The sequence below is a fragment of the Flagellimonas sp. 389 genome (genome assembly GCF_018449435.1).
In the GTDB taxonomy this organism is placed as follows: domain Bacteria; phylum Bacteroidota; class Bacteroidia; order Flavobacteriales; family Flavobacteriaceae; genus Flagellimonas.
Genome location: NZ_JAHCMU010000015.1, coordinates 57,672 through 115,342, shown reverse-complemented (window position 1 = coordinate 115,342; position 57,671 = coordinate 57,672). Strand labels below are relative to the sequence as shown.

Annotated in this window: 46 protein-coding genes (2 of these 46 cut by a window edge); 8 read left to right on the top strand and 38 right to left on the bottom strand. The window is 37.1% G+C overall.

The genetic code is table 11. The features are described 5' to 3' along the window. Both KIM67_RS13855 and KIM67_RS13850 read right to left on the bottom strand, forming a co-directional pair. Nucleotides 1-892 carry the 5' portion of a M14 family metallopeptidase gene (locus KIM67_RS13855; RefSeq protein WP_213832154.1) on the bottom strand. It extends 155 nt beyond the left edge of the window, so 892 of the gene's 1,047 nt are visible here — the first part of the coding sequence; the start codon lies at nt 890-892; its stop codon lies off the left edge, out of view. A 129-nt stretch (nt 893-1,021) separates the two neighbouring features. Next, nucleotides 1,022-1,915 carry a PD40 domain-containing protein gene (locus KIM67_RS13850; RefSeq protein ID WP_213832153.1) on the bottom strand — a complete coding sequence of 298 codons (894 nt, stop codon included), beginning with the start codon at nt 1,913-1,915 and terminating at the stop codon, nt 1,022-1,024. Between the two features lie 284 nt (nt 1,916-2,199). Between KIM67_RS13850 and KIM67_RS13845 the strand changes: the two genes are divergently transcribed. The 5 genes from KIM67_RS13845 to KIM67_RS13825 all read left to right on the top strand — a co-directional run bounded on the left by KIM67_RS13845 (nt 2,200) and on the right by KIM67_RS13825 (nt 8,210). Next, a complete protein-coding gene (locus tag KIM67_RS13845; RefSeq protein WP_213832152.1) occupies nt 2,200-2,718 on the top strand; it encodes a sigma-70 family RNA polymerase sigma factor in 519 nt (172 codons plus the stop codon). Between the two features lie 70 nt (nt 2,719-2,788). After that, nucleotides 2,789-3,745 carry a FecR family protein gene (locus KIM67_RS13840; protein WP_213832151.1) on the top strand — a complete coding sequence of 319 codons (957 nt, stop codon included), beginning with the start codon at nt 2,789-2,791 and terminating at the stop codon, nt 3,743-3,745. Between the two features lie 151 nt (nt 3,746-3,896). Continuing rightward, nucleotides 3,897-6,533 carry a TonB-dependent receptor gene (locus KIM67_RS13835; protein ID WP_213832150.1) on the top strand — a complete coding sequence of 879 codons (2,637 nt, stop codon included), beginning with the start codon at nt 3,897-3,899 and terminating at the stop codon, nt 6,531-6,533. A 4-nt stretch (nt 6,534-6,537) separates the two neighbouring features. Then, a complete protein-coding gene (locus KIM67_RS13830) occupies nt 6,538-7,341 on the top strand; it encodes a DUF4249 family protein (protein WP_213832149.1) in 804 nt (267 codons plus the stop codon). An 11-nt stretch (nt 7,342-7,352) separates the two neighbouring features. Further along, nucleotides 7,353-8,210, top strand: coding sequence for a hypothetical protein (locus KIM67_RS13825; protein ID WP_213832148.1), 858 nt, complete (start codon nt 7,353-7,355; stop codon nt 8,208-8,210). 354 nt (nt 8,211-8,564) lie between these two features. Here KIM67_RS13825 and KIM67_RS13820 read toward each other — a convergent pair whose 3' ends face one another. The 3 genes from KIM67_RS13820 to nadA form a co-directional block, all read right to left on the bottom strand. Further along, on the bottom strand, nt 8,565-10,820 hold the full coding sequence (locus tag KIM67_RS13820) for a tetratricopeptide repeat protein (RefSeq protein WP_213832147.1): 2,256 nt from the start codon (nt 10,818-10,820) through the stop codon (nt 8,565-8,567). A gap of 108 nt (nt 10,821-10,928) precedes the next feature. Then, nucleotides 10,929-12,482, bottom strand: a complete 1,554-nt coding sequence (nadB, locus tag KIM67_RS13815) for an L-aspartate oxidase (RefSeq protein ID WP_213832146.1) — start codon at nt 12,480-12,482, stop codon at nt 10,929-10,931. A gap of 6 nt (nt 12,483-12,488) precedes the next feature. Beyond that, entirely contained in the window at nt 12,489-13,415 is a 927-nt protein-coding gene (gene nadA, locus KIM67_RS13810; protein WP_213832145.1) for a quinolinate synthase NadA, read from the bottom strand. Between the two features lie 123 nt (nt 13,416-13,538). On the opposite strand from nadA, the gene KIM67_RS13805 reads away from it, so the two are divergent. Then, the gene (locus KIM67_RS13805; RefSeq protein ID WP_213832144.1) at nt 13,539-13,988 is read left to right on the top strand and encodes an Rrf2 family transcriptional regulator; all 450 of its coding nucleotides are present in this window, start codon (nt 13,539-13,541) and stop codon (nt 13,986-13,988) included. A 7-nt stretch (nt 13,989-13,995) separates the two neighbouring features. On the opposite strand, the gene KIM67_RS13800 is transcribed toward KIM67_RS13805, so the two are convergent. The 15 genes from KIM67_RS13800 to ppdK form a co-directional block, all read right to left on the bottom strand. Next, nucleotides 13,996-15,789, bottom strand: coding sequence for a hypothetical protein (locus KIM67_RS13800; RefSeq protein ID WP_213832143.1), 1,794 nt, complete (start codon nt 15,787-15,789; stop codon nt 13,996-13,998). Nucleotides 15,790-16,008: 219 nt separating this feature from the next. Further along, a complete protein-coding gene (gene nrdD, locus KIM67_RS13795; protein ID WP_213832142.1) occupies nt 16,009-17,790 on the bottom strand; it encodes an anaerobic ribonucleoside-triphosphate reductase in 1,782 nt (593 codons plus the stop codon). Nucleotides 17,791-17,795: 5 nt separating this feature from the next. Beyond that, a complete protein-coding gene (nrdG, locus tag KIM67_RS13790; protein ID WP_213832141.1) occupies nt 17,796-18,245 on the bottom strand; it encodes an anaerobic ribonucleoside-triphosphate reductase activating protein in 450 nt (149 codons plus the stop codon). A 180-nt stretch (nt 18,246-18,425) separates the two neighbouring features. Next, a complete protein-coding gene (locus KIM67_RS13785; RefSeq protein ID WP_213832140.1) occupies nt 18,426-19,136 on the bottom strand; it encodes a LytTR family DNA-binding domain-containing protein in 711 nt (236 codons plus the stop codon). Beyond that, nucleotides 19,111-19,989, bottom strand: a complete 879-nt coding sequence (locus KIM67_RS13780) for a sensor histidine kinase (protein WP_213832139.1) — start codon at nt 19,987-19,989, stop codon at nt 19,111-19,113. Before KIM67_RS13780 ends, KIM67_RS13785 begins: the two co-directional genes overlap by 26 nt. Before the next feature lie 207 nt (nt 19,990-20,196). Then, nucleotides 20,197-21,357, bottom strand: coding sequence for an amidohydrolase family protein (locus KIM67_RS13775; protein ID WP_250149266.1), 1,161 nt, complete (start codon nt 21,355-21,357; stop codon nt 20,197-20,199). A gap of 352 nt (nt 21,358-21,709) precedes the next feature. After that, the gene (locus tag KIM67_RS13770; protein ID WP_213832137.1) at nt 21,710-21,853 is read right to left on the bottom strand and encodes a hypothetical protein; all 144 of its coding nucleotides are present in this window, start codon (nt 21,851-21,853) and stop codon (nt 21,710-21,712) included. A gap of 9 nt (nt 21,854-21,862) precedes the next feature. Beyond that, entirely contained in the window at nt 21,863-23,314 is a 1,452-nt protein-coding gene (locus KIM67_RS13765; protein ID WP_213832136.1) for a hypothetical protein, read from the bottom strand. A gap of 150 nt (nt 23,315-23,464) precedes the next feature. Beyond that, on the bottom strand, nt 23,465-24,376 hold the full coding sequence (locus tag KIM67_RS13760) for a helix-turn-helix domain-containing protein (protein WP_213832135.1): 912 nt from the start codon (nt 24,374-24,376) through the stop codon (nt 23,465-23,467). A gap of 175 nt (nt 24,377-24,551) precedes the next feature. After that, nucleotides 24,552-25,643: a type 1 glutamine amidotransferase domain-containing protein gene (locus KIM67_RS13755; RefSeq protein ID WP_213832134.1), complete on the bottom strand. Its 1,092-nt coding sequence runs from the start codon at nt 25,641-25,643 to the stop codon at nt 24,552-24,554. Between the two features lie 154 nt (nt 25,644-25,797). Next, complete coding sequence (locus KIM67_RS13750) at nt 25,798-26,943, bottom strand: OmpA family protein (protein WP_213832133.1); 1,146 nt, start codon at nt 26,941-26,943, stop codon at nt 25,798-25,800. 299 nt (nt 26,944-27,242) lie between these two features. Then, nucleotides 27,243-32,972, bottom strand: coding sequence for a T9SS type A sorting domain-containing protein (locus KIM67_RS13745; RefSeq protein WP_213832132.1), 5,730 nt, complete (start codon nt 32,970-32,972; stop codon nt 27,243-27,245). 202 nt (nt 32,973-33,174) lie between these two features. Next, nucleotides 33,175-34,242: an alpha/beta fold hydrolase gene (locus tag KIM67_RS13740; RefSeq protein ID WP_213832131.1), complete on the bottom strand. Its 1,068-nt coding sequence runs from the start codon at nt 34,240-34,242 to the stop codon at nt 33,175-33,177. Beyond that, nucleotides 34,223-34,876: a hypothetical protein gene (locus KIM67_RS13735; RefSeq protein ID WP_213832130.1), complete on the bottom strand. Its 654-nt coding sequence runs from the start codon at nt 34,874-34,876 to the stop codon at nt 34,223-34,225. Before KIM67_RS13735 ends, KIM67_RS13740 begins: the two co-directional genes overlap by 20 nt. 227 nt (nt 34,877-35,103) lie before the next feature. Beyond that, nucleotides 35,104-37,836, bottom strand: a complete 2,733-nt coding sequence (gene ppdK, locus KIM67_RS13730) for a pyruvate, phosphate dikinase (protein ID WP_213832129.1) — start codon at nt 37,834-37,836, stop codon at nt 35,104-35,106. Between the two features lie 430 nt (nt 37,837-38,266). Here ppdK and KIM67_RS13725 point away from each other — a divergent pair, with 430 nt between their 5' ends. After that, on the top strand, nt 38,267-39,517 hold the full coding sequence (locus KIM67_RS13725) for a mechanosensitive ion channel family protein (protein WP_213832128.1): 1,251 nt from the start codon (nt 38,267-38,269) through the stop codon (nt 39,515-39,517). 59 nt (nt 39,518-39,576) lie between these two features. Here the strand turns inward: KIM67_RS13725 and KIM67_RS13720 are convergent, their stop codons facing one another. From KIM67_RS13720 to KIM67_RS13660, 13 genes are all read right to left on the bottom strand, one after another. Beyond that, entirely contained in the window at nt 39,577-40,683 is a 1,107-nt protein-coding gene (locus KIM67_RS13720) for an MBL fold metallo-hydrolase (protein WP_213832127.1), read from the bottom strand. Nucleotides 40,684-40,729: 46 nt separating this feature from the next. Beyond that, nucleotides 40,730-41,929 (bottom strand): sorbosone dehydrogenase family protein, encoded by a 1,200-nt coding sequence (locus KIM67_RS13715; RefSeq protein ID WP_213832126.1) that lies wholly within the window; start codon nt 41,927-41,929, stop codon nt 40,730-40,732. A 150-nt stretch (nt 41,930-42,079) separates the two neighbouring features. Beyond that, a complete protein-coding gene (locus KIM67_RS13710; protein ID WP_213832125.1) occupies nt 42,080-43,051 on the bottom strand; it encodes a DUF4249 family protein in 972 nt (323 codons plus the stop codon). Further along, on the bottom strand, nt 43,041-43,286 hold the full coding sequence (locus KIM67_RS13705) for a DUF4249 family protein (protein WP_213832124.1): 246 nt from the start codon (nt 43,284-43,286) through the stop codon (nt 43,041-43,043). Before KIM67_RS13705 ends, KIM67_RS13710 begins: the two co-directional genes overlap by 11 nt. 128 nt (nt 43,287-43,414) lie before the next feature. Continuing rightward, nucleotides 43,415-44,557, bottom strand: coding sequence for a DUF4249 domain-containing protein (locus KIM67_RS13700; RefSeq protein WP_213832123.1), 1,143 nt, complete (start codon nt 44,555-44,557; stop codon nt 43,415-43,417). 67 nt (nt 44,558-44,624) lie between these two features. Beyond that, the gene (locus KIM67_RS13695) at nt 44,625-46,412 is read right to left on the bottom strand and encodes a hypothetical protein (RefSeq protein WP_213832122.1); all 1,788 of its coding nucleotides are present in this window, start codon (nt 46,410-46,412) and stop codon (nt 44,625-44,627) included. Next, the gene (locus KIM67_RS13690; RefSeq protein ID WP_213832121.1) at nt 46,400-47,575 is read right to left on the bottom strand and encodes a DUF4249 domain-containing protein; all 1,176 of its coding nucleotides are present in this window, start codon (nt 47,573-47,575) and stop codon (nt 46,400-46,402) included. Before KIM67_RS13690 ends, KIM67_RS13695 begins: the two co-directional genes overlap by 13 nt. Nucleotides 47,576-47,580: 5 nt before the next feature. Then, nucleotides 47,581-50,355, bottom strand: coding sequence for a TonB-dependent receptor domain-containing protein (locus tag KIM67_RS13685; protein ID WP_213832120.1), 2,775 nt, complete (start codon nt 50,353-50,355; stop codon nt 47,581-47,583). An 11-nt stretch (nt 50,356-50,366) separates the two neighbouring features. After that, on the bottom strand, nt 50,367-51,107 hold the full coding sequence (locus KIM67_RS13680) for a hypothetical protein (protein ID WP_213832119.1): 741 nt from the start codon (nt 51,105-51,107) through the stop codon (nt 50,367-50,369). Between the two features lie 258 nt (nt 51,108-51,365). Beyond that, nucleotides 51,366-51,923, bottom strand: coding sequence for a DUF4251 domain-containing protein (locus tag KIM67_RS13675; protein ID WP_213832118.1), 558 nt, complete (start codon nt 51,921-51,923; stop codon nt 51,366-51,368). 70 nt (nt 51,924-51,993) lie between these two features. After that, entirely contained in the window at nt 51,994-52,452 is a 459-nt protein-coding gene (locus KIM67_RS13670; protein WP_213832117.1) for a cold-shock protein, read from the bottom strand. Nucleotides 52,453-52,662: 210 nt separating this feature from the next. Continuing rightward, the gene (locus KIM67_RS13665) at nt 52,663-53,580 is read right to left on the bottom strand and encodes an EamA family transporter (RefSeq protein WP_213832116.1); all 918 of its coding nucleotides are present in this window, start codon (nt 53,578-53,580) and stop codon (nt 52,663-52,665) included. A 106-nt stretch (nt 53,581-53,686) separates the two neighbouring features. Then, nucleotides 53,687-54,016, bottom strand: coding sequence for a hypothetical protein (locus KIM67_RS13660; protein WP_213832115.1), 330 nt, complete (start codon nt 54,014-54,016; stop codon nt 53,687-53,689). Between the two features lie 319 nt (nt 54,017-54,335). On the opposite strand from KIM67_RS13660, the gene KIM67_RS13655 reads away from it, so the two are divergent. Continuing rightward, the gene (locus KIM67_RS13655) at nt 54,336-54,848 is read left to right on the top strand and encodes a YceI family protein (RefSeq protein WP_213832114.1); all 513 of its coding nucleotides are present in this window, start codon (nt 54,336-54,338) and stop codon (nt 54,846-54,848) included. 11 nt (nt 54,849-54,859) lie between these two features. Here the strand turns inward: KIM67_RS13655 and KIM67_RS13650 are convergent, their stop codons facing one another. The 5 genes in view from KIM67_RS13650 to KIM67_RS13630 are tightly spaced (at most 18 nt apart) and all read right to left on the bottom strand, a layout consistent with a single transcriptional unit that may run on beyond the window. Next, nucleotides 54,860-55,285, bottom strand: a complete 426-nt coding sequence (locus tag KIM67_RS13650) for a hypothetical protein (RefSeq protein WP_213832113.1) — start codon at nt 55,283-55,285, stop codon at nt 54,860-54,862. Further along, entirely contained in the window at nt 55,282-55,536 is a 255-nt protein-coding gene (locus tag KIM67_RS13645) for an acyl carrier protein (protein ID WP_213832112.1), read from the bottom strand. The genes KIM67_RS13650 and KIM67_RS13645 overlap by 4 nt, the downstream gene beginning before the upstream one ends. An 18-nt stretch (nt 55,537-55,554) precedes the next feature. Continuing rightward, the gene (locus tag KIM67_RS13640) at nt 55,555-56,829 is read right to left on the bottom strand and encodes a beta-ketoacyl synthase (RefSeq protein WP_213832111.1); all 1,275 of its coding nucleotides are present in this window, start codon (nt 56,827-56,829) and stop codon (nt 55,555-55,557) included. Next, entirely contained in the window at nt 56,819-57,277 is a 459-nt protein-coding gene (locus tag KIM67_RS13635) for a 3-hydroxyacyl-ACP dehydratase FabZ family protein (protein ID WP_213832110.1), read from the bottom strand. Before KIM67_RS13635 ends, KIM67_RS13640 begins: the two co-directional genes overlap by 11 nt. 3 nt (nt 57,278-57,280) lie before the next feature. Next, nucleotides 57,281-57,671 carry the 3' portion of an SDR family oxidoreductase gene (locus KIM67_RS13630; protein ID WP_213832109.1) on the bottom strand. Its footprint extends 392 nt past the window's final position, so 391 of the gene's 783 nt are visible here — the last part of the coding sequence; its start codon lies beyond the right edge, outside the window; its stop codon occupies nt 57,281-57,283.

The following is a 57,671-nucleotide window of genomic DNA, read 5'->3' as shown; positions in this document are numbered from 1 at the left end:
TTTTGACTGTATCACCAGCATTATAATTGCTATAAAAAATACCTTGTACACTGGACCTAATGTAGGTTTGGTTATTACGGTAGATAATATTCGGATGAGCCCCAGTGCCTTTAACATACATATCCATCGTAGAAAGCATATTGTAGAGTCCTTTTTTGATCAAGCTTACATTCTCTTCTTGTACATTGCCCAATTTGCCACATTCAATACTTAAAGCCGTTTTTCCATCTTGAACGGCTTGTTTGAAGGTATACTTTGCAGGCTCGGTATCTGATAATCTATAGGGATAGGAAACTACATATTCAAATCCACTATTTTCAGAAAGTTTCTTGGCCAATGCCGTTTGTTCTGGTTTTCTTTCATTGTTGTAGTAACATACGAACGGTATCAGGTCTTCGCAGGCATCACCGCCATGGACATCAAGAAAAACATCACTTACAGAAATAACATTAGTAGTAATAAAGTGTGCAATTTGCTCCGTAATGCTACCATCGGCATTTCCAGGAAAGGCATTGTTTAAATTCTTTTTATCCTGAGGATTGATGAAAGGGGTTCGGGCAAAAAATGATGCCACATTTGCGATAGGAATAACAATTAAGGTTCCTTTTAGTTGTTTCAAATCAATTTCTTCCATTAATTTCTGTGTAGCCATTATTGGAGGATATTCATAACCATGGACCCCAGCAACGATAGTGAATACTGGACCTTCAGTTTTACCTTTAATTATAGAAATCGGTAAAAACCCTTCGTTCCCTGCTTTATCCTTAAAATCGATTCGCATATGTTCTTTGGATGATCGGGTTTCACCATAAAAACTCTTTTGAAAGCTATTTTGTGCAGCTAACGTGGTTACCGTAAAAAAAAGAAATAAGGATAAAAAGGTTTTTGACATCTCGATTACAGCTTTTTTTAATGTTTATATAGCTGCGGTTAAATATAAGGAATATAGCTGCCTATCTTTTATCCTTTAAAGATACTTTTACTAAAAATTTTATACTAAAGATTCTAACGTAGCCCGTTCTTATTCTTCACCCCGAAAGCTCTCAATAATTTTAGCATCTACCCAATAAATATCTTTATTACTGGTATAGAAAAAATACTTTCCATCTTTACTTACAAACGGGCAAAGCTCATGGTTTTTTGTATTTATACGTTTACCCATATTAATGGATTCAGACCAAGTTCCATCCATATTCTTAAAGCTGATATACAGATCTCCTTGACCTAGTCCATCTTTTCTTGTTGCACAAAAAATGATATAGGATTCGTTAGGATCAATGAAGACATCAGCTTCATAGGCCGAAGTATTGATTGCATCACTTAGGCGACTGGCCTTTTGGAATTTTCCATTAATCGTTTTTGAAGAATAGATATCAAAGCTAGACCCATTTTTATTTGACGAAAAGTACATTGTGCCATTGTTGGTAAATGAAATATAGTACTCATCTTGTTTTGAGTTGATGTTGGACCCTGAGTTAATGGGCTCAGACCATCTATCCCCTACCCTTTCGGCATACCAAATATCGTAGTCATCCTTTTTATCTGTTCCATTCAATGCTCTTTGGGATATAAAGTACAGCCTGTTTTCATCTGGGGAAAGAAAAGGATCGTTATAACCATATTTTTCATGGGATAAGATTGTCCTAGGTTCACTCCAACGTTCTCCTTTTAGTTTGGAATATCGAATCTCTTCTTTTCCATTAACATTTACACCATAAAAGAATTCGGTCGCATCTTTATTAAAAACGGACCCAAACTCGTATTCGCCCTTTTTGGAAATAAAATCCGGTGCAAAAACTTCTGGTGTTATTGATGGTGGTTTTTGTTTGAGATATTTGAGCTTTTCGTCAGCCGCTGTTTGTCCATATAAATTTAAAAAGATGAACGGACTTAATAGTATTATGAGTAGTCGCATATTTTTATATTTTACCAATGTTCCTTTTCGTGTTTTCAAGTATAGGAAAATTAACTTGAAGTAAAAATAACCGTATTACAATCGCAAAAATTGTATGAGATTAACATGCTGAATATTTGCTCAATTATTTGTAAAAGGAAATTTTCATATAAAATACTATGCCTGTCTATTTTAAATTCATTGATTCATAGGTCTTTAAACTATAAACTATTGCCTAATCAAGGTATTCTCAAAATCCTTCGCATTTTATTCTGTAGTTTAGCACTCTACCGTTACTGAATTTTTTGAGTAAAAAAATCACATCGAATGCTATCAAAGAAGCAAAATTCTCCAATTTGTTTGATAGACATTATACCCGGTTGTACAATTATGCCTTTAAAGTTTTAAAAGAAACGGATCTTTCTGAAGAGTTGGTTCAGGAAACATTTATCAAGCTTTGGGAAAACTTTGAAAATATTAAGGAATCTGATCGTTCCATAGCGTCATTTTTGATAGCGACACTTAAAAATAAGATTATCGATGATTATCGAAAAAAACAGGCTAGAACAAAACATACAAATCTATATACGCTTCATACAACTATTGAAACGCAGATTGACAAAGAATGGGAGTTGGCAGAACGAATCGAGACTATTTATACCACGCTTGAAAAAAAGACAACGGAAATTTTTAAATTATCAAGAGATACAGGTTTGACCTACAAAGAAATTTCCGAGCAAAAAGGTATTTCTGTAAAAACCGTAGAGCTCCATATTTCAAAGGCTTTAACTGCATTTAAAAAAGGCCTAAAAGATTTTTTTTAAGAAAAAAACACTTTTTAGATAGGGAAGCATTGCTCGATATACGTCTTATAGATAGCTAAAGACTTTTGGTATGGAGCATTCAAAAATCACAGAAACCGAACTTTGGGAGTATGTCTCAAAGAAAGCAGATGATACAACCATTCGAAAAGTAGAGGAATGGATGGACTCTACAGGTTTTGATGAAGCATTGTTCACCAAAATAACTAGTATTTATGAGCTCACTTCAGCACAAGACCCTTCTGTCGAAAAAGCTAAAAAACGTTTCTTTAAAACCGTAGAACCAAAAACAGTAATCTGGAAAGACATGCTGAAGTATGCGGCCATTTTGGTTTTCATACTTGGTGGCACATACCTCTACAATAGGATATCCTCAACTAAAAATCAAATCATAATACAGACAACCTTTGGTGAACAAAAGAGCATTACATTGGGGGATGGCTCAAAGGTTTGGTTAAATGCGGCTAGTAGCTTATCCTACAGTACAGAAAGTCCTAGAACTTTATTTCTAGAAGGAGAAGCATTCTTTGAAGTTGCAAAAGATAGCTTGCGCCCATTTACCGTGACCACACCAGATGATATCACGGTCAAAGCTTTGGGTACTAGTTTTAATGTTAAGTCCTACCTAGAAAGCCCAATTACAGCAACAAAATTACTTACGGGCAAGGTTGAAGTTAGCTCTAAGTCACAATTTATAGAAAGCGTGATTTTGTTTCCGAACGAAAAAGTAAGTTTTAATAAGAACACCAAAAAATTACTGAAATCCAAAATGGATGCGGATGCCTCCAATATTGCCTGGAAAGAGGGGAAAATACAATTCGAAAATACCAGCTTCCAAGAAATAGCAATCGATTTAAAAGCGCATTTTGGAAAACAAATTCGCTTTAAAAATGGGGCTATTGCGAACACCAGATTTACAGGTTCCTTTGACATTACAACACCTATAATCGAAATATTTGAAATCCTTAAAATTTCAAAAGAGTTTACCTATGAACTAAATACAAAAACAAATGAGTGGATGATTAAATAAAAAGTGGGAAAACTGGCATTTTCCCACTATAACTGCTAATAAATTCTAATCGCAAAATCAGTATAAATCAACAATATCCAAATTTATGGAAATAAACCTTTTTGGGGTCATACCACGACCAAAAAATAGTTGTGGTAAAACCATTTTTTTAATGAAATTATCTTCTTTTTTTTATTTGATCTTTTCTTTTCAGCTAGCAGCGTTCAACGGCTTCTCTCAAAAAACCGTTACCCTAGCCGAAGAAAACAATTCATTAAAGTCCATTATAGCGCAAATTGAAGAACAGACATCTTACAATTTCATTCTTAATAATGATGCCATAAATGTGGATGAAAACTTTAGTATCAATGTTATTGAAAAGGATATTGCTGAAACTGTAGCCCTGCTTTTTAAGGATTCCAAGATTGCTTACAAAATCAAAAAAAACTATATCGTTCTTTCTAGAGCAAAAAAGAAAAGTGACGATTTCACCGTTAGTGGGATTGTCTCAGATTCAAATACGGGCGAAACACTGTTGGGTGCCAGTATCATTATTAAGAACAGTAACAAAGGGGCAATTACAAATGAATATGGCTTTTATTCCATCACCCTGCCCAAGGGTAACTATCTTTTCGAAGTTTCACACTTGGGCTATACCACCAAAGATATTACCGTTCAATTAGAACGGAATATGAGCATAAAAATAGCATTGAAACCCGTTTCAAGCGAATTGGATGAAGTCGTCGTCAGGGCGAGTCAGAACATAAAGAGCCAGGTAAACCCAATTCTTGGAGGAACTTCTAGTCTTAACACTTCAGAAATAAAAAAACTACCTTCTTTACTTGGCGAACCTGACATTACTAGATCGATTTTGACTCAACCTGGAATTAGTAGTATTGGCGAAGGAACAAGTGGCTTTAATACACGGGGTGGAAATGTAGATCAAAATCTAATTCTGCTCGACGAAGCTCCTCTGTACAATTCTTCACACTTGTTTGGCCTGTTCTCCATATTTAATGCGGATGCCGTTAAAGTAGTTAACCTGTATAAAGGTGGAATTCCAGCACATTTTGGTGGTAGGGCATCATCCGTATTGGAGATTAGACAAAAAAATGGAAACTCCAAACGGATAAAAGGAGAAGGTGGATTGGGATTGATATTCTCTAAATTTACAATAGAAGGCCCTATAAAAAAAGATAAAATAAGTTTCTTGGCCTCTGGTAGAAGGTCTTATTTTGATATGTTTTTTCCGTTGTTCGGAGATATCAATTTTAAGAAATTTCATTTTTACGATTTAAATACAAAATTAACATGGGACATTAACGAAAATAATAAGCTATATGCTTCTGGTTTTTTTGGTGCCGATGTTATACAATTTAGAGAAGATGATGATGAAGATGACCCTAGCATTACCGCAGATCTTGGTTGGACGAACACTACGGCTACCTTACGATGGAACCATATCTTTTCCAGTAAGTTATTCGCAAATTTTACGGGTATTTATAGCAAATACGATTTTGCTTTAGGAATCGAAGAAAATCTTGATGAGGAAAATAACGAAGGTACTCTTGATAGATCGATTGAAAACTGGATTTTTAAGCCCGATTTTACCTACTATCCAAACCCAACCACAAAGATGAGATTTGGGCTTTCCGGCAACCTGTACCAATTTATTCCCAAGTTCAGCGGTGAGTTAGTAAGTCAGGGGCTTGACAAAGAAAAGGCATTAGAATTAGCAGCGTATTACAGTATAGAAAAGCAATGGGATAAGTTCTCCATACATACAGGTTTACGGTATTCCTGGTTCGGGAATTTTGGAGAGGAGAACATTGCTATCTATAACCCTGATTTTCCTCAAACACCAAGTACCATTATTGGGTTTGAAAATTACAAGAATAATGAAGTATCGAAAAGCTATCATGGTTTGGAACCCCGCCTATCCGTAAAATATAACCTTAATGACCGCAAAGCTTTTAAAGCAGGATATAACAGAATGTTTCAATACATTCATTTAATTTCCAATCAAACTGTGGTATTGCCCAACGATTTATGGAAACCCTCAGGTGTGTACATTCCACCTGTAGAGGTCAATCAATTCTCGGTAGGATACGCTTTTGACACGAAGAACAATGACTATAATTTTTCCGTAGAAGGATATTACAAAACCTTTGATGACATCGTAGAATATATTAATGGGTCACGATCAGGTGTATTAGGAGCATTAGGGGCCATTGATAATATAGAAACCGAATTGGTACCCGCAAAAGGTTTTTCTTATGGACTGGAGCTGGCAGCCCATAAAAATAGGGGGAGGTTAACTGGAAATGCCAACTACACGTATTCTGTATCAAAGCGGAAAACGAAAAGCAACTTCGCTGCAGAGCAGATTAATAACGGCGCATATTTTCCCTCAAATTTTGACAGACCCCATATATTCAATGTTACGGCGAATTATAAATTGTCTAAAAAGTGGGAGGTTGGAACTTTTTTCACTTATCAAACAGGAAGGCCCATCACCCAGCCAAACGGAAGGCTGCGTTTTAATGGAGATTCTTTTCTTACCTATTCCGATAGAAATGCATTTCGAATTCCGAACACACATAGGGCCGATATTTCATTTACTTACACACCGACCGGTAACCCTAAAACCAATTGGAAAAGTAGTTGGAGTTTTGGTCTATACAATGTCTACGGTAATAAAAACGCATTTTCAGTTAATTCCATCTTTAATGACAACGTACTACGAACAGCGCAACTTTCTTTGATTGGTGCCCCAATACCCTTTATCTCTTACAATTTTAAATTCTAGACCAATGAAAAAAACGTATAACTATATAGCACTTATTTTTCTGAGCATATTGACAAGTTGCCTTGATGATATTGAACCAGAATTTGAATTTGAAGAACAGGTGTTTATTTCAGGCCTAATGACCAACGAAGAAGACTTTGTATCTGTTCAAATTCAAAAAACAGTTCCTGTAAACGATACTACTTTTAATGCTGTAAACGATGCGCAAGTTTCTTTGTTTACTAGGGATGCATCCAATACAGTATCTCTAGTTTCAGATTCGTTTAATGTCGCCAACGGAGCTTATACCACCTCAGAAATGATTACGCCAACAATTGGAAACGCCTATTGGATAGAAGTGATGTTACAAGATCAAACCATACTCAAATCCGAAGAAGAAGTTTTAAGACAGCCAATACCTATTTTAGATATGGTAAAAAACGATAATAAGGTGCGAATTACCTTCACTGGACCAATTGACGAACAAAATTTCTATTTGATCCGTGTTGAAGTGCTTAAAGATGGTGAATTGATTTCCGACAACATAGACGTGTTCAATGATAGAATCATGAATGAAAATCCAGAAAAATTCCTCGATATCGGAAATATAAAAAATGACGAAACGGTACGGGTAAGTATCAATAATATTAACTTTTCTACATTTCAGTTTTATCTGAATGTATTTGGGGGCGAAAATGACCTTGATTTTGCGTCTTTGTTTTTACCCATAAACATTGTTGGAAATGTTACCAACATAACGACCAATGAATTGGCACTAGGCAATTTTGGAGTAGCAGGAATGAGTACAATGACAATGGACTTTGAGTAAAAACCATAATAATGAAAGCCTTTGTAAGACATTTTAGTTTTTTAGTTGTCCTATTCGTTTTACATACGGGATACGGTCAGGAAAAGCTTATAAAGTTGACTGGGAATGTGCAAAGTTTAGGCAATGATGTGTCAAATGTGTTGGTTATCAATTTAAGCACAAAAAGGTCCACAATTACAGATGCTATGGGCCGGTTTACTATTGAGGCCAAATATATGGATTCACTTAGATTTTCTGCTGTTCAATACATTCCCAAAAAAATTATAGTAACTGATACTATGTTGAACGGAAATGTGATTCTCGTCAGTCTAAAAGATAACATTATCGATTTGGAAGAAGTTATCGTTAGCCCATATAATCTAACCGGAGAAATTGACCTTGATATTAAAAGGCTTGGGCTTAAACCTCTCGTTTCATCAACATCATTGGGCCTACCCAATGCAGACGTAGAAGTCATGACCCAGAGCGAGCGATTACTCTTAGAGGCAGATAGAGGTAAATATGCCAGATTTATGAATGCAGAAGAGAAAAGTAAAGGAATGCCCGTTTTTCTAGGGTACCTCACAATAGGTGTTATCATAAACACCCATAAAATAATTAATCGAGCTTCAGGTAGAACTAAATTATTTGAAGAAATGGTTGCTCTAGATGAAAATATGGCAATGGAGAAGAAAATTATTGCTATGTTTTCAAAGACAACTATGTGCGAATCTTTCGGAATCCCTCAAAATACTATTGACAACTTTTTAAGTTTCTGTTTAGCGCAACCAGATTTTCACAAATTGAAAGAGGTTGAAAACACAATTCAAGTTTGGGAATACCTAAAGGCAAAAAGCCATGAATTCAAAAAAATAGATATATTGGATTAACTAACTTGACTGAGTGTTTCCATGAGACCCAAGTAAAAGTGACTAATTGATAGAAGCCTCTTTCTATCCAATATCTTGTTAATAAGCGATCAAAATCTCATTTCTGTTCATTATAGTAAAGTGAGCATTGAATAAAAAGCAAAACCTTTATTGGGTACTATTGATTATCCATATTAAAATATCCGCCTTTATTTTCCTTTCTATCCAGTGATTGACCATGATTTAGTGCGCAAAAATTGATCGTGGCTTGCAATTCTTATAGAGTTGTGTTCACCTTTACCCCATTACTATATATCATCTCCAAATGTTTTTGCAGCTTGTAACAATCTTTGGTTACTACATACAGGTTTTGACCTATAACGCTCCAGCTTGTTCCGCCATGTTTTGGTATTGAGGTCTATTGGGATATAGCCTTATAATTTTGTCTGTCAGCTTCACAGCCTTCTGCTTTTGTCCTTGTACTATATAATGATATGCCAAAGCATATAACAGTTCTTCATGCTCTGGTTCCAGTTCCAATCCCCCAACAAGGATTTTTTCGGCTTCTTTATTCCTTCCCTTCTTTTGGTACAAGAGCCCCAGATTGTAAATGACCCTGATATTTTGGGGCATCAACTTGTGCGCTTGTTCCATTTGTAAAATTGCTTCGTCTGTCCTTTTCAGTTCTGCTAGAAGCAGTGCCAAGGAATAATAGGTAAACCCAAATTCCGGTTCTTGTTTTATTACTTCCCTAAAAGTTTTTTCTGCATTGCCGGTTTCTCCTAAATGGTAGTATAGATTGGCCAGGTTGCTACGTATGGTATTATTATTACCATCTATGCTCAATGCTTTTAAATAAGCTTCTCTGGCTCTGTCCAAGTCTCCTTTCTTTTGATAGAAGGCTGCTTTCCTTGCCTGTCCCCCAGGAAAATCAGCATTGATTTTTAAATATCCAAAAAACTCCTCTTTGACTTTTTGGTAGACTTTCTTATAATCCGCAGGAATCTGATTCTCGGGAACCGTACCAAGTGCATAAAATGCCTTTATCCTAACCGCTCTTTTAGAATCTTTTAATCTTGGCAATATATAGTCCATAAACTCTAAGGAGTTTATCTCGCTCAAAACATCTACCGTTGCTCCCCTGACCAGAGGAGATTCATCATTTAAAAGTGCAATAAAAGCATTGATGCCATTTTGTATAGTGTAATTTGACAAGGCCTTTACTGCTGAGGCCCTTGCAATTTCTGGTTGTGTGCTATCATTAACCAGACTGGTCAAGGCAATATCGGCTCCGGGTTCTCCCATAACCCCTGGTGCCAATAGTTCGGAAAAATGAATCTGCGGCTTCCCAAATTGTCTTTTAAAAACTTCCCATGCCCATTGGTCGTCTTTGTCCGTGTGGCATTGCGTACAAGCATTGGGAGTGTTATATGCAATGCTTAAATCTGGTCGAGGTACTCTAAAACTATGGTCTCGTCTAAAATCATTGCCCATATATATTTTACCGGGCATATGACAGCCGATACATTTTGCGCCTTGATTGCCTGTCTCATGGAAATGATGCAATGCCGTATCGTATTTTTCGGGCACATGGCATTGAAGGCATAATTTATTTCCTTCAAATTTTAGTTTCAGGGAATGTGAATCATGACAATTATTGCAGGAAACATTGTTCTGGTACATTTTGCTCTGGATAAAGGAACCGTATACATAGTCCTCATCCAATATTTGACCGTCTGGATGGTATATGGGATATTCCAATAACTGTGGAAAATAATGATCGAGCATTGTTCCAGTAAAATTATATCCTTCGGAAATCTGTTCCCGGCGCATATGGCATCTAGCACATTCATCTACCAGTCCCTTGGGTGTTGTTTCGGAACTCATCCACATAGTTTCTCCATTGTGGGATACGTAAGCTGAACCCAATGATCTTACTTCGTTCACATGCTTCTTTCCAGGTCCATGACAAGCTTCGCAACTTACATTGATAATCGCAAACTTTGTATTATATGCCCTTTTATGCTCATTATAGTTTTTACGAATATTTGTGGAGTGGCAATCCGCACACATATTGTTCCAATTTAACCCGCCTCTCGACCAATGGAGCCATTCGGAATGGATTACTTTAAAATCGGGATACAAATCAAACCATCTTCTGTTCTCGGTATCCCAAGCTGTTCTTAAACACTGGTATCTTCCATCGGGAAATTGAACGATATACTGTTGCAACGGGGCAATCCCGAAGGTGTACACAATTTTATAATCGTGATAGTTCCCATTGGGACCTTCCGTGTTTACAAAAAAATCGCCATCTTTTTCATAAAAACGGGACGTAATCCCCTGACTTTTGAACGCTTCCCCTTTAAATCCTGCCAAAACGGTCTCCCTATCTGCTTTTTGCATCGCTTTGTCATGGTGGCTATCTGTCCATTTTTCAAATTGTTCCTTATGGCATTCCTTGCAGCTTTCACTGCCTAAAAAATTACTGTCAGGAATACTTTTTGTTGATAAAAAAACATTGTGGATATTCTTTGGAAGGGCAATGTAGGTTTCTTTTTTCCCGTTACAGGATAATTGAAAAAGAGAAAGGGCATACACAAGAAATAGTGCTCTTCGGAATACAATCATATTTATCTTGGGCTTTTGGGCCATAGGCTGCTTAATCGAGAATTTTGTTTTAGCACATAGCTTTTTATGATTTTATATATTGAATAAAAGTAAAATTCTTATTAGACCCTACTGATTGTCCATATTGAAATATCCACCTTTGTTTTCTTTTCTGTCCAGTGATTGATTAATTATTAGATGCGCGACATTGATCATATTTCGCAATTCACATAGCGCAGTGTTTACTTTTGCCCCATTATAGAACTCCTCTATTTCCTTATACATCAAATTCAAATGTTTTGCAGCTTGCAATAATCTATGATTACTGCGTACGATACCTATGTAATCACGCATTAGAGCTTGTAATTTCTTCAAATTATGCGTTATAACAATATGCTCTTTAGAAACACGAGTTCCTTTATCGTTCCAGTCAGGAATAGATATTGCTCCTGGTGAAGTTGGATTAACTTGAAGGTATTCGTAAATATTATGGGCATAGACCAATGCTTCCAATAGGGAGTTTGATGCCAACCTGTTTGCCCCATGCAGTCCGGTTCTTGAGCATTCCCCACATGCAAAAAGATTGTTTATAGAGGTTTTGCCATCTGTATCCACCACAATACCGCCACACAGGTAGTGTGAAGCTGGAACTACTGGTATCCAATCTTTTGCTATATCAATATGTAGTACGGCACATTTTTCATAAATATTTGGAAAATGCGCTTTGAACTTTTTCATATCAAGGTGGGTACAATCCAGATACACATATTCGTCTCCAGTTTTTTTAAGTTCATTGTCAATACTTCTTGAAACGATATCCCTAGATGCCAATTCTGCGCGCTCATGATAATCCAGCATAAATCTGTCCCCGTTCTTATTGCGCAGATACGCACCAAAACCCCTTACGGCTTCAGAAATCAAAAAGGACTGACCTTCCTCAAGACTATACAATGCCGTTGGATGGAACTGGACAAACTCCATATCAGAAATTCGTGCTTTGGCCCTGTAGGCCATTGCAATACCATCTCCTGTTGCAATAGCAGGATTCGTAGTATGCCCATATACCCTACCGATACCACCAGTAGCCAATATCGTTGAACCAGCTTTTATAGTTTTTATGTTTCCGGTTTTTTGGTTGAGAACATAAGCACCGTAACAAGAAATATGTTCTGGATTCATAATCTGCAAGTGATGCTCTGTAATAAGGTCTATTGCAAAATGATGGCTCAATATGGTAACATTGGCCAATTGATAAGCACGCTTTAGCAATGTGTTTTCTATCTCGTAACCCGTTATGTCCTTGTAATGCACAATGCGAAACTCGGAATGTCCTCCTTCCTTGCCTAAATTCAAATTACCTTTGACATTCCTATCAAAATCGATTCCCCATTGTATTAGGTTTTGAAGTCTTTTTGGCCCTTCTTTGACGACCATTTCCACAACCGATGCTTCACATAGGCCATCGCCAGCTGTTTGGGTATCCCTTATATGCTTATCAAAAGAATCTTTATTGGTGTCCAAAACGATGGCAACTCCACCTTGGGCGTATTTGGTATTCGATTCCTCCTCATCGGACTTGGTGACCATGAGAACTGTCTTATCATGAAATTTTTCCGCAATTTTTATGGCGAATGTCAATCCTGCAATTCCTGAACCGATTACGAGATAGTCTACAGAAACCATTTATACTTAATTTGAAAGCTCTAACATCCGCTCAATGGGAACGAGAGCTTTTTCTCTAACATCTTCAGGTATATCGATCTGTGGACTTTGATGCCTTAAACAGTCATATAGCTTTTGAAGTGTATTGACTTTCATATAACTGCACTCACTACAAGCACAGGTGTTATCCTCCTCTATTGGTGCTGGAATCAATTCCGTGCCCGGGACTGCCTTACGCATCTCGTGCAATATACCAGCTTCAGTGGCGACTATGAATTTCTCTTTAGGATGTTCCTTTACAAATTTTATCATCCCAGCGGTAGAGCCTACATACTTAGCCGTTTTTAAAATGTGTTCTTCAGATTCTGGGTGGGCAATAATTACCGCACCAAAATTCTTTTGGTACAGATCCAATAACTTATCCATACAAAATGCTTCGTGTACAACACAACTACCATCCCACAATAACATATCCCTGCCTGTCTGTTTGATAATATATTTGCCCAAGTTCCTGTCCGGCGCAAAAATAATAGGCTTATCCTTTGGTACGGACTGTACTATTTCTAGGGCATTGGAAGATGTACATACTAAATCGCTCATTGCCTTTATTTCTGCCGAACAGTTGATATAGGTAATTACAATATGATCTGGATGAGCATCTAAAAAGGCTCCAAAAGCTTTTGGTGGACAAGAATCGGCCAAGGAACAACCTGCTGTAAGATCTGGCAATACAACTTCCTTTGTGGGGTTAAGAACTTTTGCCGTTTCCGCCATAAAGTGAACCCCAGCAAATACGATGATTTCCGCGTCAACCTCAGAAGCCTTTCGGGACAATCCCAGACTATCCCCAACATAATCCGCAACCTCCTGTATTTCGGGACGCTGGTAATAATGTGCCAGAATTATAGCGTTTTTCTCTCTTTTTAATTGCTGTATTTTTTCTACTAAGCCCACTGTTCAAGGAAAATAAATATATAACTGGGAAAATTAGGAACCTCCCACTAAGACAACAATGATAAAAATCATAATAGAGTATAAAATGGTCTTTTTATTATATTTGGCCCTTAAAAAAGTTAGATGCTCTCCAATGCCTGCAAATATGCCATAAGGGCAATATTATATTTAGCAATACACAGTGATAAGACCCATAAAATAGGGGTGAAAAAAATTGCTGATGAAATAGAGATTCCAAAAGCTTTTTTGGCGCAATTGTTAAGACAACTTACCGCCAACAAATTGATATCCTCTGCCATGGGGCCCGGTGGTGGATTCTTTCTTGATCCAAAAAACAAGGAGAAATCAGTTTGGGATATCATATCCTGTATTGATGGAACCTATAAACTGGACCAGTGTTTTTTAGGTCTTTCCGAATGCAATGATGAGAACCCCTGCCCTGCCCATTACATTGTATCTCCTTTCAAAAAAAAATTATTGAGCGATTTTAGGGATAAAACAATTTCCAAGCTAGCAGAAGAAATAGAAAGAAAAGGAACGTTACTCTCTTTAAAGGGTTTTGAACCTAGCTGATACCAATTTATATGTTATCCAATTCTGAATCTATCTGGCCCAAGGTGTTTTTTCCCTTTTCCAAATCCTTTAAAATTTGAAGCCTGGAACTTTTAAAAGTAGTTTTTAAGCTCCCAAAAATATGCTGATAGTAGGAAATCCCTTCATTAAGGTTCTTTACAAAAGTTGACAGGTATTTTTTTCGTCTGTTATCCATGGAATCTTTTACTTCATCTAGTTTACTTTGCAGAAAATCAATATAAATATGAAGTTCTTTTATAAACATATTTGGACGATCAGTTCTTGTAACCACATTGGACGCTCCATAGATATGATCTGTAATTTCTTTTAAACTCATCTCCTTTGAGAAATATGCCATATTTGGCCCTGGGCAAACTGAAACGCCGTCTCCTTCCTTTTTTGTATCCAAATCATACTTTAACAGCGCAGCCGTTCCCAATCCGACACAGGCACATGTTTTTTGCACGATTTTATCGTATTCCTTGCTGTAGGTTTCTTTGGAAAGCCCTTTTGTATCCAATTCCATGATCTTTAGGTATTGATATTGACGTGATGCTGTACAGATGCCTTTTTCCGTAAATTCCTTGTTTAGGGCAACATGCTTTTTTGGACAGGAACTTCCTAGCCGACCCTTCACTATTAAAGCTAACTTTTCATCGTCTTTTGTATTTCCCTTTAGGTTATTAAAGGGTACGCCCAACGGAGATACATCGCTCAAGTATAGATCATCTTCTTTAGCGCTGGCCAATTTATCCAATGTACTTTTATCTACAGTAGTCGCTTCGGGTACTAAAAGAAATGGAAATCCCCAACCTACTGAATCTACCTTGTAATGATCTAATAAAAACTGATGTTCCTCTGCTGTGCCCACGCCTCCTTGTGCAGTAATTTTAACTGGTAACGGCGATTTGGGGACAAAGGCTTCTTTATGGGAAAGGGCTTCGATGAAAATTTGATGTATTTCTTGAATCAATTCTTCTTTCTTGTCCCTAAACTGGGCCAATATAGGTCCCATAAGATATCCATCCGTCGCAAATGCATGCCCCCCACAATTAAGTCCGGATTCAATTCTATATTCTGAAACCCATAATCCTTTCTTTGCAAGAAACTTTCCTTGTATCAAAGCAGACCTGTAATCACTCACTTTTAAAACTATTTTCTTTTTGATTTGCCCTTCCATGTCAGGATAAAAATCCTCGAATTCTTCCATATAACTATACAGCCTTGGGTTCATCCCTGCAGAAAGTATTACCGAAGAGGATAGCTTACTATTGGCATATCCCCTTAGAGCAGCATGGGCATCATTATATTCAGTAGGCAATTGCTTATCTTTTATGTAGTTTTCCTTATCCACTTTGGTCATAATATTGACATCTATACTACCCATGGAAAGATTTGTTTCCAATACATCCTTAAGCTCTTCCAAATTAAACCCATTTGAGGTCAAATTCTTAAACTTCTCTTTTAGAACCGAAGTATCCGGCAAGATATTAAAGTGCTGTTTTAACTCATTGCTGTACCCTGAAGTAATATCTTTAAGTTTTTTAAACTTTTTTTCTGCTAGATCGTTAATCAAATTAAGGTAGGAAGTAATCCTTTTGGCTCTGAAATCCTCTATGCTTTCTGTAATTTCGTGATAGGGTACTTCGAACATATCACAGTACATTTTTCGTATTTTTTCCAATAAGATATCATCGACCAAGGAAATAACCGAGTCTATGCCCAAATGGGAAACTTTTAAGGGAGTGTCAATGGTAAAGCCTATCCCCATCACAGGAATATGAAATGAATGTAATTGCATTGGGACTAATTATGTTTTTAATTATGTAGTCGCGGATTTTCCGTCAGACCCTTGTTATAGCAGTCTCGTCTTATAATTCAGCTCACATTTTTAAAGGGCTTGAATCCTGGTTAATACGAATACCTTATTGCTCCCATCAAAAATCATGAATGGAATCAGGATTAAACACGACAATTATCATGTTTTAAAACCTACTAAATTTTAAACAAGCTGGTCTAATTATGCTTCCTGTGTATGGTAATGCCTCAATTGATGCTCTTTCTGCCGATTGGAACTAAAACTGGACACGCGTTTTAAATAGCCTATCACCCGGGTAGCATAATCTACATTTTGGGAGTTACAGTTACTGCATTTCAACAAAGTACGTTTGTCGATATGCGAACAATCGTTGCAAACCGTAATCTTTATGTTAAAACAGAAGTAATTGCATCCTGCCGCTGCCGTTGCATGAATAAGCTTTATAAACCCTTGTTTATTGGGAGTTTCCTCTAAATTAAGATGTAATGCCGACCCCCCGTCCAAGTATTGTATGATTTCCTTACCGTGCAACATAATTTTATCCAACGAATTGGTTTTAGGGTCTTCAACTACATAGAAATAGGAATTGTAACAATCCCTGGGAACAAACAAACCGTCTTCCCTGTCCCATTTGGCATTTTTTACACCTAAGTTTTCGGCAGGAACGAATTCAGTATTGAACATATATCCATATTGTTCCTTTGCCGCCCTATTCTCTTTATAGATAGCCTTAAGGTATCTATTCACAAAACTTTTATACGATGCGTGATTGCCCACTTTTATACCTTGGCTTTCGGCCGCTTCTACCATACCATTGATTCCTATAGTCAAAAATTGTTTGTCCATAGCTATAAAACCGGCACGGTAAACAGGAAGTAATCCTGCTTCATCGTATTCATTCATAAGCTTTCTATAGGCTACTTGATATTTATGGACTTTCCGAACTTCTTCAACGATATCAGCTTTTTTTTGAATTAGCCTGTTCATGTTCAACGTTATTACATTTATAGATCCCGTTGCCACACCACCGGCTCCAAGGGAATAACTAAAAGTACTGTCACTGATTTCGTTTCGTAGTCGGCAGCAAGACGCCAGACTATCCGCATTTTCGGATTGATAGATGAAAAAAGAATTTCCTTCGCTCAATTCATGTGCGCACATATCGGTAAATTGTGTATCAACAGGAGTTCCATTTTTTACCAACATCGCCGCTGTGACGACTGGAAAAGTCAGGATGGCCTTTTTTCGTTCTTCATTGAACCATTTCATAAAAAACTTCTGTAGCTTTTTTATGCTTTCCCAATGGGGTCTGGTCATATTAGGAAATACGAAATCCCCGAACATACTGTTAAAATAGGCTTCATCATAAATGGAGAGATTCCAGAATACAGACTGATATCCTCTGGCAGCGGCAGGTTGATTAATCGCATAGATTACATGTTGTAAATGATTTTCGATTAGTTTTTTGTGAGTATTCAGATAATCTACACCATAGTCCTTGGCTGCAAAATGGTCAAAATACAATAAGAACTCAACTGTGGCCAAGGCACCTGCGAATTGGGAACTTACTGCAAAAACTAGATTCACGAATTCGCCACAATAGCTTTCCAAATGGTTGGGAGCTTTACTTTCTCCCCCAAGCTTTGTAAGTCCGTCCAACAAAAATGGGTACATGCTTATGGATACACAATATGGTTTTAAAGAAGTTTCGTCGTGTATATATATTTCGTGGGATTCTATCTGTCTTGTATATTCGTTTGCCAGCTCATCCCCGAACAAGGACGCTATCTTTTGTTTTACCAGTGCCCGGTTCACCTGTATGTTAATATCCTTATTTAGTTCAGCTTCCATTGTCGCAATGTTTTTTGAAGTTACATTGGCATTGGCATCCATTTTAGAACCATCCGCAGCATTGGCTGAATGTAAATAATCGTTAATAAAGTTGATTTTTTTTGCTATTTGACCGTCTGAAAGTCGTAACATAGATTTTAAGTTTTAAGGAATAGATGATTAAGTCGTTTTTTTGTTTTTACTTCGATAAACTCCTGATTGGTAGTCTTGCTCTCCAAACCTCCTAAAGATTTGTCCCATCTTCCGGTCTTGACCCAGGTCAGGTGCTTTAAAATTTCTAGATCTAATTGGTCTTGCCCCGTATAAACACAGGTTTTATATCCTTTGTCTTGGGCATATTTCAAACTGCTTATCAATTCATTTTTGTGCCATTCCCCTCCCATAAAAATGACACAGGTGGCAAATCCATAATACTTATGGAGGATGTCTTCATATAGTTTTTGGGTCAATTTTGTCCCAGTTCCCTTTTTCCATAAAAATGGAGAATGACATCCTTCACATCTAAGAGGACACCCTGAAATTGAAAAACAAAGGCTTACTTCTCCCGGAACCTCCTGAAGCACAACATTGAAACTATGACAATACATAATAAATTAATAAATGACCTTTTAATCATCTATAAAATTAAAAATAGAATTATCTCTTTTTTTGCTCTGAAAAACTAGTTATGAAAAGTGTTATCAACAAAGCTCAGATTCGAACAGGTTAAGATATACTGAGCATTCTGGTGCATTTTTGTTAGACTTAGCCTGTGATTGAAGCAATAATCAAGATCGTTCAATAAGTTTATTTCCAATAATAGTTTCATAAACTTGATTTCTTAACGCTCGACTTATTTTAATTCGATGTCCTGCTACATATATCAAATTTCCTTCGAGCTTCACTATATGTTGTAACCCTACGAGATAATAACGATGAACCCTTATAAATTTTTCTTTTGGCAATTCTTTTTCGATTTGCTTTAATGTCACTAGGGTAAGATAACTAGTGTCAACGGTATGTATCTTTACGTAATCCTTCGCAGTTTCTATATATGTAATAGTATCAATTAAAACCTTGATTATCATTCCATCGCACTTGATGAAAATATGATGCTTAACTTCTTTAAACTCTATTTTTTTAGCATCCAAAGCAATGGTTTTATGAACTGCTTTGAGAAATCTATTATATGAAAAGGGTTTAAGTAAAAAGTCAACTACATTAAGCTCAAATCCATCTAATGCAAATTCCCGATGAGCCGTTGTAAATATGACCTTTGGAGGGTTCGAAAGCATTTGCATTAGTTCAACTCCGCTCATGTCTGGCATCTGAATGTCCAAAAACATAATACTAACTGCATTTTGTTTTAAGAATTGTTTGGCCTCAATAGCAGAGGAACATGATTTTACATGCTCTAAAAATGGGGTTTGGTCGATAAAATCCTCTAATCCTTTTCTTGCCAATGGTTCATCATCAACTACTAAACAGCTTATTTTCATTTAGTTGAATTTTTAGATTTACAGTGAAGGTACCTTTTTTACATTCCGTATTAAAAAGATGTCTATTTGGATAAATTAGTTCCAATCTTCTTTTGACATTGGCCAAACCTATACCTCTACCCTCCCTAAATGAATTTTCGGTTTGTGAATTCGATACGGTGTTTTCTACCGTAAAATTCAAAGTTTGTCCAGACGCTATAATGGCCTCTATTTTTACCCAATACCCCTGACTGCTTTGTCCATGTTTAAAAGCATTTTCAACTATGGGCATTAAAAGCATAGGGACGATTGTCAATCCTTCTTGATTATCAGGAAATTCATATGAGACCGTAACAAGGTCCTCATGTCGAATTCTTTCAATATCAATATAGTTTTTCAGATTCTCAAATTCCCGTTCCAAAGCGATATGCTTCTTACCGGTTTCGTACAACTGATGGCTTAATATCTCTGAAAACTGAAGTAGCATTTTTTTTCCACTTTCTAAGTTCCTGCCCAACATGATATAAATACTATTTAATGAATTAAAGAGAAAATGTGGGTTGATTTGATTTTTTAATAAGTTTAATTCGGTTTCAATTTGCTTCTGTCCTATTTCTCTTATAGAGCGCTCATTTCTGTACCATTCATCAGTAAGAAAAAGGGTCATGGATAAACATAAGGACAGGATAACTTCGGTAGTAATGGCAATTTTTCCAGAAATGCTTATAAAGAACTCTGAAGTCGGCAAATGGATATTAATATTTTTAAAATAAAAATTGAGATAGTAAGACGAAAATAACGTAGTAATTATAATACCTACTACTAATATTACCGCATAACTGATCATCCTTTTTTTTAATAGAAACTTTGGCATCAAGAAATATAAGTTGAAATAAACCAGGAAAACATAGGGAATGAACGTAAATATATTGGTCTCTAAATTTTCTAAGATATCAGTATGGTAATTAAGGTCGCGAACACTCCATAAAAAAAGAAATAGCATCCAAAAAAGAACATGTTTGATTAGATTGCCATAATTCATAGGAGTTCTGTTTAACTAAAGCCAAAGAAACTTAAGTAATCATTTTAAAATTACACCTTGTTTTACTCTTAGTCCAATGTTTTTATGTATTTGCGCAATATCTTGTAATGGATTTGTATCTAAAACTAGAAAACTTGCCTCATACCCTTCTTTTAGTTCTCCTACTTTTCTATTGGGGAAAATGGTTTGGACAGCATTTTTTGTCCACATTTGCAACAATTCCAAATTACTAAATACCTTCAACTGATTTAGTATTTGAAATTCACCTGATGAATTATCATTATACATATCCGACCCTATTGCCATAGTAACACCCTCATCTTTTAATAGTCGTAGGTTTGATTTAATGTTGTTCAATAAATCTTGATAATTCGTGCTTTTTTGTTTTTTTGAAACAAGAGATACCGTTGTAACCACTACAACACCTTTTTCTTTGGCTAAAATCACATCTTTTTTATGAATTGGTTTTCCGTTTTTTATTTCAGGTAGGTGAGCAATTTCATCCACTCCGGCGCTTACTGCAACATGGAAATCATATGCTGTTTCCACATGTGTACTTACTCTTAATCCTTCAGCATGTGCCTTTTCGACTATTGAAGCAATCAATTTAGGATTCAATCCCTTTTTACCAAAATATGCAGTTTCATTTTTTCGTTTTTCGTATTCTTCGGAATGTAAAAGATTCAATTTGATGAAATCTGGTGAAAATGACATGATACTGCCCCACTTACTTTCCAATTCTTCTTTGGTATCGATGAGCACATACCCATGAAATTCAATTTCTTCAATGGAATTGAACAATCCATCAAAATAACCTTTGTCAAGATATCTTTTCCTGAGTCCCACAGGATGTCCTCCTCTTGCCGTCAATGGCGCATGTGCCAAACTTATGTCAATACCTTTCGGAATATTATATCTTGTCATTAGCGGGTCTATTCTTTTTTTTATGGAGGATAAAAGCTTCACATAAAAAACACCGTTACCTAAATACGAAGCAATTCTTTTATCCAATCCGTATGCACTTTCCAGATTATGATTATGGGCTTCTGCAAATGGTGGTATAATATATTTGCCCGATACATCTATAACAGTATCTACTTCTTTACCGGTACTTTTAAAATTGATAAGTCCTTCTTTGAGCCAAACGGTTTTCTTTTCAAATGTCTCTCCGTTAAACCAATGACCGCCTATAAGCTTCATCACTGGACTATCTAAGTTTTTCTTGACGTATTTGGTTTTAGCCACACTCTCTTGTAAGCGGCAAGACACGTTTAAAAGGATTATAAAAATAAGGAGTGAAAACCCTTTCATTCTTCATGGTATTTAGTTGACCATAAAGAAACTAAACAGGTATATTATATATTAATTTAATAGCTTTATGGGGTTTATCAATAGATAGAAAGTACCCATAGTTAGATAAGATAATTTACGGGTTCTTACTATAAAAAACAGATACCACTCCCCCATTACTGCAAGTTCTATTCAGTTATTTTAGAGGTATTAGTAGCTAGACTAGTATTTTATGAAAGTGTTCTTAAACCAGTAAAAGGCTCTAATTACAACTGGGTAACTTGCCTTCAAGAGACATAACGTTCCAAGCTGTTTCATACCCAATTTTGTGTGCGCGCCATGAACGCCATGCTCCAGAGGATGCATCGGAAGGTTCTGCACCTATATCACATTTACCTGTTAACAAAGTATAAATTTATCCACCAATGGCCTTATCTAAGTCCCTGCTCATATGCCAGTTATCACGATAGGCAGAATCTGTTATGTTTAGTTCTTTCATTTGGGCATATAAAGCGCGTATGGGAACTGCTCTGGCCGTAGGTAATTCGTTTTCACGAATCATATATAATGCCACTCCCAAATCCGTACCATTTTCCGATTGAATACCTCTTTTATCGATACCATAAAGCATAGAAGTGTCTCCGGTAACAGAGCCATCTTGCATAGGAAAACCTATAGAGAAATTAAACTTGCCGGCATCTATTTTATAACGTTTGTTAGTTTCAAAATTAGTATTCGCCCTTCCCAGATTAAAGTTTACGGTAGCGGCACCATCTCTTTGTAAAGTCGTTCCATCTACTTTTGCAATAACCCAGTTTAAACCGCCAATGATTCCATTTTCAGTGCTGGAACCTGTATGGTTGTATCGTATTATGGATTCATTTACAGTACCGCTTTTAAAGGGAGAATTATAGCTGTGTTCTCCTGAAAAGTGAGTTTTGGACTTTGCTTCCTTAACACCTGATAGGGCAGCATCGGCCAAGGCGTCGTTATATATATAATCAGAAATTGATGGGTTTTCATTATATATATGTGCGTAGATTGCTGCTGCTGTTAGATAAGCTCCATTTGGTGAGGGGTGTGCAGACTGCTCATCTTTTAATTCTGAAGATAAATCCTGCCAGGCAAGTCCTGCAGGTACCACTTCCAAATCTACGAGTGCACCAGCAGCAGTACGATATGTAAAATCTTCAAAATTGGAAATGGAAGTTGTATTTTGTTCGCTTTTCGGCCATTGCATTAGTAAAAGTGGCTTGGCACTGCCCTCAGTTATTTTAGTAGCAATCTTATTGACACCTAAAGAATAAAATCCTGGTATTTTTGAAACAATATATGGGTCCGCTGCTATAACTACATAGTCCCAATCCTTTTCTCCATCACCTTTTAGGTTAGACATACGGTTTTCCTGTCCATCGGGCCAATAATAATATTGGACCAACGAATGTGCATAATGGGTATACTCTATTTGATTGCTGGCACTGCTACCTAAACCTACGTTTACAATCTTTTCCCTGTAGGTATCTTCATATTCAATATTTACAGTAGTGGTTACCGTATTATCTTGGGATAAAATGTTGTTCAACTGTTCTGTAACAGAAGCTAATGAGAAAGCCTGCGTACTGGAATTGATAGATTTACTGGGTCCCAATAATAAAATATTTAACGTCCCATCTTTGTTCACATCTGCATCGAAATTTTCTTCAGTGGGCGTATTTGTGCCATCCTCTTCAGTGGATTCTTCTTCGTTTTCCGAAGTAGTTTTTGTTTCGTCTTTACCGCATGCAATATTAAAAACTATAAAAGCAACTAGTAGTATCCTGTTGTAGAAATTACAACTGGTTTGAGAATCATTGGATTTGGGAACCATGAGATTATTTTTGGGGTAAGGGTCTCTAAAACGTTATACACCACTATATATTGTTATTTTTCCGGTTGTTTAGATGAAATGCATACCTTTAAAAAGCAAAGGAAATTCAATATGTTATAACCAAATGAAATAGTCAACAATAGTTTAGCCCTAATTATTCTTCTTATACGATGATGGAGTTGTACCTTCAAATTTCTTGAATGCGATATTAAAAGATGATAAACTGCTAAAACCTATATCAAAAGCAATCGAAGAAATGGTGTACTTTCTACTAGTACTATCAAGGAGCATTTCTTTCGCCTCCTGAATTCGATAATAGTTAATAAAATCGTTGAAGTTGCGTTTGGCATATTGATTTATAACCTCCGATGTTTTTTGAGTGCTTTTTTCAACAATATTGCTTAAACGAACCAGAGAAATATCAGATTCCAGATATAGCTTTTCAGCAACCATTAATTCACGTATGCGTTGAAATAGTGTAGCGTTCTCATTTTGGGCAAAGACAGTTCCATCTATATGGGTTGAATTAAGTTTATATGCCTTGTAACTCAAGTAGTAGATGACCACAGAATACATAACGGGCCCTATAATATATGGAACAGTATCTTCTATGATATTTAAAACATATGAAAACCAAATCATACTAAAACCAACAATTAAAATCTGTAACCAATGCACTATAGAAATTTGAGATTTGGTACGGTGTGTCTTTGGATGGGCATTCATCACCTTGCGCACCATCATAGCAGATTTCAAAATGTAAAAAGCTAAATGTAGATAACTGAAAATAATTGTACTTGCAAATAGTGCAACCGCTATACCATTGTCCTCGTTGAACCAACTATTGCTTATAAAAAAGCTTATCCCGAAAATCAAAACAAATGGTACCAACTCCAATATATAAAAATTGGGTAATTTAAAGTCCGTTGTTGTCATTGCCAAAATATACCATCGTAATAAAGGTCCAATTATCAATAGAAATGATAAACCGGTAAATATGAAAATGGGTTCGAGGTCATCTCCAAAATACAACATGACCGATTTGCCAATGCGAAATGCCATAAAGATCAATAGCAATCCCAGCAAGAGGTTTGATTTTGTTCTTTTTTTATTGAAAAAGCATAAGTAAAAGGCAAAAAATATACCGTGCAAGAGCCCAGAACCACTAATCAACACAAGAAGTATATCTAAAAAAGGCAATCTATTATTTTTCTCGAATTTAACGATATCTGGGTTTCTAAGCTTCCATTTGTTTAATAAAAGAGACCATACTGATGATATCGAAAAATCGACCGATATCCCCTTTCATTGCCGCAATAATGCCGTGCTTCGCAATGAGTACCCGATTTATGGGTACTTTCTGGGTTTTCAACATTTGTGTTATCAGTTCTTTTGCGCTTTTTGAACCATGTAGATCATACCTAATTAATACATTGACCGCATTCTCTTCATCGGTAATTTCTCTGAACTTTGGCTTATATCCTAATTGTTTTACCATAGTTTCTGCAACCGACCAAACGGACCAAGGGTTTTGACCTGTTACCAAATTAGTATCATGGCTTACCTTATCCAAGTACATTCCACCTTCATTAAATCGTGCGCCTTTAGCTATCAACTTGTCTTGCAATAAAAACGGGAATATCGATGCTGCCTCTGGAATAAGCAACAACTCTTCATCATTGGTAAAAGCGCTTACTCTTTTGTTTTCCAAAAGGGAACGACCATTGTCCAAAGTTACATTGACCAAAGCGGCCGGGCCATGACAGACAGCACCAATAACTTTATTGGATTGATAATAATCACGAACAATGTCTTGAATGGTTTTATTTTCTGGAAAATCGAACATTGCTCCCTTACCTCCAACAAAGAAAACCGCTTCATAATTTTCTTTGATCACGTCTTTTAATGGAATGGTGCTATCAACTTTATTCTGAGCTGTGACGTCATTTAAAAATGCAAAATCATATACACCCATATCTTCATCATCAATAACCACAGGAGGTTTTCCCCCTAATGAACTTGCAATGTCCACTTCAAAACCGTTGGCTTCAAACACATAGTACGCACGGGCCAACTCGGTGAGTTCGTAGCCAGTACTTTTACCGCTATTCCCCATAGTCTTGGTACTTGTTACGACCGCAAGAATCTTGCCTCGTACCGATTGGATGTTTTGCGATAGATACGGTAGGTCTTCTATTTTTGAAGCTACTACTTCAATATTCTTAGGAGGAATTAAACTTTTAAACCAGAGTCCAAAAGAAAGAATCAATACGAACAGAGCGGTTAAGACAACTAGCGTCCATTTAAAAATTGGATATTTTTTTAACATGATATTGTTTTTTGATATGGGGCTAATTACACCGTTCCATACCATAAAAGCATTGCAAATGATAATTCCGTCAGTATTAAATTTGTTTTGGATTCCGTAAACTATGAAGAAATGCTATCTAGGTCTCATAAAAAGTTGTTTCAAAAATTACATTTTATCTAGATAAAATCCGGATTTCTACCCTTCGATTTATTTTTCCTTTTTCAATATCCCGTGTTATAATCAAGGGTTTTGTTTGTCCCCAACCCTTTATTTGGATATTTTCTCTGGCTACTCCATGTTTAACAAGGTATGCTTTAGTGGATTTTACCCTTTCTTCGGACAGTATCTGATTTTTTTTAGCATTTCCAATAGCGGTATGGCCTTCAAGTAAAATTTTTACGGAAGGTTTTGCCTTCATGATTTGAGCCAGCTGGCTCAATTCCTTTTTGGCTTCTGGCTTGATAATAGCCTCGTTCAAATCGAAAATTAGATTTTTTAGAACAAAGCCATCTCTATTTTCCACCATCACGGCCATATCCCCATCGCCAACAGGTGCTATTCCTTCTTCTATTGTAGTGTTTACAATTTTTTCATCGTTTGAGGAGTAATCCAAGGAATCGGAAATACTTGTAAAACAGTTAGACCATACAACCTTATACTTTCCAAAATCTGTAACTGGTATTTCGTTTCTATTGTCAAAATCCAATTTCTCTCCATTGAAAAACCAAGTTATTTCGTTTAAATCCCCAAATCCACCAGGCTTAATCAACGTTGTTTTTAAAAATGTACCGTTATCTTTTATTATTTTTTCAAGTGTGATTTTTTTCTCTAAGTCAGGATTACCAACTTTTAAAACAGCAAAGGCGTTATCGGCAGAACATCGGGGTCTTTGTAAGTTGTTTTTACAGGAGTATTCCAATGATCCTCCAGTAGTAATATAGTATATGCCGTCTTGCAGGGGTGCATTAAAAATGAGCTTAGATTTTTTCTTAAGGAATTGATACCCATAAAAGCTTTTGGCACATAATGAAATGTATCCTCTAAGTCCCCAATATACCTGAACGATACAACCAGGACAATAATCTCCTTTTCGTTTAGATTCGATTCTGGTGGTAATGGTTACTACATCCCCCTTTTCCACCTCCAAGAATGTAATTTTCTTACCATTCATGGTTACATTCGAAAATGTAATTTCCCTATCGGCATAATTCATTTTCTTGATTGATGGTGGAATGTTAAAGTCTTCCTGTGCCCGCAAGTTCTGGTATCCAAAAAAGGATAAAAGTACTAAGTAGAACAATACAACTCTAGTTACCATACCTAAATAGCATCAAAACTAGTATGCGAAGCGGAAAGAAGTTTGTTCTGTCTTTGCAATCTCGGTTTTCATTATACACCCAAAAAAGATTGGTCAAGATAATGGCCTTAAAATGCAACGGAGTATTAAAATACTTTTTGTCCTTTAGAATCTTTGAATCTCAATCGCTATCTAGAATGAATTTGGCACTAAGTTATGTATAGCGAATCATTTAGCTTTACAAAATAGCTTATAAGCTAGATTACTCTTTGAACTACTTAAAAAATAGTTTTTTAAAACTTCTCAAAGATTCAAAACTATCAGTTGATTAAAATCTTTTGCTCATAAATACCACTTTTAACCGTTAGTTTAAGGATATACATACCACTTGGTAAAGTATTTTCCAGAGTATATCTTTCAGTATCTTCTTCAAGAATTGAACTATGTACCAACTGACCTGAAGGTGTAAAAATCTGTACCTGTTTTACACTATCCACCTTTGGCAGTATAATAGTAAACTTGCCATCATATGAAGGATTGGGAAAAATAAACATGTTCAAGGACTTTTCACCTTTAAAGTCCTGGAGCATATCTTCATTAAGATTTGTTACAACCAAAAGTTGCGGTGTGAATACCAAATCTTCAAATAGCGGAACAATCGAACCCGACCAATTTTCGTTTTCAGTAGCCAAATATTTCCCATTGGCATTGGTGGTCACCATAGTGGTAAACCCTTTTAGGGTTACATTTTCCAAAGGATTACCTTTTTCGTTCCTCACTGTTCCCGAAATTGTATATTGATTTCCTAATCTGATTCCAGTAAAATCGTTGCCCCTGCTATCAACTTGGAGGTTGTTCACCTGTATGTTTACTGGTGAAAACGTATAGCCCTGCAACGAAGCCGAAATGCTCCCAGACCAGCTCAGGGCCTCCGTTACCGAATATTGACCGCTTGCATTGGTGGTCACCGTGGTGCTAAACCCGTTTAGGATGACGTTTTCCAATGGATTGCCCTTATCGTCATTTACCGTTCCCGAAACAGTGTACCGGTTCACAATGGGCGTACCGACAAAGTCGTTTCCAGTGTCGTCGCCCTGAAGATTGTTCACCTGTATGTTTACTGGTGAAAATGTATAGCCCTGCAACGAAGCCGAAATGCTCCCAGACCAGCTCAGGTCCTCCGTTACCGAATATTGACCGCTTGCATCGGTGGTCACCGTACTGCTGAACCCGTTTAGGATGACGTTTTCCAATAGATTTCCGTTGTTGTCTTTCACAGTTCCCGAAACGGTGTAACGGCTGATGTTGGGAGTACCCGTAAAGTCATTACCTGTACTGTCCCCCTGCAGATTGTTGATGGATATATCAGCTGGGGCAAAGGTATATCCGGGCAAAGAAACGGAGATGTTACCGGACCAACCTTGTGGCTGATATATCGAATATCGGCCTACGCCATCTGTTGACATTGGAAAACCAAAACCATTTACCGAAACATTGCTTAGAGGATTGCCATTATCATCCTTGACCATCCCCGAAATCTGATGTACAATTGGGGTGCCGACAAAATCATTGCCGCTATCATCGCCCTGTAAAGCATTAATCTGTATGCTGGAAGGTGAAAATGAATATCCTATCAAACTAACTGTGATGGTACCAGACCATCCAACGGCTTCCAAAGCGGAAAACTCGCCATTGGCATCCGTACCCACTACTGTACTAAAACCATTTACAACGACATTTTGCAAAGGGTTTCCTTGATTGTCTCTAACAGTTCCGGAAATATTGAACTGGTTTACCGTAGGCGTGCCTATAAAGTCCCTACCTGAAAGATCTCCCTGAAGATTGTTTACAGTTATGTCGACAGGTAAAAAGGTGTAATTTTGCAACACAGCACTGAATTTCCCTGACCAGCCTTGGGCCTCCGTTGCCGAATATCGACCGTTTGCATCGGTGGTAACGGTTGTACTGAACCCGTTTAATATGACGTTTTCCAGAGGGCTGTTATTGTTATCGCTAACCGAACCAGAAATTGCATAGGTAAGTTGATTTTGAGATTGGAGTACCACGGTTTCCGTGACAGCATTGCCATTAACAACCAATGAACCTTTAACTGTTTGATACCCTGAAGCGTTTACAATAAAGGGGTAACGTCCATCAGGTATTTTCCCTATAGCCACCATACCGTTTGCATCGGTGTAGTAGGTGTTTCCTTCTAATAAAATCTCAGCATATAATATTGGTGAAGACATTACATCCTCAATCCTAAAATCTACATCGTATTGATTTGTTTTTGGGACAAAAACAAGTGATTTTGTATACGTTGGATTAGCCAGTACGAAACCACCGCTCTGGGAATGGTAACCATCAATACTTGCAAAATAGCGATAACTAAATTGTCGTATTCTAAGATTTGGTATTTGTATTTGACCTTGACTATCGGAAATGTATCGATTTCCCTCGAAATCTAATACGACACCGGCCAAAGGGTTTACTCCATCACTGCACTCAAAGGTTACACTTGCAGGTTTTGCAAGCGGTATACTATGAAAAGTGAACTGAGGGTCGATTAAAATTTCAAAGATCCTAGGGAGATATCCCGTGGCCGATACAGTAAACTCATACGTAGCAAATCGTACTAAATTATAAATTATAGCTATTCCATTGGTATCGGTAGTCACCGTACGCCCATAAAATTCAACAGTCGCATTCGGTATTGGGTTTCCGTTAAAATCCCCAACAGATAGCGTAATATTTACCGTAGGACCCGAAAGGACAATTTCAATGGTATCGTCCTTGGCAACAACGATGCTAGGTTCAACGGTACCATATGGTGCTGCAAATACGCGAAGGGTATAACTTCCATCAACCAATTGAACCAAAGCTTCTCCTTGGGCATTTGTATTTGTAAACAGTATATCTGGTCCAGTTATAATGATTCCTGCATTTTCAATAGTACGTAAACCATCGGTAACCCGTATGGTAATAGCTCTTAGCGGACCTGTTGGTGGTGCCAAGACAATGGTTTCCGACAGGTCGTTACCCTGTATAGTACTGGAATGGGTAGTGGAAGTAAATCCAGGTGCCGATACCAAAAAACTATACGTATCGCTAACCAAATCTTGAAACAATACTACACCTTGGTTATTTGCTTGATACGTAATACCATCAAAGGTTATTTCTGCTAGTGGCAAAGCATTGGTGCCATCAGTAACCGTCAGTTCCAAATCGTACACTTTTGAAAGCGCTACCCTCTTAAATATGTTATTAGTAGATAACGTAAAGGTACCTGTGTTGATTTCATATCCTGGAACACTCACAGCATATTCAAAAGCCCCATTCCCTGTGAATGTAAACTCACCAAGATTATTCGTAAAAAATGTTTGGGGCGTTTCTCCCTGCTTTTGGATAACAATTTGGGCATTGGCTATGGGTAATGCTCCTTCTGTGACCAAAAAGGTACAGTTTTGATCTTTAAATTCAGTTCCACTGAACAATACTACTTGGATATCAATATCACTCCCGTTTACTTCCAGAATATCGTTCAATGGAATGTAAGAAGAGGAGTGGCTTATGGTGTAGGAATAGGTTCCATCAGATATACCACTAAGTTGCACAACACCATTTGCATCGGTTCTATACACATTTCCATCCCACTCCAATAGCGCATCTGCAACAGGTACTTGTACTGTATTTACTACAGTTATTTTGACTTTTCGATTTCCAGTATTGGCCACAAAAACGGCCTTAAGGTTATAACTTCTGTCTACCTGATTTATATTCAATGGATTACTGGTCCATTGTTCCTGTGTATCTTCGTCCAACCAATGGTCAAAGGTATAGCCTTCATTGGGATAGGCGGTTATGGGAGGAAAATCCACTCCCGGTAGAACCCTTTCAATGGGTTCTTTGTCGATAGTACCATTACCATCATTGGATAGGTTAAAAACGAAAGGTTTTTCCCATTTTAGAATAGGTCGTTTTATACCATCTTGACCATAGGCAAATTGCCAAAGGTTGACCATGTCAAATCTACTGTTTATAAGAAGAGGATAAGAAAAACGATCAGTTGAGTAACTATCAGCACCTTTATCACCAGAATTCGTGCCTTTCCGAAGACCTGTAGTATTTTGATCATAAATTGCATTCAGGGATGCATTACCTGTTACAATGCCAGCAACCGCTCCTGAAGCGCCATCGGAAAGTACTCTACCGGCCGCATAACTGCTGGGAAACCTTACAATATTATTTCTGGATGCCACAAGACTACCTGCAAGTCCTCCAATGGTATCTTTACCGTAAGTTCGGGCCAAACTATAAGAGTTATTGACTTCCGTGTTCATACCATTTCCTAAAAATCCACCCACCTCACTATTTCCTGTAACTAATCCTGTAGCGTAGGAAAAGGATATTTTGGTTCCTACTTGATCTATTCCTATAAATCCTCCGGTTTGGTTCTTACCAACGATATTTACTTTGTCCAGACCTATCTTTGTAATCGTTGCTCCATCCGTATAACCAAAGAGTCCAATACCACTTTCCCCTGGCCTATTAATATGTAGATTATTTATGAGATGCCCTTGTCCATCAAGACTTCCCCTAAAAGGTTGGTTTTGATTGCCTATGGGTATAAACCCTTGACCATTGTTCCAACTTTTGGTTGTAGAAGCATCAATATCGGCTGTCAAGATATAGTGGTCGTCCAACAAGGAAGGTATCGTATTAATGTCTTGCAGTTGATTTACATTCGCTATTTGATATGGGTTAGCTACAGTACCGTCCCCACCTTCAAAAGATGTATTTTCAACAAAAGTTGCAACATAGGTCTGGTTTTGTGTAGCGGTAAACGTATATGGATTTGCCGACGAAACAATGGTTCCCCCTAAACTCCATCCAGTAAAGGTGTAGGCTGGCAATGCGGTATGTTCCAAACGAACCGACTCGTTACTCTTATAATACCCTGAACCTGATGAAGTTGCGGCTGGTCGTGGCAAGCTATTTACCTGTATAAAAATTGGAGACAACTGCATTCTTAAATAGGGTCTGGTGACATTGTCAATAGTAGCGATTACGCCCATTTCCCAAACGTCATCAACTTTCCAATTGGCATTGACAAAACGTTGTTTATCAGAAAAATCCGAGGTATTGAGGGCAGTTATACCTTGCCCATTGCCTTGTCCCGTTCCTTGATGCTGCTGGCTAAGGTTGGCATCATAAAAGGAATCTTCCACGACTCCGCTTAAATTATTGACCCCACCAAAACCACCGCTGATAGTACCAACAACTTGCCCCATGGCATAACTTCTCCTAATAGTTCCCAAATCAAGGATACCTACAAATCCCCCTGCTATTGAAACCCCATTTACAGCGCCCCCTGCCCAACAATCATATATTTGATCGCTGCCCGAAACTCCTAAGAAACCTCCTGAAATTTCTCCTGAGACATTTATGATGGCATACGATTGACCAATGTTGGATTCCCTCGATGAGCCAATCAATCCTCCACTTATATTGTTCGCTCCTGAATTTGCAGTTACACTACCAACCGCATAACAGTTATCTATATTTGTCCGTAGGCTTTCTCCCGCCAATCCACCAACTATGTTGTATCCAACTAAGGTTAGATTGGACAATCCAATATTTTTGACCGTGGCCCCATCTAGAAATCCAAATAAACCAATATACAGTTCATTGGGACGATTGCTATAAAGATTCGATATCGTATATCCTTGACCATCAAAATTTCCTGTGAATGCTTCTCTTTGTCTAACACCGTTTAGTGCCTCGCCAATGGGAGAAAAACCGAGACCAGAATTCCATGTTCGGGTATTGGAAGCATCTATATTTTGGGTAAGGACAAAATAGCTGTCCCAGTGTTCCTCATTTTCGGAAAGAAACCTAAGGTCAGTAAGATTATCGATTTCGAAAGGCGATTCATAAGTACCACTTCCACCAGAGAATTGGGCATTGATTTGAATCGGAATAATTACCATTAGGAACAGCATAAATAAATAGGCTGTTCGTTGCAGTGGGTTAGGAGTTGCTTTTTTCATGTGTAAGTAGGTTAAAACGCTTCAGATTTGGGTATTTATTCATTTATAGTAACCATGTTCTAACGACTAATTGATTGTTTCTCGAATATGTAAAGATTTTTATAGTATTTATTACTAGATGTCTTTCATTTAGATAAGTTGCTTTTTTCTTTCTTTTATACTAGAAAAATCTTATGCTTTTTTCAATAGAATTCATAAACTATCACTTGTTTTCATTAATAAAATCAATAACGACTTGTGCAAACAAATCGGGTTCAAGGAACATTGGTGAATGTCCTGAGTTTTCAAAAATGACCAATTCTTTGGAACTGGATCCGATATTGTCAAAAGCATCTTGGGCAAATTTTGGAGGGACTACCATATCGTATTTTCCCCACAATATCAAGGATGGTATCGTTATTTCATTAAGTCTATCCGTATAGGACAGCTTTTCAAAAATATCTTGGTCTCTAACCAATATTACTTGTGTATCGCTTCCGTTCCAACCTACTGTTAAAGGATTGTTTTTAAAAAAGAAAGTAACCAGCAATTCACTTTGAATACCGTTACCTACTTTAAAAACTACCTTATCATCGGCCAGTTGTTCCTCGGCTTTATAGGCTTCTCTATTCATTTCATAAAAATCGTCATCGGTATAGGTGGTAGTATCCAATTTACTAATGTTGTTTTTTACTTCTTCCCAGTAGGAAATACTTCTATTTGCCTCTATCTGTTGGTCAGCTACTCTTTTAAAATTATTGGGATATTCAAAATAGATTCCTTTAGGGTCATGTGCTCCATCCACCTCTATCCAACCGCTGAATGCATTTTGGTCTTTTAACATCACTGCAGTTCCCAATGTTCCTCCCCAACTATGTCCCATTAAAAATATTTGGGAGTCATCTCCGTATTTATGCCGAATCACTTTTGCCAAAGCTAGAACATCCTCAGCCATAATATCTACACTAATACCATCTTCTGAATATCTGCCTTGGGACATACCGGAGCCGCGTTGGTCAAAATATACAACGGCGCATTCTTTTTCAATCTTACTTTTAATGGTTCCCGCCCTATAGGTTAACCCATCACCTCCCGGACCGCCATGCAAAATGACAAGAAACACCTTTTCCGTTGCATTGCCATAAATATGGGCTGGCATATCCGCACCCTCGTGCCTAACATAAAGCGTATCCTTTAAATCACCTATTTCTTCTTGTGAGCAAGAAAGTATAAAGAGAAATGAAAGCAAGAAGAGTGATATTACAAAGCCACTATTGATTATCCTTCGCATGTTTCCTTTTCTTTTTGATGTTAAAACGATACCCATACTCTAATGCGATTGAGGGTAAAAAACTAGCATTGTAAGGTGTCCGAAGCATGTAAGTAGCATTTAAATATCTGCCTGTTAACTTTTTCCCTTTTCGTAATTTCCCTAAACCGAATGAAATCGAGGGCGCAAAATAATTTCGCCCGGGCAGAAAAACCTTATCCACCCTATCACCCGAAACTTCATAGGTTTCAGGTAAAAACGACCTATAGTAGCCCAAAGGATTAAATTGGATATTAATTTGTTTTCCCTTTGTATTGGTCCTACGCCAAAGAATTCCATAATTGGTAAAAACACCAAGTTCAGTTCTTGGATCCCAACTCAAGCCAATAGTTCCATTGAGCAACCATTGTTTCGTTATAATTTTTGTTCTCTTTTTTTTCTCTTTGGTCCGTACCCTTTCTTTCCAGAGATATTCGGCTCCAAAAGTTAGACCAGGGTTCCAATAAAAATTACCGTAATAACCTGCCCTAAACTCAGTCTTGTCCATAAAGCTGTTAGGCTTATCTTGGACTTCATTCTCGGAATCCACTGAATTTTGACCACAAAGGCCACTGCACACAAGGCACAGCAAGGAAAAAAACCAGCTTTTTTTCATTTTTGATTGATGATTGACCAATAAAAGAACTACTTATATCCCAAATTCACTTGTCAAAAAATCAATATTTTATAAAATCGATTTTTGACCTAGTGGAACTTTTGGCATTTTGAAGTCACAAGGCTACTTTAACCCCATCATGATGAATGGTAAATCATCCTTAAAAAAAGCAGTCTTTCAACTCCATAAAATTGAAAGACTGCTCAGTCATGGTAATCCTAAACCAACTAGTTCATTTGCGCTTTTATGGCCGCTTGCGCAGCGGATACCCGTGCAATCGGAACTCTAAAAGGTGAACAGCTGACATAATTCATTCCATTTTTATAACAAAACTCTATGGAACTAGGTTCGCCACCATGTTCTCCACAGATACCTACTTTTAGATTTGGTTTTGTACGTCGACCATAAGATGTTCCCATTGTGACCAACTTACCTACGCCTTCTTGATCTAAAGCCTCAAAAGGATCTACCTTCAAAATTCCTTTCTCTAAATAAATGGGAAGGAATTTACCAGCATCATCACGACTGTATCCATAAGTGAGCTGGGTAAGGTCATTGGTTCCAAATGAGAAGAAATCTGCATGCTCAGCAACAGTATCGGCCAATAGGGCAGCCCTAGGAATTTCAATCATTGTCCCCACTAAATACTCAACTGTGTTTCCATATTCTTCAAAGACTTGTTGTGCTGTGGTTCTTATAATTTTTTCCTGTTCCAAATACTCGTTCACAGTACTCACCAACGGCACCATAATTTCTGGTTTGGACTCAATTCCTTTTTCCTTCAGATTTAATGCAGCTTCGATAATCGCTCTTGTCTGCATTTCTGTTATTTCTGGATAGGTATTTCCTAAACGACAACCGCGATGGCCCAACATAGGATTGAACTCCTGGAGCTCAGCCACTTTGTTTTTAACCGCAGTAAGCGAAATATGCATGTCCTCGGCAAGTTCTTTTTGCGTGGCCAATTGGTGCGGAACAAACTCGTGCAATGGCGGATCAAGCAAACGAATGGTAACTGGAAGGCCTTCCATAGCTTCAAAAATACCTTCAAAGTCTTTTCGTTGCATGGGCAACAGTTCTTCCAATGCCTGTTTTCTACCTTTTGTTGTATCTGCCAAAATCATTTCCCGCATGGCCTTTATCCGATCTAACTCAAAAAACATATGCTCGGTTCTTGTAAGACCTATACCGCTCGCACCAAAGCCTAAGGCAATTTTTGCATCTTTGGGCGAATCAGCGTTAGTTCTCACCTCCATGGTAGCGTATTTGTCCGACAATTTCATGATTTCGGCAAACTCTCCACTCAACTCAGGTTCGCGGGTTGCTACCTTTCCTTCAATGATGTTTCCTGTTGATCCGTTTAGGGAAATCCAATCCCCTTCTTGATATACTTTGCCATCAACAGTAAGCGTTCTGTTTTTATAGTTGATTTTTAAAGCACCGGCCCCAGAGATACAGCATTTACCCATTCCACGGGCAACAACCGCGGCATGTGAGGTCATACCGCCTCTTGCCGTCAGAATACCTTTGGCAATGTTCATACCCTCCAAGTCTTCGGGAGATGTTTCTATTCGTGTTAAAATCGAATTCTTAAACTTTTTCGCCTCATCAGCAAAAAATACGATTTGACCCGTTGCAGCACCTGGAGAAGCTGGTAGGCCCTGTGCAATTACATTTGCCCTATTGAGCGCGTTCGTATCAAAAACAGGATGTAAAAGTTCGTCCAGTTTAATTGGTTCGATTCGCATTAAAGTTTCTTTTTCGTCTATAGAACCCTCTTTCAAAAGATCCATAGCGATCTTGACCATTGCGGCACCAGTTCTTTTACCATTTCGAGTTTGGAGAATCCAAAGCTTTCCATCTTGAATGGTAAACTCCATATCTTGCATATCCTTGTAATGATTTTCAAGGGTTTCTTGATATGTATTGAGTTCTGTAAATATGGATGGCATCAATTCTTCCAATGAAGGATAGTTATTTGCTCTTTCCTCTTCCTCTATTTTGGCCAATTCAGCCCATCTTTTTGAGCCAAGTGCGGTAATTTGTTGCGGTGTTCGCACTCCTGCCACTACATCCTCTCCCTGAGCGTTGATAAGGTACTCTCCATTGAATACGTTTTCTCCAGTGGCTGCATCTCGTGTAAAACACACCCCTGTTCCTGAATTCTCACCCATGTTACCGTACACCATGGCTTGAACATTAACGGCTGTACCCCAATCTGCAGGATATCCATGCATGTTTCGGTAATAAACCGCCCTATCCCCGTTCCAACTGTTGAATACGGCAATCACACTGCCCCACAGCTGCTCCCATGGATCCATTGGAAAATCATGGCCTACACGTTTCTTTACGGCATCCTTGAAATCATAAACAAGATCCTTTAAATCTTGAACCGTGAATTCTGTATCCAATTGAATTTCCCGCTTTTCTTTAAGGTTTTCCATGATTTCCTCAAAAGGATCTATATCGTCTTTTGATTCAGGTTTCATTCCTAGAACAACCCCACCGTACATTTGAATAAATCGTCGGTAAGAATCCCATGCAAAACGTTCGTTACCCGTTTTTTTGATCAGTCCTTTTACAATCTCATCGTTCAACCCTAAATTAAGCACGGTATCCATCATACCGGGCATGGACACACGTGCCCCTGAGCGAACAGAAATTAAAAGTGGATTCTCTTTGTCACCAAAAGTCGCGCCCATCACTTCTTCAATATTGTGTACGGCATTTTGAACATCTTCCTTGATCAGACTTAACACTTCTGCTTCACCAAGCTCATTATATTCGGTACAGACTTCTGTGGTTATTGTAAAACCAGGTGGTACTGGGATACCGATAGTACTCATCTCGGCCAGGTTAGCACCTTTACCGCCTAGTAGATTTTTCATTTTGCTATTTCCATCGGCGGACTTGTTACCAAACCGATAAACCCTCGTACGGGTTTTATCCAATACTTCCATATTCATTTTAGTTTTAAGGTATGCTTCAACAAAAATTCGACTATAAAATTAGGTTCAACGAGCACTAATTTTCATGATTTATGTCATATGCTAGTGGGGAGCTTGGTAAACAAAGCTGAATATGTAGCAAGAAGGGACCATTGCAGATTCTTTTTGGCTTAAAAAATAGAAAAGTCCTTTATAATCTCTAGCTTTTATTTCAAGCAATAGTTCTTGAATGTGATAAAACTGACATATGTTTTAAAACAATTATGTCAATTTTTGTCGATAGCGGTATAAAACTGAAATCACTTCGCCGTATTCCTTTTTCAATAAAATATTGAAGACTTAAGCTGAATTGGCGATTTTTAAGAAGCATTTTACAATTACCCTAATGTGTGATACCATTTAAGCCATACTTTTACAATTAATTTGAGAATTAGCTGTTATTATGGACAAAAAATATGGTCGTCTGCTACATGACTATCTACTGAAAACGGGAATCGAGGAAAATATAGTTTCGTATGTAAACCTGTTCATACTTTTTATTGGTATTCTTGTGTTTGCATGGTTGTTAGACTTTGTTATCTGGAAGGTACTTAGATCACTTTCCGTGCGTACTGCAAGACGAACAAAAACCAATTTTGATGACTTTTTGGTCGCTAATAGAGTCCCTAGATATCTTGCACACATTATCCCTTTGTTATTGCTTTTTGAATTAATGCCACTTGCTTTTTTAGATTTTGAATATGGTGGTTTATTGATGCAAAAAGCACTTTCCATCCTTGGCGTACTATTAGCACTATTTTTAGTAAAAAGTCTATTATCAAGTATCAAAGATTTTTTAAGGACATTACCACATTTGAAGGATAAACCTTTGGACAGTTATATCCAAGTTTTCATGATTTTTTCTTGGATTGGTGGGGTTTTGACTGTTTTCGCCATTGTTACAGACACTACCATATGGAAATTCTTCACTGCACTTGGTGCGGCTTCCGCGGTTATACTCTTAATTTTTAAAGACTCTATTTTAGGGCTTGTAGCAAGCATACAGGTGAGCATAAACGATATGGTACGTATTGGTGATTGGATAACTTTTGAAAAATATGGTGCCGATGGAGATGTTATCGAAATCTCCCTGGCAACTGTCAAAGTACAGAATTTCGACAAAACCATCACCACTATTCCAACATATGCATTGATTTCGGATTCATTCAAAAATTGGAGAGGGATGCAGACCTCCGGTGGTAGACGGATTCGAAGGGCATTGATTATTAGACAACAAAGCATTAAATTCTTAAGTCTTGAAGATGTGGCCTCTCTCAAGAAAATTCAACTTATCACTAGCTATTTAGAAACGCGAACTGAAAAAATAAATACGTTTAACGAAGAACGTGAAGCTGATAAAAATTTGGCCATTAACGGAAGGAACCTTACCAATCTTGGCGTTTTCAGGAAGTACATAGAAAGTTATCTGGAGGGACATTCAGCAATCAACAAGGACATGACTTTAATGACGCGCCAACTGAGTCCAACACCACAGGGAATTCCTTTAGAAATTTATGCTTTTAGCAGCGATAAAAGATGGGAGAACTATGAATATATCATGGCTGATATCTTTGATCATTTATTAGCGGCCCTACCCTATTTTGACCTAGAAATCTTTGAACTGCCCACTTCGTTGCATGTAGCAGTGAAATAAGAATATAATACTATTCTCACCTTATCAGTTTTATATTTTAAAAAGATATGCCTGAAAAGTTAGTTGCGCCACCAGGTATCATTGTACCCTGAAAGCTCTTCTAAAAGTATAGGTTCTCCTATTTTGGGTGTGACTAGACCTATATCTGAAGTTCCACCTTTTTTGACTACACGCTCTATAGGGTCTGTCCAAGAATGCAGTGAAAGCTTGAACGCACCCCAATGTATGGGCATTATATATTTTGCCTTAACATCGATACCGGCCTGTACGGTTTCTTCTGGGAACATATGAATATCGGCCCAAGACTCATTATATTGCCCACACTCCATCATCGCGAAATCAAATGGGCCGTACTTTTTACCTATAGTCTTAAAATGACCACTGTACCCACTATCGCCACTAAAGAATATGCTTTCATCCATGGATTTAATTACCCAAGAACTCCACAACGTACTTTGCCTATCATTGAACCTACGCCCAGAAAAATGCTGAGCGGGGGTACAAACAAACTTTAAATCACTGAACGTTGCTTCTTGCCACCAGTCCAACTCTGTAATAGCATCATTGGGTACATCCCAAGCTTTCAAATGTACGCCAACACCCAAGGGCACATAAAAATGTCCGACTTTATCTTTTAGTTTTCGAATGGATTCATAATCCAAGTGATCATAGTGATCATGAGAAATTAATACAGCATCAATCCTAGATATTTTCTCAATTGCTATTGGTAGTTCTTTGCTAAAACGTCCACTCCCCAGCCATGGATGCGGTGCTGGCACATCACTCAGCATAGGGTCTATTAAAATATTTTTCCCGTTTATCTGCAAAAGAAAAGCAGAGTGCCCAAACCAAATTAATCGAGTATCTCCATTGTAATCAGCAATCGCCGTCGAATCTATCTTCTGAACTTTCAAAGGCTTATCTGGGCTTCCATTAGTAACTTTGGTGAAAAAAAACTTGCGCATTATTCCTAATGTCTCAGCAAAACTCAAATTTTTGGGAACATCTTTTTCGTTTACAAATCGTTCTTTATTGTAGTTTTTAGATTGTGCATATTCCTTTTGGTCTTCCTTCGTAACCTTACCGCCAAAGCTTGGGTAGAAATTCACAAAAATTATAGAGGTCAGTATTAAAACCCCAATGATGGACAGGATAGTAAAGAGCATTCGTTTGAGGTATTTTTTTAATATTTTCAATTGATTTTTTATTCAATCAATTAACGCTTGCAATACTATTTTCATCATATGAAACTCGGTAAATAGCATCCCCAAAATCATCAGAAATAAGCATAGAACCATCTTTTAGAAACAGGATGTCTACAGGTCTACCAAAGCGTTCTTGACTTTCTTCGTCCAGCCACCCATCTAAAAAAGTCTCATAGCTTACCGCTTTATCTCCATCCAACTTTACCATAGAGATTTTATAGCCTACTTTTGAGGAACGATTCCACGACCCATGTTCGGCGATAAATGCATAATTCCTGTATTCTTCGGGGAACATGTTTCCTGTATAAAATTTAACTGCTAATGGCGCTACATGGGCACCCAAAGCTTGTACAGGCGGAACAAAATCCGAACAGGGGTGCTTGTCCCCAAATTCAGGGTCTTTCACAATACCGCCATGGCAATAAGGATATCCAAAGTGTTCACCAACCGTTGTCACTTTATTTAATTCGCATGGAGGAACATCATCTCCCATCATATCCCTGCCATTATCGGTAAACCAAAAGTCTTTTGTTTCTGGATGCCACGTAAAACCTACTGTATTGCGGACACCTTTTGCAAAAATCTCCCTATTGGTTCCATCGGGATCCATTCGTGTGATCGAAGCAAAACGTTCATCTTCGCTCTCACAAATATTACAAGGTGCGCCAACGGGAACATATAATTTACCATCAGGCCCAAAGGCAATATATTTCCAGCCATGGTGAAACTCGGTAGGATAATCGTCATAGATAATTTCTGGTTTTGGTAGGTTTGATAAATCCTGTTCAATATTTGAATATTTGAGCAATCGACCAACTTCAGCAACATATAGCGCGCCATCTTTGAATGCAACGCCATTCGGAACTTCTAAAGTTGAATCCAAGACCATTACCTTTTCAGCTTTAAAATCCCCGTCCAAGTCCTGAAGCGCATACACTGTTTTTTCATTTCGGGTTCCAACAAAGAGCGTTCCTTCATCTCCCATTGCCATAGACCTGGCCCCATCGATTCCTTCCGCAAATACAGATACCTTAAACCCATTAGGAAGATTTAAGTTTTGAATTGGCAGACTGGTGGAGTCTATTTGCTCTTCTACACTTTCGCTGACAGTTTCTTTTGTTTCTTCTTTTTTTCCATTGCAAGAAATGAACAATGAAAATAGTAGACAACTGAAAATCAGTTTTGGGATAGAAAGATTTAATTTCATGGTAATATTTCTTTTAAGCTAATTTAATTGGACAAAAGTGAATAGTAAAGCTATAACAAAATCATTAATAGTTTTATTGATTGATTTTTAAAAAAAGAATTCATCAAACATCCCATAAATTTCGAAGAATATTTGGTATTCAGATGTATATCAATCCTCCCAAAAATCAGGCTTTATATTAGTTCCATAAATAGTGCAATCGACACATCCTTTAAGACTAATTAAATAAAATGGCTCTTCAGGCTCTGGTGTAAGGCCTTTTGGCCTTTCACCCCTATATCTATATTCTCCAGATTTAATAAGATCAAAAATACCTAAATCAGGATTATTCGGGTCGTATTCCAAGAGAGGACAATCAATTATATAATCAGGTGGGTCATTATCAGAAAATACATCATCGTATTCTATAAAAATACGCTTGGAACTGACCTGTGCTACCTCAAAAAGACCAAGTACACGTATCTTGTCATTATTGTCAGATATAACATTACCTTTTAAAAAGCCAGGCTGTGTCTGTGCAAAAACTGTTCTTATGTTTGAGAATTCTTGAAGATCTTCATAAAATGTATGTGCAGTTTGCGATTGTACATATTGATTTACCAATATACTGTAACGAGTCCGTAGTTCAAATGCATTTTTAGGTAAAAACCTAATTTGAAAGTCCTTTACCTGACTTTCCAGAAGATTTTCTGTTGTTGTAATAACAATGGAATTGGATATTTTCGACTGGTAACAGATATTGTCTTCTGTAGTTCTTGGTACCTTCTTCAATATAGGAGGATTCTCCGATACTACTACCAAATCGAAAATAGGATTGCTGAAAGAAACTATCTTATAAGTCTCCTCATAATCGTATCTATAAAAACGGGCATCACCTTGCAAATCAGACCCACTCGCAAGTATTGCGACCCCATCCTCCCCATTTTCAGCTGTAGCTTTTACGGCCCTTAAGCTTTCAAGCTCCGCATCACTATCAATGGATATTGGGCCTGCACTAAAAGAGCTCCCCTTTGCTGTAACAATGGAGAGAGAATAATCAATTCCTTGACGTGCTCCAAATGGAGCTGCAGATATGTATTTTCCATGTTCATTTTCCAAAAAGATATAATCGCTACCTATCATTGCCTGAAACCCTTACAATGGCGTTACGTTCTTCTTCTACTGGGCTATCAAAAACAAACGTCCTTGAAAGATTGATTTCCTGTAGTTTTTCTTCACTAGTGATAAAGGCATCTACAACCAATATATCTTCAAAGTCCTTTGTGGGTGCTTCAAACGGCTCCGTACAGCTGGATATAGAAGAGATAGCTATCAAAAATACTATTACTAAATATTTATATCTACAAAAAAGTTTCATTTCCAGTTATAAAAAACTTATTAGTTACTTATTGGAAATACCGTGACATCTTCAATCCTCTCTATCAGTACGACATATACAAGAGCAATTGAAACTGTAAGGTTCCTTACGATAATGATTCAAAAAAATCAATCTTCCCAAAAATCAGGTATTTCTGTAGTACCGTAAACCGTGCAATCTATGCATCCTCGTGGGCTGACAATGTAAAGGATTGCACTTGGAGTAGGCTCCTCTCCTCGGTATTTATGTGTGCCAGATTTGATAAGTTCAAAAAGTATAGGACTCGACAAAGGATATTGCTCAGTTGGACAATCCCTTATAAACTCTGGAGGGTCATTTTCTGAAAAAAAATCGTCATACTCTAAGAATATACGCTGCGAACTTACTTGTGCTACTTCAAAAAGCCCCAATACCCTTGTTCCATTCGTATTTTCAGCAAGGATGTTACCCTTAATGAAGCCTGGTTGTGTTTGGGCAAAAACTGTGCGTATGTTCGAGAAGTCACGTAGGTCTTCATAGAAAGTCTGTGCTGTTTGTGACTGAACGTATTGGTTCACCAAAATACTGTATCTACTTCTAAGTTCAAAGGCTGTCTTTGGCAGAAACCTCACTTGAAAATCCTGAACACGGCTTTCCGATAGATTCTCCGAGGTCGCTATCGATATTTCGTTTGAGAGCTGTGTTCGATAACACACGCTTTCTTCTCTTGTTTTAGGTACTCTTTCCAATATAGGTGGTGTTTCGGAAACTACTACCAAATCAAAACTAGGGTTAGCAACTGAAACCACTTGGAAGGTTTCCTCATAATCATATCGGTAAAAAACTGCTTCGCCCTCAGCATCAAAACCTGTTGCTAATATAGCAACACCTTCCTGCCCATTTTCCGAGGTGCTTCTCACCCCTCTTACACTCTCCAATACAGCATCTTGCGAAATTGACAAAGGACCTGCCCTAAAAGAATTTCCATTGGAAGTATTTACGGATAGTGAGTAGGAAACCCCGGGTTGGGCACCAAAAATAACATCAGACACATAAGTGCCAGGTTCTGTTTCACTAAATACAAAGTTATTTCCCGTATCATCGGATATCGAAACAACCGCCCCATTTTCTGTCTGCAAAGTACTACCAAACAAGAACGTATTGGAGATATGTATCTCCTGACGCTTTTCCTCACTGGTGATAAGCGCATCTATTACCAAAATCTCCTCAAAGTCTTCCTCGGGAGCATCAAAAGGTTCGGTACATCCATCTACACAGAACACCGCAACCATTAAAGTTAATATTCCCCGTATACATTTTAAGCTCCCCAACATCATATTAATAGATAATTATCAAAAATCATTCGACGGTAATAGTTTCCTTCAGTGATACTGGCTGCCCTGTCTCAGTGAACCCTTCCAAAGAAATCTCAAAATTACCAGATACATCCGAAGTGAAAAAGGTAATGGTTTCATCTTTATCCAAGTCTATATTTGGAAGCCATAAAAGCTGTTGTCTTAAATCGGGAATACGTTTTGATTGCTTTATTGTTGAATCTACATAAGTCTGGCGAAAATAGTCTTTAATCTCTGTTTGCCTATCCAACTTCAAAGCTTTCAAACCATCTTTGTTAGGTGGTATTTGATAATTGAGATCAAACGTTTGTATATCAATTACGCCATCAAAAATCTGAGAACCAATTCGATAATATTGTCTTACAATATTGATTCTTTCGATTAGATTTGAATTAAAATTTTTTATGAAGTAATCCTGATCCTTGACCAACAAACCATCTACCAGGAGTAGTGATGTAAACTCTGAATTATTAAATTCCCCATTCAACGTTCTTAGATTAAAAGAATATGCACCATCCTTAGTTTGCATTAACCATACATTATTCAAAATTTCCAAAACCGTTTCTTTAACGGTTGGAAACCTTGTATAATCATCCAAAAGATAGGTTTTAGCTTTTTTACCATAAAAATTTAGCTGTCCGCCCTCACTAACAATAGTATCAGGTTTTACTTTGAAATAAGCATTTTCTATTTGATTTTGAATACTTTGCTTTAGAATCAAATCGTTCATGTCTGGGTTTAGTTTGAAAGATTTGAATTTTAAGTCATTTACATCAACTAAAGTTGGAGGATTTTCTATCTCCACAGTCAATCCATCAACCTTTTCTTCAAGAATTTGAATAACTGCTTCTTCACTTCTATATGGTTTGCCAATATTAAAATAGAATTGTCCAGATGCATCCGTCCTAGCAATTTTTAATTGATAGTTTTCTCCGGGAATAGAAAATGATACTTTGAGATTACCAACTGGTTTGTCTGGATTATTGGTAACCACCTTACCAGTAATAAGTTCTCCCCTAAGTTCAGGTAGTATGAAATTTTTTTCAAAAATTGGTGTCGAAATCTTAGTCAAAGCTAGATGATCGAAAGTAGTTTTTTTGTGGTTTGGGAAAATGGGATCATACCTACGTACCGAAATGGAATATGCCCCATTTGGAATTTTTTCAGATCTTTTTCCTTCAAACTTAATAGTTACAGCTTCCCTTTTGCCAAATTGCTTTTTGGTTGGGGCCATTTTCATCGGATTTTCACCCAATCCGAATGAAGGCGCCTTGGAAGTTTTTGAATCAATCTTACTTTGTATTGAATCTGATTCAAGAAAATTCTTTTGATTATTACTATATGGGTTTATTATAGCTATGTCCTCTTGAGAAAACAATCCTTGACCCCAATTACCCATCCACTTGGTGTATGCTACAAGTTTATAATTTCCAGATGGTGTGCCTACTGGTAAAAAGAAATCACCTTGGCCAATTCCATTATCCAGCTTAATCTTTTGTCTAAATACACGCTCTCCACTTTTATCGATTAACTCCAAATAAGCCATTTTACTAATATGACTCAACCTTTTGGTTTTTGGATTCAAACAATAGATTTTGAAATACATGTATTCCCCGACCATATAGAAAGATGAGTTGTAATGGACAAAAATGCTTTCTGGCGCCGTGCTCTCAAATATCTTTTTTTCATCTTCCCCAATTGATTTGTATTGCCCATAACTTTGTAACGAAATGGTAATGATAAAAAAACTGACTAAAATCCTCATATTATAGTTCATAATTAATCTTCCCAAAAATCAGGTTTAACATTACTTCCGTAAACAGTACAATCTATACAGCCAATTGGGCTAGCAACAAATCCGCTTGGATCCCCGTCACCTCTATATTTATGCGTCTTTCTTTTAATTAAGTCGAACAAGACAGGATCTCGGCTCCCGCCTTGTACAACAGGGCAATCCCTAATAAATCTTGGCGGGCTATTATCAAAGAAAAAATCATCATACTCAAAAAATATACGTTTTGAACTTAACTGTGAAACTTCGAAAAGCCCTAAAACTCGAGTGTCACTCTCATTGTCTGAAACGATATTGCCTATTATAAAACCAGGCTGGGTTTGAGCAAATACTGTTAACACATTGGAAAAATCCCTTAAATCTTCATAAAAACTTTGGGCCGTTCTGGATTGTATGTATTGATTTACCAATATGCTGTAACGGGTACGAAGTTCAAAGGCAGTTTTAGGGATAAACCTTACTTGAAAGTTCTCAATTCTACTCTCCGTTAAGTTTTCAGAAGTTGTAAGGAGAATTGAATTGGAAAACTGTGTTCTATAGCATATATTCTCTTGTCTCGTTTTAGGTACTTTTTCCAATAACGGTGGATTTTCAGATGCCACAATCAAATCAAATTGAGGGTTAGCTACGGAAACTATTTTAAATGTCTCGACGTAATCATACCTATAAAAAATCGCTTCTCCTGTAGGATCGAAGCCATCCGCGACTATCGCTATACCTTCTTCACCTTCTTCAGTAGTTGTCCTCACTGCCCTTATCTCTTCCAATTCTGCTTCTTGTTCTATGGATATAGGTCCTCCAATAAAGGAATCGCCTTGCTGTGTAATAACGGAAAGGGAATAAAGTACCCCAGGTACGGCCCCAAAGGAAGTGTCGGAAAAGTATTGGCCAGGTTCTCGTTCAGTAAAAGAATACGTACTGTTATCATTACCTACAATTTGAACTACTGCCTCTCTTTCAGCTTCAAGTTCAGCATCAAAAAGAAAAGTTCTTGAAAGATTTATCTCTTGAAACTTATCTTCCGTAGTAATAAGTGCATCTATGACCAAAATATTTTCAAAGTCTTCGGTAGGCGCGGTAAAGGGTTCTGTACACCCAAGAATGTATAATAACGGGACCACTATGGTTAATATGTTATTTTCAATTCTCAAATTTAAAGTCATCTTTTTTAGAACTTAAAATTATACGTAATAGAAGGTACCGGAATATTGAAAATTGACGCTTGCTGGCCCTGTACTTCGCCATTCTCTGTGACAAAAAAGACAGAGAATGGGTTGTTTCTTCCAAGCACGTTATATATAGATATAGTCCAGAAACTATGGGCAAATTTTTTAATCTTATGATTACCCTCTATATTAAGACCAATATCCAATCTATAAAAATCAGGAATCCTGAAACTGTTTCTATCACTAAAAACAACAAATTCTGAATTATCAAAAGAGAAACTACCCACAGGAACGGTTACAGGTCTACCTGTCTGGTATGTGAAGTTAGTAGAAAGACTAAATCTTTTGGAAAATTTGTAATTCGTAACTAAACTCAAATCATGGGGCTTATCAAAATTGGAAGGGAAAAAATCGCCATTATTAATTTGTTCTTCAGGAAATTCACTGTCGAACTTAATAAAAGAGCGAGAATAAGTATATCCCAACCACCCGTTAAGCTTTCCTTTATTTTTCCGAATCAAGAACTCCACTCCATACGATTCTCCTTCACCTTGTAATGTTTCTAAAACAATATTCTCGTTGAGTAATATTTGAGCCCCAGTTTTAAAGTCGAGAATGTTATCGGAACGCTTATAAAATCCTTCAAGACTAAGCTCAAATGTGTTTCCATCAATATTTTTAAACAAACCTAGGGTAAACTGGTCTGCACTTTGTGGTTTGATATTTGAATCAGAAATTTTCCAAGTATCTATCGGCGATACGGTTGTATTGTTCGATAGCCTATGAATGTATTGATAGGTTCTTCCATATCCACCTTTTATGGACAAACTTGGATTCAACAAGTACCTCGCCGATATACGAGGTTCTGGATTGAAAAAAGATTCAATCACCTCATTTCTTTCAAAGTCTAATGTATCAATTATCGATCCTTGATTTCTTGGTTGACCTTCTTCAAAAACTGCTTGGGAACCTTGTCCCAATGCTAAAAAATTTGAAAGCCTTACCCCAGCCTCTACCGAAAGTTTATCTGTAATATCAAGATTTGCCGAAACGAAAAACGCTGATTCCAATCCACGTTCACGATTGATAGATCTAGGCTCAACTATGGAATTGTTTTCATCTAGGGGTTCTATATCGCCTGGGTCGATATTGTACAACTTACTTGCGATACCATAGTTGTACGAAAACTTGGAGTCTTTAATATGATTGATTTTTAACTTCACTTCGCTCTCATTAACTTTGTATCCGAAAAGGAAGTCATCGTTAGAATCACCATCGAATTCTATATCGAAATCATACTGGCTATTTGAGGCAACCAAGCTACTGGTTGTTTTTTCATTAAAAGCATGGTCCCATTTAAGCGATACAAGTTGATTTTTATAAACGAATAGAGAATCAGAAGTAATGCTAAAGTCATCCCTGCTATAGTAACCTGTAGCCTTTATGCTGTTATTACTATTGATTTTATGATTGTAGTTTGCCAAAAAATCATAAAATGAGGCTTCGCTATTTTCAAGATCTGGTTCGTCCAACGAGCGTAAAATCCAATTGGCATAAGCCCCTCTTCCTCCCAGCAACAGTGAAGATTTATCCTTAATCACTGGAAGTTCAATCACAGCATTACTCGTAACGGGGCCTATTGATGCTTCCCCTTTAATGGTTTCGACATCCGCATTCTTTGTTTTAATGTCAAAAACAGAAGACAATCTTCCTCCATACTCCGAAGGGAAACTACCTTTGTAAACATTTAAACTACTAATCGCAAAAGGGTTCAACGCCGAAAAAATACCGAAAAAGTGTTGCGGATTGTAAACAACCGCATCATCCAATAAAATCAGGTTCTGATCTGACTTACCTCCTCTAACATTGAAGCCTGCTGATCCTTCACCTGCTGTTGATATTCCTGGTAAAGAAGTTGCTACTCTTAAAACATCCCTTTCTCCCAAAACCAATGGGATATTTTTCGACTCTTCTGCGTCGATTCTTTCAGAGCCACTTGTCGTATTAGCCACATTTTTATCAGCATCTGCCTCTACTATTACCTCGTCCAAAAGTTCAAGACTTTCATTTAAGGTAAAATCGAGACTGCCATCATTATATATAACCACTCTTTTTTTTGTGTTCTCAATTCCCAAAGCGATCATTTCCAAAATATGTGTTCCAAGCGGTAGTCGTATTTCATAAGCTCCATCTGTATTTGTAATCGCAGCTCTGTTCTCGTTTCTCACAACAATTTGTAAATCTGGTATTGGATCTCCTGTCGTACCGTTCAAGATGATACCTTTAAGAGTAGCCGTTCTAGAACGTTGCCCCCTATTTCTTTTTCCTACCCTGAACGTCTCAATAGTGGTAGGGCTATTGGAGTCAGATCTTATGGCAAGAATAGGTATGTCAGCTTCATCTAAAAGCCGAAAATCTTGATTTTTGACCGTATCGTTTAGGTTGTTTTTTTGAAAGACCTCTGGTAAAGAGTCATAAACAATACTGTTTTTTGTTAAAACCACTTTGTTGGCCTCAAGCATATAAAAATTGACTTCTATTTTACCTAAAATATCTTCTAGAATAACATCTATTGTAGAATCATATTCCCCAGATACTAAATTGGTACCAAGCCATTCTTCAAGATAATAAAATTCATAGTCCGTAACTTCTTCAATTTTGGACAATGCTTCAGAAATGGTAATATCATCAAAGGACAAGGATATTCTTTTTCCCTCGTTTTGCCCTAACGCGACATTTACCATTGTTAAACAAATCAATAAAAATAATAATCTCATGCGGTTTGGTTCTATGCTGTTTTTAATTGCTTCACTTCATTTAATCTAGTTAAAAGCAATTTGAAGAAAGTGTCGGGATCAGACTTTAAAAGTTTTTTGTAAGCTCTATAGTAATCCTTTATTACATTTTTTTGGTCTGGGAAAATTGAAATTAAGTCTTTGCTAACTGCCGCAGGAAAGAAAGTATTATTATACTCTATTATGTATGTATTGCTTTGATTGAATTCGTAGAATATCTTGGCGCCCTTAGCCTTTTTCGAAGATTTTTTGATTTGCTTCTTATAAAGAGTTAAGAACTCTGTTTCTGAAAGTTGTTCGCAATAACCTATGGGTTCGTTAGTCTTTTGATTACGGGCTTTTATATGAACAAATTTTTTATCAAAGAGTACAAAACCGTCTACTAGAGATTTAATTAGCTTAAAGGCCAAACCACCAGAGGAGTTTTGAGGCCTAACTATTATCTCATCATAAAACAAATCATATTTGATATAAATCTTGTAATGATGTTGATTATCGTAACGAACGTACCCCTCTGAAAAATCATTAGTATCAAGAAATTGATGTTTTCCTTCTAAAACGATGAAATCATTGTTGTATTGAACTCCATTGTAAAGACCCGAAACCTCATCTCCAATGATGCTATCGAAAGTTTTGTATAAATTTTTGTTTTGAGTACCCGATTGAGCGACAATAGTATTCGTAAAAAAGCTCAAAAAACCGAAAGTAAAAATAAAGAACACTGAATTAGTCATGCTCTAAAAATAGTGTAAGAATTTAAACCTTTTGAACATAAACAATTTATTAACACTTTAAAATCCATTAATTTTTTTTATGAATGTATCTAAAAGTGCTTATGGAAAACTCGAAATGCCTATTAGCTTTAAATAACGGTAGTCAGACTAAAAAAATAATACGGGATAGGGTGGCTATTTTCAACTGCCATAATATTCAATCTAAGCATTATAAGAGATAATAAGAGTAATTTGGTCTCCGCCTTTAGGACCACACACTTATTTAGTAAAGTAAGTATAAACCCGACCACTATACGATATCACATTCCTGTGAGAGCTATTTATATTGATGCGACTTTGAAGATTAGGATGTATGTTTACGTTGACATCATACGTTTCTGTGTTATTATTGATTTGAAAGTCAAGTTTATATCCTTTACCGTTCTCTTGCTTGACTATTTTTAAATTCCTGGGCATTCCACTGAACTGAATACCACCATTAGCACTGTTATAAGCTGCTCCCATTTGTCTTTCACCAAAATAAGGTAAGTTAGCTGTAACACTATCGCCTATGATCCTAAAATGGCTAGAAGTGCCTATTAAATCAATTTGATTCGCAGTGCTTCCTAAGGGAAGTAAACCTGCGTTTGCAATACTATTAAGACTGTTGCTTACAAGTGGTCTGGCCCATCGAGCTTTAATTTCAAATGCCATTTCGGCAATTAGCTTATCCAGCTTCTCAATTTCTTCAGTAGTAGCAGTATTTTTTTGTTGGGAAGCACATCCAACGAATATGAACAACAATAAAACAAACCGGTATTTAAAAAAAAAGTCCATAATCAATAAAAATAAAATGATACTTCAAAAACCATTGGTAACGAAAGTAACGGTTTCTTAGTCCCTAAAATTAAATCTTCTTTACCCGAACCGCATTCATGCCCTTCATCCCTTTTTCGAGTTCAAAAGATACTTTATCGTTCTCTGCAATTTCGTCAATCAATCCACTGACATGACAAAAATATTTTTCCTGTGTTTCAGAATCAATTATAAAGCCAAATCCTTTTGAATTGTCATAAAAGGAAACTTTACCATTTCGTATTGGATCAAACTCTTCTTCCTCAATATCCTCTTTTTTGGGAATACCAAGAGTTATGTTCTCTGCCTCTACAGCAACTTTTTGTGTAGGATCCGGCGGTGTATCCGTTAAATTTCCGTTGTGGTCCACATAAGCAAATTGAATTCCGGATTTACCACTTTCCTTGGCTTCTGCCTTTCTGGCATTCTTCTTTTTTTGCTTCTCTTCTCTTTTCTTTAAACGCTTTTTTTCTCTTTCTGATTTGTTATAAGTCTGTTGTGATTTAGCCATAAATTTTACTCGTAATTATAATTTTAAAGTTAGTATATGTTAATAAGAGTCTAAAGATAGCAAATGGTTGGGTCGAAATATTTGTTTTTCAGAATATTCATGCAATAAAATGCCCTTGAACGTTCATTATTAACATTTTTCTATAATTTTTCAGGTACTAAGGTTTAAACCGAAACCTAAAAATATTGCGATACAACATTATCACAAACACTATCGCTTAAAACGCTCAAAAATAGCCAAGGTTTTTTTTGTATTGATAAAATAGACTCCTGTGAGTAAGACAATTGCTGCAACAATAGATTGTACAGTAATTTGTTCATTCAAAAAGTACCGTCCTAGAATTAAAGCAACGATAGGATTTACATAGGTAGAAGTAGCCACTTTCTCAGGAGAAACCGATTTTAACAGATAATTGAACGAGGTAAAAGCCAAAATACTTCCAAAGACAACCAATAAAAGCATTACGCCCTGCACTTTGACGCTCCAAACCAATGGTGATGTCCAGTTTTCACCAAAACCCAAGCTCATCAATGCCAGAATAATTCCTCCCGTAAACATTTGATATCCCGTATTTACAAAATAATTGGCAGGTAAATCTGCTTTGGACACGAAGAGGCTGCCATATGCCCAACTTAGCATGCAGAAAAATATCATTACCATTCCCAAAATAGAATCTTCTTTGTTAATTATCTGTTTTTGACTCACCAGTAGATAGATACCAATAACTCCAAAAACTACTCCTACCACGGACATGGGTTGTATTTTTTTACCTTGAAGAATACGCATCAATAATAAAATAATAAGCGGTTGTGCCGATATTTCCAATGCTGCAAAGCCGGTATCAACATATCGTAATGCCCATACTACCACTCCATTACCAAAGCTTAGAAACAAAAAACCTGCAATAATGGTATTCAACAACTGTTTTTTGGTAATGGTGATTTTAATGCCCAAAATTTTGGCCAAAATAAAAATTAAAAGACCTGCAGTAGTAAATCTAAAGGAAGCCAACATAAACGGAGGTAGCTCTAATACTGCAATCTTATTCAGTAAATATGTAGAGCCCCAAATAACGTAAATAGCAAAAAAAGCCAAGATGACCAATGCTCCATTCGAAGACCTGCCCATTAAAAAGTAATGTTGATTAGTTGATTACAATAATACGAATGTTTCGTAGCGTAAAAAACTTAGCGGAAGAGCATTCATATCTAATTATGAAAGCCCTTTAAAAGGTTTAGGAATATTGGTTCATGTCTAAGAGATAAGCAGCCACATCACTTTCCAATTGTTTAAAGCGCTCTAAATGCAACTGTAATTCTTTGTTCATATTTTCTGCCATTCCCTTTTTCTGATTTAATAACCGCATGATTTGATTTTGTTGCCCGGAGAAAACCTTAAAATTATGCTTTAAGTCGTACATTTTTTCAAAACAAGAAGAATTATGGGGTTCACAGGTATACGAGTTTAATTTTTTCGAAAGTCTTTGAATGATATTGTTGTTACGCTCTATTTTAATGAGCAACTCTTGAATTTGGACCGTCTTGTTTTCGTTAATATCATTCATGGCACTTTGTTTATACTTTCATTATCCCTAAACTTTTATTCAATTTACTAATTATCCTACACTGCTGTAGAAAATTTAACGTCATTTTAGATATTTAACAATTAAGTTACGTATAAATAATGATTATAAAAAACTGATATACAAATATTTGTGAATTATTGATTACAATAGGCACTAATTTCTTGAATCTTGATAATGGCCATGTAGGAATTTTCTAGTCCTGATGCTATGGAAGTTAAACAAAATTCAGTTTTCTCCTCAAATAATTTCGTAATTGTTTCTTTAAAGTCAAATCTGTTATTTTGTAACAAAATAGGCTATGAGAAATATTGAGATTGTTGTTTTTTTGGTGCTAGGGTTATCTATCCACACCTTAAAAGGTCAAACCAAACAGATAACCAATGCCAAAATTTCTTTTGAATTTGTTTCCAAGGAAACCAAAGGAACTATTTCTGGCTTTGAGTCCGAATCGGTTATAGACTTTGAAAACCCTGAAAACTCCATCCTTACAGGTTCCGTTGCTTCGGAAACTTTGGATACCAACAATGGTCTTAGGAATTGGTCCCTAAAAAGTGGAAAGTATTTTGACACAGATGATTATCCAAGAATACGATTTGAAAGCAAGCAAGTAAAATCTGAAGGTGAAAAGCTAACTGTCATCGGCAATCTAACAATTAAGGATATTACCAAGTCGATAACCATCACTTTTAACCAAGATGGAAACCAACTTATTGGTGTCGCAAGTCTTTATTCTATTGACTACGGTATTAAAATCAAGAAAAACAGAGCTGATAATCTTGTTAAGGTCAAAATGGTTTTTGATATCGAGTAAAGCATATCGACTTATCGCCCAAACAAAGCATTGTAAATTTTGGAAACACCCCAGTTGCCCAGAGGAAAATACAATGCAAAAAAGAGGGCCATCCCCAAGCTGAAATTACGGATGTTAAGGAACTGATCTAAAATATTGTTCGGATACGCGTAGGATGTCTGCAAGGCATATCCGCTAAGCTCTAAAAGCCCCATTGCTATAAGTCCGTAGGCATATTGTGCGTGAAAGGGCAACCCTTTCAAGAGCAAGGAAATTGGTACCATATAAAGAATATAACATGTGATTACCTGCCACCAAAATGTAAACTTTGCTATTTCCATTTGAGCACCAAACCAGTTCATGCCCATACCCCACGTAAAATATACCAAACAGTATAAAAACACCAATCGTTTATCTACCCTGAGCTTACTGGTTGCATAGTTTAGAAAATCTTTCATTTTTCAGCAAGTTTGGTATCGATAATCAATAATGCATCCTTAACGGTTTGCATACCATCCATATCCTCATTCTCTAGCATAATGTCAAAAGCATCCTCTACATCCAATACAATGTCCACCAAATTAGCGGAATTGATATTCAGTTCCTGCGTAAAATTACTTTCCGGTGTTATGTCGTTTACAGAAACATCGTCTGGTAAATAGGTTTGTATGATTTCTTTTAACTTCTGATATCGTTGTTGTTCTTGCATCTTCAATATTTAGGTTTATCACTGATTATATGCGCTAAAAATAATACAGGCATTTACATCACCAAAACCAAAACTTGCTTTCGCTATGATTTTAGGCTCAAAATCGATTGTATTTTGTGGAATTTTTGAATTGTCCACTACTTTGCTTATTTCTGGATGTACGTCTTCGCAGTTTATGGTCCCGAATAACTGTTTTTCTCGAAATTGCAATAACGTGGCAACACACTCAATGCTACCCGCTGCCGCTAAACAATGTCCAAACATACTTTTAAACGAATTGATGTATGGAAAGTCCATGTTTGAAAGTCCTAAGGCATTGCTCCAATTTTGTATTTCGACCGTATCCTTTGTTGTAGCGGTCAAATGACCATTAATGGCATCTATTTCTTTAGAAGTAATACCCGAATCATTAACGGCTGATTTGATACAGCGAACGACTGCCTCATTATTTGGGGCTGTCATAGTGCCGCCTCCGCGTTGGCCACCACTATTTATGTTTCCTCCTAAAATCTCCGCATAAATAATCGCATTGCGTTGTAGGGCACTCTTCAAAGATTCTAAAACGAGGGCTCCGGCCCCGCTACCTGGAATAAATCCGGAAGCAGAAGCACTCATTGGCCTGCTAGCTTTATCGGGATTAGCATTAAAACCTCTGGGAAGTATACGCATAGCATCAAATCCGCCCCAAACATAAGGCCCGCTATCGCTACAACTGCCGACCAATACACGAACGGCTTTTTTGGATTTTATACGTTCATACCCCATTAAAATAGCTTCGGTACCTGTGGTACAAGCAGAAGAGTTTGTCGTAACCTGATTTCCACATCCTAACATGCCTCCCAAATAAGCGCTGATTCCACTAGCCATGGTCTGGATTACCGAGGTACTCCCCAATCGTCGCACATTACCTTCATCCACTTGATAAATTGCTTCCCGAAACTTATCTACACCCAGAATTCCCGTTCCGAATACAACCCCACTATCCCAATCGGGATGTTCTTCGGAAAATATGGGCAGGCCCGCATCTTGCCAAGCATCCTTACCCGCAATAACACCATAAAGCACTCCGCTTGCGTTAAGCCCACGTAATTGCAGATTAGTAAAGTAATTATTTAAATTAATATTTTCAATAATCGGTTTACCAGCAATTTGACATCCAAATTTTAATTGTTCCAATTCTTTATGAAAGCGTATACCGCTAGTTCCATTTTTTAACGCTTTTGTGAATTCAGGAAGGCCTATCCCATTAGGTGCACAGACCCCCATACCCGTTACAACAACTCTATTTCCCATTCCCTTCTTGTTTAAACATCCCTGCCAAAATACCTTTGCATACTAGCTTGTCTTCTGAATTAAAAAGTTTCACTTTACATTTTAGTTTATTAAACCGGAAATACACCTTTTCCGAAACAACCCTTACCATTTCATCTGGGAATACGGGTAGATAAAATTCCATTTCTGAACTACTTAAGGCTATTTGCAGGTTTTTTTCGGTATCTTCCTCAATTTCATCTTTAAGAAGATATATACCAAGGCATACTACACCAATTTGGGCACAGCACTCTGTTAGAATTACACCTGGTGTGACGGGAAAGTTTTTAAAATGGCCTTTATAAAAAGAAGAAGTTTTTTTAAACACGAAGGTCCCCTCGACCCCATTTTCATTAATGGCATTGATTTCATCCACAAACAGGAAAGGAGCCTTATATGGCAATAATGCTATTATTTTTTTTATCATCATACTTTATTGCAAACTTTCCCCACCATCTACTTTTAAAACAGTTCCGGTTATCCATTTGGCCTCTTCCAATGTTAGAAGGTATGTTGCATTCGCTATGTCTTCTGGAGTCGTTAAACGATTATTCGGATTTCTTCGTAATGACTCCTGTATAAGCAAATCACTATTCGGAATCATTTGAAGGGATTTCGTGTCGGTAACACCAGCTTGAATACAGTTCGCCTTGATGCCTTTCGGTGCAAATTCCAACGCTATATTTCGGACAATTGATTCCAAGACAGCTTTTGCAGCGGATACCGCTGCATAACTTCGCCAAGCTTTGGAGCTACCTTCACTGGTATAAGCGACTATACGGGTGTCCTTTGCAAAGAGCTTCTTCCTATCCAATGTTTTCACC

Excerpts from the sequence above, each read along its gene's own strand:
- KIM67_RS13840 (WP_213832151.1), top strand. The coding sequence starts at position 2,789 with ATGGAGCATTCAAAAATCACAGAAACCGAACTTTGGGAGTATGTCTCA.
- KIM67_RS13820 (WP_213832147.1), bottom strand. The coding sequence starts at position 10,820 with ATGATTGTATTCCGAAGAGCACTATTTCTTGTGTATGCCCTTTCTCTT.
- KIM67_RS13825 (WP_213832148.1), top strand. The coding sequence starts at position 7,353 with ATGAAAGCCTTTGTAAGACATTTTAGTTTTTTAGTTGTCCTATTCGTT.
- KIM67_RS13720 (WP_213832127.1), bottom strand. The coding sequence starts at position 40,683 with ATGCTCTTTACTATCCTGTCCATCATTGGGGTTTTAATACTGACCTCT.
- KIM67_RS13650 (WP_213832113.1), bottom strand. The coding sequence starts at position 55,285 with ATGAAAGATTTTCTAAACTATGCAACCAGTAAGCTCAGGGTAGATAAA.
- KIM67_RS13710 (WP_213832125.1), bottom strand. The coding sequence starts at position 43,051 with ATGATAGGTAGCGATTATATCTTTTTGGAAAATGAACATGGAAAATAC.
- KIM67_RS13735 (WP_213832130.1), bottom strand. The coding sequence starts at position 34,876 with ATGAAAAAAAGCTGGTTTTTTTCCTTGCTGTGCCTTGTGTGCAGTGGC.
- KIM67_RS13775 (WP_250149266.1), bottom strand. The coding sequence starts at position 21,357 with ATGAAGCTTATAGGCGGTCATTGGTTTAACGGAGAGACATTTGAAAAG.
- KIM67_RS13830 (WP_213832149.1), top strand. The coding sequence starts at position 6,538 with ATGAAAAAAACGTATAACTATATAGCACTTATTTTTCTGAGCATATTG.
- KIM67_RS13800 (WP_213832143.1), bottom strand. The coding sequence starts at position 15,789 with ATGCAATTACATTCATTTCATATTCCTGTGATGGGGATAGGCTTTACC.
- KIM67_RS13850 (WP_213832153.1), bottom strand. The coding sequence starts at position 1,915 with ATGCGACTACTCATAATACTATTAAGTCCGTTCATCTTTTTAAATTTA.
- KIM67_RS13680 (WP_213832119.1), bottom strand. The coding sequence starts at position 51,107 with ATGACTAATTCAGTGTTCTTTATTTTTACTTTCGGTTTTTTGAGCTTT.
- KIM67_RS13805 (WP_213832144.1), top strand. The coding sequence starts at position 13,539 with ATGCTCTCCAATGCCTGCAAATATGCCATAAGGGCAATATTATATTTA.
- nrdD (WP_213832142.1), bottom strand. The coding sequence starts at position 17,790 with ATGTTACGACTTTCAGACGGTCAAATAGCAAAAAAAATCAACTTTATT.
- KIM67_RS13660 (WP_213832115.1), bottom strand. The coding sequence starts at position 54,016 with ATGAATGATATTAACGAAAACAAGACGGTCCAAATTCAAGAGTTGCTC.
- KIM67_RS13685 (WP_213832120.1), bottom strand. The coding sequence starts at position 50,355 with ATGAGATTATTATTTTTATTGATTTGTTTAACAATGGTAAATGTCGCG.
- nadB (WP_213832146.1), bottom strand. The coding sequence starts at position 12,482 with ATGGTTTCTGTAGACTATCTCGTAATCGGTTCAGGAATTGCAGGATTG.
- KIM67_RS13670 (WP_213832117.1), bottom strand. The coding sequence starts at position 52,452 with ATGGCTAAATCACAACAGACTTATAACAAATCAGAAAGAGAAAAAAAG.
- KIM67_RS13760 (WP_213832135.1), bottom strand. The coding sequence starts at position 24,376 with ATGGCATTTCGCATTGGCAAATCGGTCATGTTGTATTTTGGAGATGAC.
- KIM67_RS13750 (WP_213832133.1), bottom strand. The coding sequence starts at position 26,943 with ATGGTAACTAGAGTTGTATTGTTCTACTTAGTACTTTTATCCTTTTTT.
- KIM67_RS13700 (WP_213832123.1), bottom strand. The coding sequence starts at position 44,557 with ATGGTTGCGGTGTTCTGTGTAGATGGATGTACCGAACCTTTTGATGCT.
- KIM67_RS13715 (WP_213832126.1), bottom strand. The coding sequence starts at position 41,929 with ATGAAATTAAATCTTTCTATCCCAAAACTGATTTTCAGTTGTCTACTA.
- KIM67_RS13765 (WP_213832136.1), bottom strand. The coding sequence starts at position 23,314 with ATGGTTCCCAAATCCAATGATTCTCAAACCAGTTGTAATTTCTACAAC.
- KIM67_RS13645 (WP_213832112.1), bottom strand. The coding sequence starts at position 55,536 with ATGCAAGAACAACAACGATATCAGAAGTTAAAAGAAATCATACAAACC.
- KIM67_RS13690 (WP_213832121.1), bottom strand. The coding sequence starts at position 47,575 with ATGACTTTAAATTTGAGAATTGAAAATAACATATTAACCATAGTGGTC.
- KIM67_RS13780 (WP_213832139.1), bottom strand. The coding sequence starts at position 19,989 with ATGCCAAAGTTTCTATTAAAAAAAAGGATGATCAGTTATGCGGTAATA.
- KIM67_RS13835 (WP_213832150.1), top strand. The coding sequence starts at position 3,897 with ATGAAATTATCTTCTTTTTTTTATTTGATCTTTTCTTTTCAGCTAGCA.
- KIM67_RS13785 (WP_213832140.1), bottom strand. The coding sequence starts at position 19,136 with ATGAAAATAAGCTGTTTAGTAGTTGATGATGAACCATTGGCAAGAAAA.
- KIM67_RS13635 (WP_213832110.1), bottom strand. The coding sequence starts at position 57,277 with ATGATGATAAAAAAAATAATAGCATTATTGCCATATAAGGCTCCTTTC.
- KIM67_RS13655 (WP_213832114.1), top strand. The coding sequence starts at position 54,336 with ATGAGAAATATTGAGATTGTTGTTTTTTTGGTGCTAGGGTTATCTATC.
- KIM67_RS13675 (WP_213832118.1), bottom strand. The coding sequence starts at position 51,923 with ATGGACTTTTTTTTTAAATACCGGTTTGTTTTATTGTTGTTCATATTC.
- KIM67_RS13755 (WP_213832134.1), bottom strand. The coding sequence starts at position 25,643 with ATGTTAAAAAAATATCCAATTTTTAAATGGACGCTAGTTGTCTTAACC.
- ppdK (WP_213832129.1), bottom strand. The coding sequence starts at position 37,836 with ATGGAAGTATTGGATAAAACCCGTACGAGGGTTTATCGGTTTGGTAAC.
- KIM67_RS13665 (WP_213832116.1), bottom strand. The coding sequence starts at position 53,580 with ATGGGCAGGTCTTCGAATGGAGCATTGGTCATCTTGGCTTTTTTTGCT.
- KIM67_RS13705 (WP_213832124.1), bottom strand. The coding sequence starts at position 43,286 with ATGAAACTTTTTTGTAGATATAAATATTTAGTAATAGTATTTTTGATA.
- KIM67_RS13740 (WP_213832131.1), bottom strand. The coding sequence starts at position 34,242 with ATGCGAAGGATAATCAATAGTGGCTTTGTAATATCACTCTTCTTGCTT.
- KIM67_RS13640 (WP_213832111.1), bottom strand. The coding sequence starts at position 56,829 with ATGGGAAATAGAGTTGTTGTAACGGGTATGGGGGTCTGTGCACCTAAT.
- nrdG (WP_213832141.1), bottom strand. The coding sequence starts at position 18,245 with ATGTATTGTCATAGTTTCAATGTTGTGCTTCAGGAGGTTCCGGGAGAA.
- KIM67_RS13725 (WP_213832128.1), top strand. The coding sequence starts at position 38,267 with ATGGACAAAAAATATGGTCGTCTGCTACATGACTATCTACTGAAAACG.
- KIM67_RS13745 (WP_213832132.1), bottom strand. The coding sequence starts at position 32,972 with ATGAAAAAAGCAACTCCTAACCCACTGCAACGAACAGCCTATTTATTT.